Genomic DNA, 54,697 nt, shown 5'->3' on the forward strand with positions numbered 1-54,697 from the left:
AATCGGAATCGCTTTTTGCGTGAAGATGCCCCCTGCGTCCATCTTTTTAATCATTTCCATAATGGTAACGCCGGTTTTTTCATCGCCATTCATCACAGCATAATGAATTGGTGCCCCACCGCGGTATTTAGGCAACAAAGAAGCGTGGACGTTTAAGGCGCGGATTCTGGCAGCTTGCAATAATTTGCTAGGTAAAAATTGGCCAAACGCTGCTGTAATTAATAAATCCGGAGCTAAGGCGATGATTTCCGCCATTTCCGGTGAGCCAGATAATTTTTCTGGTTGTAATATTTTTAAATTGTGGGCCAGCGCCGCTTTTTTTACCGGTGTCGGGGTTAAAACTTTTTTCCGACCCACGGGACGATCCGGTTGGGTCACCACCGCCAATACTTCGTAATGGGGATCTGCCAACAAGCCTTCTAAAATCGGCACACTAAATTCTGGGGTCCCCATAAAAACAATACTAGTCATTGAAGTGTTCCTCCATCCATTCCTCAATTTTTTCTGGCGGAATAGCCTCCACCATTTTTTCCGTAAATAAAATACCTTGCAAATGATCTACTTCATGTTGCACACAACGGGCCAAGTAGCCACTGGCCGTCATTTCCATGAGTTCGCCTTCACGGTCGTAATACTCTACGGTAATTTCGGCAAAACGTTTCACCGTGCCATAAGTCTCTGGCAACGAAAGGCATCCTTCAATGTCTAAAGTCTCCCCGGTACCATAAAGAATCCGCGGATTAATGAGTTCCAACACTTCATCCTCTTCTTCCACTTGAATCACACAGATTTGGGCCAGGACACCCACTTGGCAAGCCGCAATGCCGATGCCATCGTGAGCCTGCATCGTTTCATGAAGATCATCTAAGAGTTGCCAGGTTTCCTCATTGATTTCTTCCACCTCGTAACACCGCTTTTTTAAACGGCGATCTGGCATAATTAAAACAGGTAAGATCATTTTTTTCTCCTTAAATAAATTGCAAAGGTTCCACATCAATGGCAATCTTGACGGCGCGGTACTGCGGGGTCACCGTCTGCTCTTGGATAAAGTGTAAGAGTTGAGCCAATTGTTCTTCATGCTTATATTTAATCAACACTTGGTAATAATACTGGTTGTTAATGCGTAAAATGGCTTTGGGGCTAGGGCCGATAAAAATCGCTTGGGGACTTAATTTTTCTTTTAGTAAACGATAAAATTGAAAAATTGTTTGGCAGGCGACTTTTTCCTCCTGATGGCTAGCGGTTAGTTGGACGGTAAAATAATAAGGTGGGTAACCACTTAAACGGCGGATGCCCATTTCTTTTTGGTAAAAAGCCTCGTAATTTTGTTGCTGCGCTAATTGAATGGCGTAATGGTCCGGATTGAAGGTTTGAATAATGACTTCCCCTTTTTCACTGCCGCGCCCGGCTCGTCCCGCCACTTGGGTTAACAACTGGAAGGTATGCTCGCTGGAGCGAAAGTCTGGCAAGTTCAACGCAGTATCGGCGTTTAAGACGCCTACCAAGGTGACGTTAGGATAGTCCAAGCCTTTAGCAATCATTTGCGTGCCTAATAAGATGTCGGCTTCTTGCGCTTCAAAAGCGGCTAGAATTTTTTCGTGGGCGCCTTTTTTCCGCGTCGTATCCACGTCCATTCTTAAAATACGCGCACTAGGGAAAAGTTGTTGTAGCTCTTCTTCGACTTTTTGCGTCCCGGTACCGTAATAACGCATCTGCTTACTATGGCAATGAGGACACTCCCGTGGAATTCCTTCTTCATGCCCACAATAGTGGCACTTCATCTTTTTAATATCTAAATGCATCGTTAAAGAAATATCGCAGTTGGGACATTGCAAAACTTCCCCGCATTCGCGACACAAGACAAAGGCCGAATAGCCACGCCGATTTAAGAGTAAGACGGTTTGTTGTCTTTTTTCCAAGCGTTCCGTAATTTTTCTTTGTAAGACGCTAGAAAAAGTCGACGTGTTCCCTTGTTGAAATTCTTCTCGTAAGTCCACCACTTCAACTTGCGGTAAACTTTGGGCCGTAGGGCGTTTTGTTAGCCGCAACAAGTGATAAACGCCTTTTTGCGCCCGGGCCCGAGATTCTAAAGAAGGTGTCGCACTCCCTAAAACTAGCGGGCAGCCGTGGTAACGACTGCGCCACAAAGCTAGGTCACGGGCATGATACCGCGGGTTTTCCCCTTGCTTATAAGTGGTCTCATGCTCTTCGTCAATAATAATGACCCCCAGATTTTCTAAAGGGGCAAAAATTGCCGAACGGGCTCCCACCACGACTGTGGCTTCTTTCCGTTGAATTTTCCGCCATTCATCATAACGCTCGCCACTGGATAAGGCGCTATGTAAGACCGCTACCCCCGTGCCAAAGCGCTCTTTAAAGCGTTTCACCATTTGCGGGGTTAAAGCAATTTCCGGCACTAACATTAAGGCCGTTTGTTGTTTTTCTAACGCCGTCTGAATCACTTGCAAATACACTTCCGTCTTGCCGCTACCGGTCACTCCTTCCAGTAAGAAGGTGGCCGCTTGCTTTTGCTCGCGGCTCTCATTGATTGCCGTATACGCCGCTTGTTGTTCGGCTGTTAAGGCTAACGGTTGGCTTTGGGCAAACTGGTGGGCTTTAAAAGGATCGCGATACACTTCCCGCTCTTCAAAGCTGATCCAGCCTAATTGCTCCACTTGCCGTAAAAAAGTCGCGTCAAATCCTAACGCGTAAGCTGCACTGACGGGTAAGCTTTCCGTCAACGTCTGTAAATAATTTAAAAATTGTTGCCGTTTTAAGGCGTTTTTCCGTTGCGCCTGAAATGTTTTTTGCAGTGCATCCGGCGTTAAGTTATTGCTAAAGTAGCGTTGGGTTTTCACTTGGTCGCGACTTAAGACCCGGTAACCAATCGTTACTTTGCCAGCTTTTTTCAAGAGCGCCAGTTGACTTAATAAACCTTTGGCTTCAGCCTCAGCAAAAGGTAATTCTTGAGCGTCGGCAAAAAGAGTCGCTTCACTAGCCGTTAGTGTGTCCCCGGCCACAAAAAATTTTTCGTAGTCGGCTTTTAAGACGTTAGGGAGCATCGTCTGTAGACAAGTAATCCAAAAAGCATAGGTGGTCTTTTGCATTTCTCGACTCAAAGCTAACATTTCTTCATTTAAAACGGGTTCAGCGTCCATTAAACTAGCTAGGTCTTTTAGCGCTGGCAAATCGGCAGTCAGTAGCGTACTGTCTGCTCCTAGGCCCACCACAAAACCTTGCACTAAGCGCCCACCTTTGCCAAAAGGTACCGTCACTCGTAAGCCAACTTGCATTAAATTTTCGTACATTTCCGGGACGTGATAGCTAAAAGCTTGGTCGGTATTTTGGCTAGGAACATCCACAATCACTTGCGCTAACATTTCTTCATCCCTTTCTAGAATATAAGAGGCTGAGACATCGCCAATAGGAGTGTTGTCTCAGCCTCAAACTTGTTTACATTTTTTCGTCTAAAATTTTTTGTTCTAATTGTTTTTGCTCTTGGTTAGCTTGCGCGGCTTTTGCTTCCGCTTCTAAGCGCATCCGTTCCCGTTTTACTTCAGGATGAGGATCGATGATGACGTTGCCGGCATCAATTTCTTCTAAGGCTCGGCCCACACCTTTCACGGATTCAAATTTATCAAGGGTAGGTGTTGCTTTGGCATCTAATTCATGAGCTCGTTTACTGGATAAAATTACCAAAGAGTATTTGGAATTCACTTTCGTCAGTAAGGAGTCAATGGAAGGTCGTAACATCATAGTCTTACATCTCCTTAATCATTTTAATATATTTACCAATGACGCGATCGACACGGCAATGTTCACCGCGAATGATTTCGCGAATTTTTTGTACGGCGTTATCCACGTGGTCATTGACTACTGCGTAATCATAACTAGCCATCATTTCAATTTCTTCCCGCGCGACAGCCATCCGCTTTTCAATCACTTCTGGGCTATCGGTACCGCGATGAATAATCCGCGACTTTAATTCTCCCAAGTCAGGTGGCGTTAGAAAAATAAAGACACCATCCGGCACTTTTTCCCGCACTTGCATGGCCCCTTTGACTTCAATCTCTAAAAAGACATCCTGTCCTTGGTTGAGGGTTTCTTCCACATACGTTAAAGGTGTGCCATAGTAATTACCCACGTATTGGGCATACTCTAACATTTGACCTTTTTCAATCATTTCTTCAAATTCTTCTTTGGTGCGGAAATAATAATCCACGCCATCCACTTCTCCTGCCCGCATTTTCCGCGTCGTCATGGAGATGGAATATTTAAATTCATTATGGGTGCTGGCAAACAACGCTTTACGCACCGTTCCTTTGCCAACTCCAGAAGGACCAGACAAAACGATTAATAAACCTCTTTCAGACATGAAAGCTAAACTCCCTATTTATATTTTCTCTTTATTGTGCACTTTTTTGTGAGATTTTTCAACCCTTCTGCCAAAATTCCGCGGAATTCCTACTGGATATTTTGAATTTGCTCACGAATTTGTTCCAATAAAGTTTTTAACTGCAAGACGCGACTTTTAATTACTAACGCTTGGCTTTTAGCCCCGAGGGTATTCACCTCGCGATTCATTTCTTGCACTAAAAAGTCTAATTGCCGACCAACAGGACCTTGCGCTTGTAATAAATCAGTGAACGCTGCTAAATGCGCCATCAAGCGATCCAGCTCTTCATGAATGTCTCCCCGTTCAATGATTAAAGCCGCTTCCGTTAACAAACGATTTTCATCTACATCAGCACCTAAAAGCTCGGTTACTTTATTTTTTAGCCGCTCGTAGTGGCTACTTTCAATTTCTTCATTAAATTGGCTAATGGCCAAAACAATTTCTTGAAAGGTATTTTGATTACTGCGTAAAATTTCTTTTAACCGTTCCCCTTCTTCACGCCGCGTTTTGACTAGTTCAGCCAAAGCTTTCTCTAAGGCCGTCGTTGCTAAAGCCGGCAAAAGCAGGGCCACCTTGCTAGCTTCTTGAATCGTTAGAAAGTCTGGTTGTGCTAACAGTCCCGCCAAACTGGAGGCTAATTCTTGTTCCCTTAAACCAGGGATTGTTTTAAGTTGGGCTAAAGCCGAAGCCAGCAGTTCTTTTTGGACCACAACCTCTTGTGCGCTCCCACCACTTGCGGTGACTTGGCAAAAAATTTCCACCCGGCCGCGTTTTAAAGCGTCTTGTAAAATTTTTCGCAAAGCCAACTCTTGACCGTTTAACTCTTTAGGCATTTTAAATTGCAAATCCAAAAAGCGCTGGTTGACACTTTTTAATTCCACCGTAACTTTTAAATTTTCGTCACTAGCGCTCCCCTTGCCAAAACCCGTCATGCTTTCCATTAAAAGGACATCCCTTCTAAAAGCTCTTTTAACGCCCCTAACTCCTCGTTGCTTAAGGTGACGCCTTTGCCCATTTTTTGATGATCACTGGACCAGTCTCGTAAATCAAACTTGGCCGGTCGACCATTCCAACTCACGAGGTTCAACTCCTTTTGCCAGCCTTTATTATTGGTGGCTAAAATGCCCACTTGTTCCATAATTTCAAATTCAATTGCCATCTTTCCTCTTCCTTTCTACTGTTGCGTGATAAAGGTTAAAAATGCTTGCAGCAAGCTTAAAGCACCTTTAGCAAAAAAAGGTTGCCCTTCATTACTTAAAAGGCGACCAAAAGCCCGCTGTCCTAAAACGGCTAACAAATCGGTCCGACTTAACTGCCCTTGAGTTAACTTTTCCTTAGAAGCGGCCACTACTGTGGCTTGAAGCTCTGACCAAGCATACAATTCGGTGGGTTGAATGTTAAAGTACGCCGCCAAAAGTTCCATTAAAGCTAAACTAAAATTCAATTGCGACACAGGCTGCTGATAAAAACGTCCCAGCTCGCTAAAGACTGTCCCGTGTTTAAAGGCCAAACGCCATTGGGGTTGTTGCCGCAAAAATGTTTGTCCCAACTGATACTGCGTCCATAAAGCCCCACTATCCAGCGTATACCAATAACCACAGGCTGCTTGAAAAATTTTCAGTCCATCCAGATAGCCTAAAACTAAATTTTGCTGACTGCGATTTTTTTCAAAAAGGAGGACTTCCCCTAAGGACCAAGGACTCTTACAAAAAATTTCTGCAGTGGTGGCTGGCAGGCGCGTATTTTTAATAAAACCCGGACCCTTCACGTCGATGGTCAGCAACAAGTCTGCGCCCCACGCTAGCCCCAAATCTTGTGGTAGATTATTACGATAGCCACCATCCATATAATAATGATCGTCAATTTTAGCTAAGGCCATCGCCGGGAAAAAAGAAGCCGACGCCACCAGCCACGGCATAAACTCAGCTAAGGAAACTTCATGCATTTTGATTACTGTTTCTTTCAAGGCAGGGACCTCGGTGGTGACAACTTGAAATTCTTGGGTAGCTTGTTGAATTTTATGACTATCCATGTATTGAGTAATGAGCTGTTGCAGCGGCGCCGTAGACAAGCCGGCACTCAGTAACGCTTCGCGCACAAAGCGCCCCCGCGTTAAATTATCTGGTGTCACATCTTCAGCAAAAGCCAAAATTTGTTGCGTGTCAATCTCCTGCCATAAGGCAAGTGCTTTTTCCAACTCCCCTTGTAAAATCAAACCGCCGTTTAAAGCCCCCACGGAAGTCCCCGCGACAAATTGGAAAGGCACGTGGTGTTCCCGCAGCGCTTGATAGATACCAATTTGATAAGCACCCCGCGCCCCGCCGCCGCCTAAAATTAAAGCGGTCTTGGTCACCACATCCCACTGATAAAAATTATCTTGCAACTTACCCGTCGCAAAAAAAGGAGTCCAGGTGGGGACTAAACAATTTTGTGGCCAACGCAAAGTTGTTTTCAGTACTTGCCGCAGGGATTTAAAAAGTTGGGCTTGTAAAGCCCCACTAGGAAAAGCTTCCTGACGATGAAATAAAATATTTTCTACCGTTAACGAGTCCCCTTGTAACTTTCCCACCAAAGCGGCCACTAATCTTTTTTTATTGAAGTAGCCAAAAACCACCGCTTGTGGCGTAAATAATGCGCTAAAAACACAACGGTAACTCTCCTTTAAACTACTAAAAAAAGGAGCCGGCAAATACGCCTGCGCCAAAAATTCTTGCAGCAGCGGATAATCTCCTAACGACAACTGACGACTTTCCATTTCAGCGCCTCCTTCCACCATCCTTATTAGCCATATTGTACTACATTCCGGAAAAGACGAAAACCAAGATGAGGGATAGGCAAAGCTCTTTTTCGTTACAAAAATTTTAGATTGGTTTAGAATAGAAGTGTAGACGAAATGACTCGTTTAAATAAAAGGAGGAATTAACCATGGCATTTACAATGAAAGAAGAAGAATTTTTCGCAAAGTATTTGGCACACGTTGTGATTGAAGGTAAAGAAACAGACGCCCGCGCTGCAGTGACTCGCTTGTTTGCTGCCATTAACACGCAAGATGGTAACCTCGACACTGTTAAAGAAGAATTATTACCTCAATTATTAAGCTATGTCGATCCTAAAGTGAAAGACGACACAGAAAAACTCTTGCTGAACTGGCTAGCTGAAAAAGCTTAAAAAAGACGATTGCAAGTTGGCGTTTTTTTGAGTAAAATAGCTTAGAAGATAGGAGGACGCAAATGGAAAATCGCAAATTATTTCATATGAAAAAATTTACTGAATTTATTGCTCGTTCCTCCAAAGAATGGTTCGTTCAGCTGTTGGCCGATGATCCACACTTTGAGCGGGAACAAAAAATCCTGTTGGAAAAACTAACTCTTGCTCGGCAAAACCAAGCGCTAGTTGTTTTACAAGTGGCGCAAAAAGCTCCGCAAACTGGCTTTGATACTTTGGCTGGCTTCATCGCCTCTAAAGACCTCACCAAAGAAACAATTTTAGTGCGACCTTTAGCCGCAAACCAAGCCTTACAAATGGTGGCTTTAAAAGACATCAAAAAAGTTGCTGTCCAAAAAGCAGCCGTTTAAACAATCCTTAGTCAAACTACCCAGCGCGTGTTGGGTAGTTTTTTTATTGCCCCCGACTAACTACCACCGCTACTGAAAAAAAGTGCTATACTGAGAACACTTGAAAGGAGCACGAATCATTGTTTGAAGAATTACTAAAAGAAAATTGTTTTGCCGAAGATCCGGTGAAAAGAGCTGCCGCCGCTGCGAAATTAGAGGAACTCTATGGTTGCGAAATCAGTGCCCTAGAAATGGCGCCTGATGTTTTATTCGCTCATCATGCGCGTGGTTGTACCATCATCGCCGCCAAAATCTGTCAAGGAGCGGTCATTTACCAAAATGTGACAATTGGCTCTAACTTAAAATACAATCAAGAGACTCACTCTTGGGAAAATGTCGGCAACCCGGTTATTGGGCAAAAAGTCATTATAGCAGACGGCGCCAAAATTCTCGGCCCCGTAATTGTTGGGGATAACTCCGTAGTGGCCGCTGGCGCCATCGTTACAAAAAATATTCCGGCGAATAGTCTCGTTTATGGTGTGAATCAAATTAAACCTAAAGATCCAAAATACGACTACGTCTATCGTCCGGAAATGATTGCTACGACTGAAATTATTCAGGCCTGTCACCAATTGATTGCTCAGTACAACCGTGAAAATTAATATAAAAGCTAAAGAAAGTCGCGGATTAGCGGTGAAAAAATCATCCGCTGATAAAAAATATCGTTTGCGCCAAAAAATTAAACTCTTCCAGTAACTGTCTTCCAGTAACTGAGAACAATCTAGCGAAAAGGAGCTGCCTTGCCTTGCTTAAACTTAAAGTCATCAACATTGAAGAATTATCCATCTATCATCAATTACAAATTAATGCTTTTGCGCAATTATATGCTAAATATCAAGATACCGAGTCTAATCCTGGTGCGCAATCTTTAGCGTTCTTGCAGGAACGTTTTAACTTGCCTGGACGAATTCATATTCTTTTTTATCATCAAGATGTACCCATAGGCGGCGCGAAATTGATAATAGTTAATAATGAAGCTAAAATCGGTCCTTTATTTATCGCACAGGAATTTCAAAATCAGCAATTAGGTTGCGCCGCACTGCGCCTGCTTGAAAAAGAATTTCCCACCATTCATCGTTGGTACCTTGGAACATTAAAACAAGAAGCACATTTAATGCATTTTTATCAAACCGCTGGCTATACAGTTTACGGTGAAGAACCTATTACGAAAGATTTAGATGAAGTTAAATTTGAAAAAATCATTTAGAACACCTCAAACAATAAAAACGAAAGGCAAGTTGACTAACTTAGTCGCAGCTTCCTTTCGCTTTTTAATTATTTCGGTTAAAAAATTCTGTCTTACACAAAAAAAGTTTTTTCAGAAAATTATTTACAAATATACAAGAAAAAGCAAAAAAGCATTGTTTAACAAAGAACTGCCCTTCTCCACTGGTTAAAAGGGATATCATGTGATATTTTATCACATATACCAAAGGAAAGGTGTTGGTCTGATGAACCGCACAGAAAAAGACTCTCTAGGAGTAAAAGAAATCCCTGCCACAGCTTTATATGGCATCCAAACCTTGCGAGGTGCTGAAAATTTTCAAATGAGCCAGCAAAACGTGGATCGCCGTTTTATTTATCAAATCGTTAAAATCAAAAGAGCTGCTGCCTATGCCAATTATCAAACTGGTGTATTAACCACGATAAAATACCAAGCGATTGAACACGCCTGCAATGAAATTTTAACAGGAAAATATGATGACGCGTTTATCACCGATCGTCTTCAAGGCGGGGCGGGTACGACGACGAATATGAACGTTAATGAAGTAATTACTAATGTAGCTTTACAGTATTTAGGAAAAAAAACTGGTGAATATCAATATTTACATCCTTTAGATGACGTTAATCGCAGCCAATCTACCAATGATGTTTATCCTAGCGGTGGCAAATTAACAACTTTAATTTACTTAGAAGAAGTAATTACAGCCGTTAAAGACTTAAAAGACCTATTGAACGATAAAGGACGACAATGGAGTCACATTAAAAAGATGGGGCGCACCCAACTACAAGAAGCCGTTCCTACAACTTTAGGCGCTTCTTTCCAAGCTTACGCTAGCGCTTTAACACGTTGTTTAACGCGACTGACTGGCGTCAAAAAAGAACTCTGTCTTTTAAATCTAGGAGGAACTGCTATTGGTAACTGTCTTAACGCTAGTCCCGCTTATCAAAAGGCCCTTTATGAGTATTTGCAACAAGACTATGAAGATAAGCTTGCTCCGGCAGAAGATTTGATTGACGCTACTCAACATATTGACAGTCTAGCAGCTGTTTCCAGTGCTTTGAAGACTTTAGCTATTACTTTAGGAAAATTGGCAAACGACCTCCGTTTACTTTCCAGTGGTCCGCGTAGTGGCTTTTGCGAATTAATGCTTCCTGCCGTCCAAGCTGGTTCGTCGATTATGCCAGGAAAAGTTAATCCGGTAATTCCTGAGGTAGTCAACCAAATTGTCTTTCAAGTGATGGGAAATGATCTTACGATTTCGTTAGCGTGCGAAGCAGGACAATTGGAATTAAATGCGTTTGAACCTATTATTTTTGCAAATTTATTTGAAAGTTGCCAGCTACTAACAGCAGGTTGTCAGACACTGGGACAAAAATGTATCCAAGGAATCATGCCTAATCAGGAAAAATGTACACAAGATGTCTATCAAAGTACTGGAACGATTACTCAGCTAACACCTTTAATTGGGTATGAAACGGCTAGTCGCATCGTCAAAGAAGCATTAGCTAAAAAAGTTTCCGTATTCGATTTACTCCAAGAAGAAAATCTCTTATCAGGCACAAAAATTGAAGCCTTGCGCAAAAAAATTAGCTAAAGGTCTTCCCTGTGGGTTACCCCTGCACTGTGCCAACCGAAAATTCTTTTCTCAATTGAGACCAAAAAATAAAAGCTAAAGAAAGTCGCGCCTAACTCGGGCGTTGCTTCCTTTAGCTTTTTAAATGCTCAAATCAAAATCCATTTCTTCTTCAAAATGCCACGTCCGTTTGCCAGTATGATAGACTAAAGCGGCGACGGCGGTTTCTTTTTTAAAGCGATTCTCTTCGGTCTTAAAGATGCGATCTTCCACGATATAAAGTGGGATGCGGTACTCTTTATTCACAACTTCTGTTTGTGAACAGCAAAAGACCACGCCCTCCAGTAAATAGGTTTTCAATTGCCGTAATAATTCGTTAGGAATTTTAGCGACAGGTAGATTGCGCTTAAAGAAGCTCTTACGGTCGTTAATCCGCACTAAGGTAACCTGCACTAGCTTATCCCCTAAAATGCGGTAGAACTCATCTAGATAGCGATAAAAGACGCGATTATACTCGTCTTCCCCCAATTCAAAGTAAGCAAAATTATTTTGTAATTTGTAAAAGAATGGCGAGCGCAAATGGACTTTCATATGTCCAAAATACAACAACTCAGCAATTTCTTGGGGCGTTAATTCTTTTAACATGTTACTGTCGGAAAAATCTACCCATTCTACTGTTGATTTATCTTTGCGGCGCTGCAAATTTTTTAAATAATCCTCCACGTTCACTGCGCCTTCAATTACCTTTAGGCCGGTATGGGGATCAAAGTTTCCTGCTTCGGCGGCCGGATTTAAGAGCAAAAGATTTTCTGGCCGATGGGTGAGACTCTGATAAAAGTCGGTGTGGGAAATGCCTTTGGTCACCAGACTATTACTCGTCGTATCTAAATGAACATACACAGATGCTGGCACCGCTTTTCCCCCTTTCCCCTTCTTCTTTATTTTACTGTAAAACTGACTGAAAATGTTTTAAGATTCCATTACAACTAGCGCAAAAATTGGCGATTAAAAAAGCTCATGACTTCTTCGTAATCCATTTGTAAGAAACGTTAAGGATTTTCCTTGGATGATGCAACGTAAAAAGGAATTTTTTTCTTTTTTGGCGTCAGTATTTTATTGACAACCTATCGCCATAATTATAATAAAAGCTATACCATGGGTCAATGAAAGTCCTTAGTAAAAAAAATCATTTCTTCCTAAACGTTTTAAATAAATTGCGAAAAAGCAACGAGAGAGAAATTGTTCCAGACAATTCTCCATCGTTGCTTTTTTAAAATTTGCGGAAACGTTGATAACGGTTCGCTAACAATTCGGCCGTTGATTGGCTTTGTAGTTGCGTAAGCTTGGCGCTTAAGTCATTTTGCAAGCGTTGCGCGATAAGCTTTTCGGATAAAGCGGCACCTTTAGCATCCGTCTCGGGAATAATCCGCTCACAAACACCTAATTGTAAAAGTTCTTGTGGCGAAATTTTCATGACTTCGGCGGCTTTTTTAGCTAGGCTAGCATCCTTCCATAAGATAGACGCAAAACCTTCCGGCGATAAAATCGCATAAAAAGTATGCTCCAGCATCCAGACTTCATCGGCTAAAGCTAAAGCCAAAGCACCACCAGAACCACCCTCGCCAATGATAATCGCGATTACCGGCACGCGACAATCGCTAAGAAACATTAAATTTTCAGCAATCGCACTGCCTTGTCCCCGTTCTTCAGCGCCAATCCCACAATAAGCGCCCGCCGTATTAATGAAGGTAATAATCGGACGCTGAAACTTTTCTGCCTGACGCATTAAACGTAAGGCTTTACGGTAACCTTCTGGGTGAGCTTGACCAAAGTTGGTTTGCAAATTTTCTTTGAGGTTGCGGCCTTTTTGTAAACCAATCACGGTCACTGCTTGTTCCCCTAAAAAAGCTAAGCCGCCGGTTACAGCTTGATCATCAGCAAAAAGGCGATCACCGTGAAGCTCTTGGAAATCACGAAAAATACTCGCGAAGTAGGCGCGACTTGTCGTCTTGGTGGCCGCCCGTGCTTTTTTTAAAAGTTCACCACTATCTACTTTAACCATGGGCCACCTCCGTTACACCGTGCAGCCGTAACAATAAAGCTAAACGTTCCTTTTGCTGACTACGGGGAATAATTTGGTCGATAAAACCATGTTCCATTAAAAATTCAGCTTTTTGAAAACCTGGCGGCAATTCTTGTTGAATCGTTTGTTGAATCACCCGGGGACCAGCAAAACCAATTAAAGCGCCGGGCTCAGCCAAAATTAAATCCCCTTCCATGGCAAAACTAGCGGTAACGCCACCGGTGGTAGGATCCGTCAAAAAAGCAATGTAAAGGAGACCGGCGTTACTATGGCGTTTCACCGCCGCCGAAATTTTGGCCATTTGCATTAAAGATAAGATTCCTTCTTGCATGCGGGCCCCACCAGAAGCACAGTATAGAACGACTGGCAATTTTTGCGCCAAAGCTTTTTCAAAGAGGCGGGTAATTTTTTCCCCCACGGCTTGGCCCATGCTCCCCATCATAAAACGGGTGTCCATTACGCCGAGGGCCACGGTTAAACCCTCCAGGCGCCCCACCCCGGTTACAATCGCATCTTTTAATTTCGTTTTAGCTTGGAGCTGTTGAATTTTTTCCGGATACTGGGGAAAGTCTAAAGGATTTTGGGTCACAACTTCCTGGTCCCATTCCGTAAAACTTTTCTCGTCTACTAGTAGCCGTAAGCGTTCAAAACTAGAAAGGCGATAGCCGTAATGACAATAAGGACACTCTTTTAAAGCCGTCAAATGGTCCTTGTGAAAAATTTGTTCACAGGCTGGACACTTTTGAAATAAATCATCAGGAATCGCTGGTACCACATCTTTTTCCGGCAGATGTAAATCTTGGGGAGGAGTAATGCGGATATACGGTCGCTTTTTTTTGAAAAACACCATGCACAACGCCTCCTTTCTTAATTATTCAACCAATTGGGTAAAAAGTTTTCTTCCAAAAAGGCTGTGTCATATTGATTTTCCACAAAGCTAGGGTCGGTAATTAAATCTTGATGTAACTCTTGATTTGTGTGGACCCCTTCCACTACCAACTCATTTAACGCCCGCTGCATCTTCATAATCGCTTCTTCCCGCGTTGGGGCATAGGCAATAATTTTAGCAATCATAGAATCGTAGAAACTTGGCAAGGTATAGCCTTGATAAATACCGCTATCGACCCGCAAGCCTAACGTGCCTTGGGGTAAAAATAATTCCGTAATGGTGCCGGCGTTAGGCATAAAATTCTGGCGCGGATTTTCCGCATTAATCCGACATTCAATGGCGTGACCGCTAAAAGTAATTGCGGCTTGCGTTAAGTTTAAAGGTTGCCCTTGCGCTAAACGTAATTGTTGCTTCACTAAATCCACGCCAGTAATCATTTCCGTAATGGGATGTTCCACTTGAATCCGCGTGTTCATTTCCATAAAATAAATATTTTCATGATTGTCCACTAAAAATTCGATGGTTCCACAGCTTAAGTAGTTTACGCCACTGGCTGCTTGGACGGCCAGCTGTCGAATTTTTTCCCGCGTACTTTGCTTTAAGGAACTAGCTGGGGCTTCTTCTAACACTTTTTGGTGGCGACGTTGTAAGGAACAATCCCGTTCCCCAAAGTGCAAAACCTGCCCTGTGCCATCCCCTAAAACTTGTACTTCAATGTGTTTTGCCGGATAAATAATTTTTTCTAAGTATAAACTCCCATTACCAAAGGCCGCCTGGGCTTCTTTTTCGGCAGCTTGAAAATGGGCTTTTAAATCTTCGGGACAAGTAACTTTTCGCATTCCTTTGCCACCACCGCCAGCCGCGGCTTTCAACATTACCGGATAGCCGACTTTTTTAGCGACGGTTTCCGCCTCATGGTAATCTTGCAGCATCCCGGCACTTCCAGGAATCACTGGCACCTTTAAACTATTCATTTTCGTCCGGGCGGCAATTTTATCCCCCATCGTTTGAATTGTTTCTGGTGTCGGGCCAATAAAAGTCAGGCCACATTCCCCACACGCTTTAGCAAAATGCGTATTTTCCGAAAGAAAACCAAACCCAGGATGAATCGCCGTAGCGTGGGTGACCATCGCCGCCGATAAAATAGCTGTAATATTTAAATAAGATTCGCTGCTAGGACCATTACCGATGCAGACTGCTTCATCCGCTAGTTGGGTGTGTAAGCTTTCCCGGTCACAAGTGGAGTAAACCGCCACAGTGGGAATAGCCAGCTCTTGGCAAGCGCGAATAATCCGCACCGCAATTTCGCCACGATTGGCAATTAATACTTTCATCTTTTTTCCTCCTAGCTGCAAGCAAAGGTCATTTCACACTGGGCGACAACCCGCCCTTGCACCTTGGCAACGCCTACCGCTTGCCCCACGTTTTTCACGAGTTTTTTCAAGGTAACTTCTAGGACTAATTGATCACCAGGGACTACTTTTTGTTTAAAGCGCACTTTATCTAAGCCGCCAAAATAAGCAGTCTGGCCTTTGAATTCGGGCTTACTTAATAAGACCACTGCGCCTGCTTGGGCCAAAGCCTCGACGATTAACACGCCAGGCATCACCGGCTCACCTGGAAAATGGCCCACAAAAAAAGGTTCATTCATGGTGACGTTTTTTAAGGCTACAACTTTTTCAGCAGTGATTTCCGTTACCCGATCTAACAATAAAAAAGGCGGGCGATGCGGTAAAATTTGCATAATTGCTTGAATATCCATCATGGACTAGTCCTCCTGAATTTCCACTAGCGCTTGGTCAAACTCTACCATGCCAGTAGGTGTCGCTAGAATTTTTTTCACAACCCCACTGACGGGCGCCGGAATTTCGTTCATGACTTTCATGGCTTCAATGATACAGAGGGTTTGTCCTTGAGTGATTCTTTGCCCCACGGTAATAAAGTCCTCTTCATCAGGTCCGGGTTTTAAATAAAAGGTCCCCACTAAAGGTGATTTTACTAAGGTGCCACTGACAATTGGTGTTTCCGGTAGCGTCACCGTTTCTTCCACCACAACTGCTGGTGCTGGCGTTACCTTATTCTCACTAGCTACCACTATCGGCGCTCCTGCGTTTCCTAGCGCTTGATTATTTTTACTAAAGGCCACTTTGACGCTACCTGTTTCAAACTGTAATTCTTTTAAACTAGACGCATCAAATTGCGCTAGTAAATCTTTTAATTCATTGATTTCCAAAAGTTAGTCCTCCCAACGTTTAAAAGCGACAACCCCATTATGCCCACCAAAACCGAAAGAATTAGAGATGGCATACTTTAAGTTAGCCGGCTGACTTTTTCCTACGACCAAATGGAAAGGAACAGCCATGGGTTCATGGGTGTTAATAGTGGCGGGTATTACTTGCTGCCGCAAACTTTCAATGGTAATAATTGCTTCCACCCCACCAGCGGCTCCTAATAAGTGGCCAGTCATGGATTTAGTAGAAGAAACGTAAGGCGTGCTACCAAAAACTTCAGCAATCGCCAAACTTTCGGCGGCATCATTGGCTTTTGTGGATGTGCCATGAGCGTTAATGTATTGCACCGCACCTGGAGCAATCCCGGCTTCTTCAATGGCCTGGCGCATCGCCTTTTTTGCACCCGTCCCTTGGGCATCAGGAGCAGTCATATGATAGGCATCACAAGTGGAACCAAAGCCCACTACTTCGGCGAGAATTTTAGCGCCGCGTTTTTGAGCGTGGGATAAACTTTCCACCACCACAATTCCGGCACCTTCCCCCATCACAAAACCATTGCGTTTTTCATCAAAGGGAATGGAGGCACTATTGGCATCCGTATTACGGGAAAGGGCGGTTAAATTATTAAAACCCGCCACACCAATTTGATTAATACTCGCCTCAGCACCGCCGGCAAAAATCACATCTTGGTAACCATGTTTAATGCTGCGAAAAGCCTCGCCAATACTATGAGTCCCGCTGGCACACGCCGTGACGATGGCTTCACAGGTTCCTTTAGCCCCGATACTCAAGGCGATATTGCCGGCGGCCATATTAACAATCGTCATGGGTACAAATAAAGGAGCCACCCGATTCGGTCCTTTTTCATGCATTTTAATGACTTGGTCTTGAATGGTTTGTAAACCACCCACGCCAGAGCCAACAATGACCCCGACCCGGTCAGGATTCACTTCTTCCATCTTAAGACCGCTATCTTTTAAAGCTTCATTGGCGGCATAGACGCCAAACAAAGAGAAGCGATCCATCCGTTTGGCATCTTTCTTTTGAAAATAACGCTCAAAAGGAAAATCTTTTACTTCAGCGGCTAAGGTTACGCCGGTCTCACTGGCATCAAAAGCGGTAATCGGCCCAATACCGTTTTTACCCGCGACAATATTATTAAAAAAATCGGCGACTTCACAGCCCACCGGGGAAACCACCCCGTAGCCGGTAATCACTACTCGTTCCATCTGACCCCTCCTATCCTTGCATCACCATGCCACCATCAATATGTAAAACTTGTCCTGTTACGTAAGGACTTTGGGCTAAAAATAAAACCCCTTTGGCAATATCTGCTGGTTGACCAAATTTTTTTAAAGGAATTTGTTGTTTAGCTTGTTCTTTAATGTCGGCACTTAAGACCTCGGTCATCTCCGTCGCAATAAACCCAGGGGCAATCGCGTTACACGTAATATTACGCGGAGCTAATTCCCGCGCTAAAGATTTCGTCAACCCAATAATGCCGGCTTTAGAGGCTGCATAATTCGTTTGTCCCACGTTACCAATCACGCCGGAAACACTGGCCATATTAATAATGGCTCCGCCACGTTTTTTCATAAAATCTTTTAAAAAGACTTTCGTCATATTAAAAGTCCCTACCAGATTTGTATCTAAGCAACTGCGAAAATCAGCTTCGGTCATGCGCAGCATTAAATTATCATTAGTCATCCCCGCATTGTTGACGAGAATATCAATTTTACCAAACTTGGCACAGACTTCTTCTTTCATTCGTTGACAGTCGGCCATCTGGGCGATGTCGCCAATAGTAGCTAGGGCCTCCACTTGATACGTGCTAGTTAAATACTGTAAAAAAGCTGCATCTACCGGACGGCGGCCATGAAGGACCACATGATAACCGGCTTTGGCAAACTCTTCGGCGATACCTTTCCCGATACCGCGACTGGAACCCGTCACAAAGACGACTTGGTCTTTAAGCATAGTATTCCTCCAATTTCTCTTGGGCTAAAGTTAAACTTTTAGGATCATCGACAGCTAAAGTCTGGATGGCTTTTTGGTTTTTTTTCACCAGACCAGAGACCACCTGACCACAGCCAACTTCTAAAGTATGGGTAACGCCTAAATCAGCGAGAGTTTGACACATTGTCACCATTTGTACTGGGGCGGCAATCTGTTTAGCTAGTTGTTGGGCCATTGTCGATGGGGTGGTCACTTGACCACTAGCGTTACTCAAGATTGGAAAACGACCTGCGTTAAAAGACAAGGTTTGTAATTTTTCCGCCATGGTGTCGGCCACTGTTTGGAATAACGGGCTATGGAAAGCACCGCTAACTGTTAAGGGTATTAACTTTTTAATTCCCTGCGCTTTTAATTCCGCCACGGCTAGCTCCACCGCTGCTTTTTCCCCACCAATGACTACTTGACTGGTGGTATTAAAGTTACACGGTTGGACAATTCCTTTGGTTTCCGCCTGTACTTTTTCACACGCCGCAGCAATCGTTGCCAGGTCTGCTCCTAAAACCGCCACCATCGTGCCGGGAACTTTTTCAGCTTGCGCTTGCATTAATTGTCCCCGCATTTGTACGACGGGTAAAAATTCGGCAAAAGAAAGTGCTTGGCTAGCGGCAACTGCCGTGTATTCCCCAAGACTTAAGCCGCAACCCACAGCAACTTCAGGTAAGGATAAAAGTTTTAAGGTAGCGAGGCTCGCCGTAAACAAAGCAACTTGTGTGTACTGGGTCTCGTTAATTTTTTCTGTCTGGCACACGTCATATAAGTCGTAACCTAATAGGTCGCTAGCTTCTTCAAAGGTTTGACGATAGCGAGCTTCATGATAAAAATCTTTACCCAGACCAACTTTTTGTGCCCCTTGACCGGGAAATAATAAAGCTAAACTCATGCGCTAAAGCCTCCTTGCAATAAGGCTACTCCTTGGTCGACAATACTGGCGATTATTTCTTGGCAGCTGGCTTTTTCTTTCACGAGACCGGCAATTTGCCCAGACATAAACGCCCCCGTTGCTAAATCACCATCTTGAACTGCGCGCCGTAAAGCACCTACGCCGAGATTTTCTAAAGCGTCGGCATCAGGACTTTCTTTTCTTAATTCGTCTTTTTCTTGTTGAATGTATTCTGTTGTCAATTTATTTTTTAGACCCCGCACCGGATGGCCAAAAAATTGACAAGTAATCACCGTATCAATGTCCCGCGCTTTTAACACTTTAGCCTTATAGTTTTCGTGTACTTGGCACTCTTCAGCAACTAAAAAGGCGGTACCTACTTGCACGGCACTAGCTCCCAGCATTAAAGCAGCGGCAAAACCACGGCCATCGGCAATCCCACCAGCGGCAATGACAGGAATCGTCACAGCATCTGCAATTTGCGGCACCATCGCCATCGTTGTCAGTTTACCAATATGACCGCCAGCTTCCATCCCTTCTGCAATTACGGCGTCAGCGCCAATTTTTTCCATCCGTTTCGCTAGGGCAACTGAAGGAACAACAGGAATGACTTTAATTCCGGCGGCTTTTAAGCGTTCCATGTAAGGAGCTGGATTCCCAGCACCGGTAGTGACGACGGGAACTTTTTCTTCAATCACTAAATCAATAATATCTGGGGCAAAGGGGCTTAAAAGCATCACATTGACCCCAAAAGGTTTGCTAGTTAACTTCCGCACGCGGGAAATATTTTGCGCCACCACGTCACGGGGGGCGTTACCGGCACCGATAATTCCCAATCCTCCGGCGTTAGAAACTGCACTGGCGAGGGTAGCTTCTGCCACCCACGCCATGCCGCCTTGGAAGAGGGGTTTTTCGATGCCTAATAAGCGGGTAACTTTTGTCTCCATCGAAAACTCCTGTCTGCCTTTTTTATTTTTCAGCTAATTGTTGGTCGACGAAGTTTACTAAGTCGGCGACCGTTTGAATATTTTCTTCAGATTCGATTTTTACGTCAAACGCATCTTCGATTTCGTTGATGATTTGGAATAAATCTAAAGAATCAGCATCTAATTCTTCTTGAATGTTGGTAGTTAATTGTACTTCTTCAGCGTCTTTTCCTAATTCTTCAACGATAATGCCTTGGATTTTTTCAAATGTCATGATGTTTTGCTCCTTTAATTTTCCATTTTTATTTTTTATAAAGTGACTAAGACGGAGCCATAAGTTAGCCCAGCGCCAAAGCCAGTGAAAATAACTTTTTGTTTTGAACCTAACTGTAAAGTACCGCAGGCAACGGCTTGATCTAACAAAATAGGAATGCTAGCGGCCGAAGTGTTACCGGTTTGTGCCAAGTTGGAAAGAAATTTTCCCGGTGGCAGTTGTAACTTTTTAGCTAATTGATCTAAGAGCCGTTGGTTGGCTTGATGCAATAAAAAGTAGTCAACTTTTTCTAAGGGACAAGCGGTCTTTGCCGCTAATTCTTTTAAATTATTCTTGACCTCGTGCATTACAAAATCAAAGATTGCCCGGCCATCCATCGTCAGCTTTTGCTCCGTACCCCAAAAGCCCGCGGTTAATTTTGCCCCCCGCATGCCGTCAGCACCTAACACTTCACCGTGAAATTGTTGCGTAGCACTCTTTTCAAGAAGTACACCGCCGGCCCCATCGCCAAATAAAATGGCCGTAGTCCGATCTTGCCAATCGACAATTTTTGAAATGACTTCCGCACCAATCACTAGCCCCTTGTGATACTGCCCTTGTAATAAAGCATTCGCCACGCTTAAAGCGTAGACAAAGCCGGAACAAGCAGCATTTAAATCAAAGGCTAGGGCTTTAGTCGCTCCCAAGGCCCCTTGGACTTTACAGGCCACACTAGGCGTACCTTCTTCCGGGGTAAAGGTGGCGACAATAATGAAGTCCAACTCTTTGGCCAGCTCTGGCGTCACTAATTGTTCAGCTACTTTTAAGGCTAGTTGACTGGTGGTACTTTCAGCAATGCGGCGCTCTTTAATCCCCGTACGACTGACGATCCATTCATCACTGGTGGTTAAGGTTTGCGCCAAATCGAAATTGGTTACCACTTTTTTCGGCAAGTAGCTGGCTGTTTTGACAATCCGTGTCATAAAGGCCCCCTCACTTGAATTCTTGCAAGAAGCTATGAAGTTTTCCTAAAGCGGAAATCAAAGCATCTTCTTGCTGGCCGTTCATATCTTGCAAAATGCTTTGCACCATTTTTTTATGAAAATGTTGATGAACGCGGAAAACGAGTTTACCTTTTTTTGTTAGGCCAAGTTTTACAACCCGACGGTCATCTTCTGAACGCAAGCGCTCCACATATCCTTTACGGACTAAATGATTTACCGCCACGGTTAAGGTCCCGGTCGTCACCGCCAGTTCCTTGGCAACTTCTGAAGTCGTTTTTTTGTGATACATGCCAATGGCTTCAATGGTGTGCATTTCCTTAATGGAAAGGTCATTGAAGGTGGATTTTTTTAATTCCGACTCTTCGATGGTCAAAATATCATTAAAGACCGTTACCAAGTACTGATTGATGACGTCCACTCGCTCGTCCACAGGCCTCACCTCCGAATTTATTTTGATTATCAAACTATTTGATGTTCAAAATATACGGCTTTCCTGCTTAAAAAGCAAGTCATTTTTTATTAAATTTTTTTCATGAATTTGTAAAATTAATAACAAAGCTTGCCACAACAAGGTTTATCGCCGGCGAAAAAACCGGCAAAAAAAGTTTTGATTGACAAGGACTGAAAAGTTATTTACAGTGAAGAAAAAAGTTTGATAATCAAACTAATCTCAAAGGAGTGACCCTTGTGGCCTTACCAAGCATCAAGATTGCCGACTTAAATTTAACGGTACCCATCATTCAAGGAGGCATGGGTATTGGCATCAGCCTAGCAAATTTAGCAGGTGCTGTCGCTAAAAGTGGGGGCTTGGGCATCATCTCCAGTGCCCAAATTGGTTTTAAATTACCTGAATTTGAACGAAATCCTTTAAAGGCAAATTTAAAAGCGATTGGTTTAGAACTAAAAAAAGCACGGGCCATTGCTCAAGATGGTTTAGTTGGCTTCAACGTCATGGCTTCGACTTTTCATTACGAGCGCTACATTAAAGAAATCGTCGCCCAAAAAGCCGACGTGATTATTTCTGGTGGCGGTTTACCCACCCAACTACCGGAATTTACTAAAGGAAGTACGACGAAAATCGCGCCGATTGTTTCTAGTCAAAAAGCTTGTAAAGTTGTGTTAAATTATTGGCATAAAAAATATCAAACGACGGCTGATTTTATCGTAGTAGAAGGACCAAAAGCTGGGGGGCACTTAGGCTTTAAAGTTCCGCAACTCACTGATGAAAATTTTGATATGGATCAAGAACTCGTTAAAATTATTGCCGAAACACAAAAATTCGCCGAACTTTACGGGCACGAAATTCCCGTCTTCTTCGGCGGTGGCGTTTATACTCATGAAGATATTGAACATTATCTCGCTTTAGGTTGTCGTGGCGTCCAAGTGGCGACGCGTTTTGTGGTAACCGCGGAATGCGACGCACCGCAAGCTTTTAAAGACGCCTACTTAATGGCCGAGGAAAAAGATTTACAAATTATTAAAAGTCCAGTGGGGATGCCGGCCCGGGCGATTGATAATTATTTCACGCAAAAAAGTGCCGCTGGGCGCATTCCCATTGAAAAATGTCGCAACTGTCTGTCCCACAGTCATTGCGATCGCAAAACAATTCCTTATTGTATCTCGGAGCACCTCTTAAAAAGTGCAGGTAAAAATCCTTTACAAGGCTTAATTTTTGCTGGGGCCACTGTCCATCGCCTCAAAGAAATGACCACCGTGCCCCAACTGATGCAAGAACTTGTTGGTAAGTAAAAATCATTAAAGCACTGACTAAAAAGTAATGAACGCTACTGGCGCAAAATTTGCGCGACGTTCCCTTTTCAGCCAGTGCTTTTTTATTGCAACCAAGCAGGTAGTGCTTTTTTAATCAAACGATAGGTTTCCGCAAAGTTCCCCGTGTAATAAGGATCCGGAATTTCTTCCTCAGGGAGCAACAAAGAAATTTGAGCGATGGTCTTGGCCGGCGCCAGTTTCCGTAAGTCTGCTACGTTTTGACGATCCATTCCTAAAATAACATCTGCCGTCAAAAAATCAGCACTGGTAATTTGCGTTGCTTGGTGGGGCACTAAAGGAATGTGGTGTTGCCGTAAAATGTTTTGTGTGCCATGATGCGGAGGCTTACCAATTTCATAAGACGAAGTAGCTCGAGAGCTTAATTGATAGTCTTTTGTCAACCCCTTTTCCATCAAATAAAACTGCCCCAACGATTCGGCCATCGGGGAGCGACAAATATTTCCCAAACAGACAAAGATAATTTTTTTCATAACATTATCCTCCTAATTTCCTTTCATGAAATTCAAATTAAAAAACACAAGATACCTTTGCTCTGGCTTTTTTTTCAGGTTATCATAAAAGTAACCCATGTTAAGCAAAGGAGGTACCTTGATGGAAGTTACTGCAAATGCTCACTATTTAGGCACCGGCTTTCAAATTCAAAGTGAGTTAGGACGTTACACCTTAATTTCCGATCGCCGCAAAGAAGAAGGCGGCACTGCTCTTGGCCCTGATGCGCTGCAACAACTTTTAGGCGCCTTAGCCACCGGTCTTTGCGCTTCCGCCATTGACTTGTCTCGTCAGAAAAAAATTGCTTTAAGTAATCTATCTGTTAGCGTGCGGGGCTTGGCTTATCCCCAGTATACCGGAAAGCCCGTGTCCGCTTTTAACCGCGTTCATTACCAGATTGATTTTGATAGTGGCTTGAATCCCACTGAAAAAAAAGTTTTTATTCAAGAAACGGAAAAAAACTGTGGCGTTTATCAAGTGCTCAGTGTGCCCACCGCTTTAGTGCGGGAAGCGTAACGATTTTAAAAAGTCTATCTCCTCGTCTTTTTTTAAGATAGAGCAGATAGACTTTTTTTAATTTTGATAACCATCATACAAACGAAAAGCAAAAAACTCCACGTCTTTAGCTAAACGAAAAAGTTTAGCAGCCACTTCAATAGGACTTTCCGGATAATTTTCAGTAATCCACTTGCGTAAGACGCCGCTGCAACCGTAAGCAAAAAAGCCGGCGTAAAAGGCTTTATCTTCGGCGAGTAAGCCACGCTCTTGATCCAGCAAGGTAAATAAATTTAAAAATTGTCTTTCTAACAAGCTAGTAAACTGGGTCATTAAAACATCGTGACTAGTGAAAAATGTTTGGCGATAAAAACCCTGGCGCTGATAGATGGCTTTTAACATTTTTAAGGCCTGCTCTTCCCAGTTATCCAGCGTTAAATCCTGATCCATATAAAAGAGACAGTCGCGATAATAGACATCTTGCAACAGCTCTTGTTTATCGTGGTAATGGTAATAAAAGGTTTGACGATTCACTTTGGCAAATTCCGTCAAATCTTTCACGGTAATTTTTTCAAAAGGTTGCGCCTGACATAACGCGATGAGGGCTGAGCCTAACAATTCCTTAGTGGGTTCTATTTTCATTCCTCTGCCTCCGTAAAAGGTAAGCCTAAATGCGCATAAGCTTTAGCCGTGGCCATCCGTCCTCGCGCTGTGCGTTTTAAAAAGCCTAGTTGAATCAAATAAGGTTCGTACATATCTTCCACTGTTTCGGTTTCTTCGCTGATGTTCACAGCAATGGTGGACAAGCCCACCGGTCCGCCGTGATATAACTCGATAATCGCGTGGAGTAACTTTTGGTCCACTTGGTCAAGACCTACCGAGTCCACCCCTAAAAGCGCCAAGGCGGTCATGGCCACTTCTTGATCCACAATCCCGTTACCTTTGACCTCGGCGTAGTCCCGCACGCGTTTTAATAAACGGTTGGCAATCCTGGGGGTCCCCCGCGAGCGTCGCGCCAGTTCATGGGCGCCTGCAGTCATTAACTGGGTATTAAAGATGGTGGCTGAACGCATCAGGATCGTTGTTAAATCACTTTCCGTATAATAACTTAAATGGGAAACAATCCCGAAACGATCCCGCAATGGTTTCGCCAACATGCCAGCTCGCGTGGTGGCCCCGACTAAAGTGAAAGGCGGTAAGGGAAAACGCACCGGATGGGCTGTTGGCCCTTGCCCCACCATAATATCCACGTAAAAATCTTCCATCGCCGAGTACAAGACTTCTTCGGCAACCCGCGGCAAGCGGTGAATTTCGTCAATAAAAAGAACATCCCCCGGCTCTAACTCATTTAAAACCGCTACTAAATCGCCTGGTTTTTCAATGGCTGGCCCACTGGTGGTTTTAAAACCTACCGCCATTTCGTTAGCGATTACTTTAGCTAACGTCGTCTTCCCCAGACCTGGTGGCCCGTACAATAAGACGTGGTCCAAAGCTTCTTGCCGCGTTTTAGCCGCGGTGATATAAATGGCCAACTCTTCTTTGACTTTACTTTGGCCGATGTATTGTTTTAACGTTTGCGGGCGCAAGGATAATTCCAACAGCTCGTCGTCTTTTTGTAAGCTGTTATCCACGATTCGTTCTTCTTCCACCACATTCACCTACTTTTTCATTAACCATTTTAAACCTTGGGAAATATATTCTTCCGTACTTAACGTTTGCGTGCTTAAATTTTTCTTGACGCTTTGGACTTCTTTTTCGCCATAACCTAATGCTTTTAAGGCCGCCAGTGCTTCCCCTAGAGCATCTAAGCCCGCATCTTCTACTTGCAATAAATCCATTTGCCCTTTGACGGCCGTGAATTTGCCTTTCAAGTCAAGAATCATTTGTTGAGCCGTCTTTTTCCCGACGCCTGGGAACTTAGTTAAAAATTTAACGTCTTCTCTTTCAATCGCTTCTTGTAACCCTTGATGGTCGTTACCGGCTAAAATGGCTAAGCCACTTTTCGGACCAATGCCAGAAACCGAAATCAAGCGTAAAAATAATTCTTTTTCAGCTAAATCGTAAAAGCCAAAGAGCTGTTGGGCATCTTCCCGCACGACTTGGTGGACAAAAATCTTTTGCGTCGTCCCTTCTTGGTAGCGATAAGGGTTAGCCACTAGTAATTGATAGCCGAGACCATTTAATTCTAAAACAATATAAGCCGGCGACACATAAGTCACGACTCCTTTTAAATATTCAAACAAAAGTTTCGCCTCCATGACAACGTATGTTCCCTACATTTTACCACAAGTGTCTAGGAGGGTGCAAACTAGCTTTCCTCTTCATCGCTGGCTAAAACCCAAGCCAACAGCGGTTTTTTCGCTGCTTTCCGTTTGCGCAAGAGCAATAAAGCTTGGACTAAAGTAATCACGCCATTGGCATTACGGCGATAAGCTAGGTAACGATTTTCTTGGGTGGTGACGAAATTTTCTTTGGCGGCCCGCTGCGCTTGGAGCGTGCTTTGATTCAAGCCGTAATAATAGACCCACTGCACGATGCGCTCCGTTACAAAGGAAAAGGAAGAGCGACCGACGTTAGCTAAAGGCAATAAACCTAAATCTACGCGATAGCCTTTTTGTAAAGCGCTAGTTAAATATTTACTTAAAATCTTCGCTTCTACCTCCGGACTTTGCCCCCAGTAGTCTAGTAAAAAGACCAACTGCTGTTCTTCACAATAATAAAAGCAAGCCACCCCTTGTAACTCGTCCCCTGCTTCCAATACCGCCAGTGGCGCCTGTAAGGCAAAAGGGACTCCTTTTAAGTAAGCTTTTTTGCCGATTGCCCCTAAGGCTTCCGGACTCAATTGATAGTAGGCCCGATAACTGGCATTCGACGCCAAAGCTGGCGTACTTCTCGTTAAGGTGCGGTCCGCATAACCTTCTTCGCCAATTTTTAAATAGCTAAAGCCGTAATCGTGCAAGAGTTCCACAAAAGCTGGACTCACCCGATAAAAGGCCAATTGATAGCCTAATAAATCCGCTGTCGTCATGAAACTGGTCAAGCCGGCCCCCCAATGGGCAGGATCACCTAAAGGGTCGCCGTAAACAAAAAGTTTATTGGCTTTCTTTTCAAAATTAAAATACAAACAGTCGCGATTATCTACTTGATAAAAGTAACTGCGTCTTCTAGCGTGGTCAAAGTAGGGCGTCTCACTCGTTGCGCCATATTGCGCGACAAAAGCTTGCACGCGCTCTTCTTGATAGCTACTCCCCACCTGTGGCCCTTGCATCAAATAAGTTAACAAAGTCACCAAAACCACTAAGGCTAGCCCTAAACCTAAGAGCCCTTTAAACCACACTTCGGCTGACGGGAATAAAATAAACCAACCAGAAATCAGTTCCCCTCGCTGTTGATTGGTGGCATAATAGCCCGCCACCGCATAAAGAATGCCTAAGCATAACAATAAACTGCCATCAAAAAGCAGCTGTTCAAAAGAATAGACGAGTTTTTCCCGATAAAATTCCCCCCGCGAAAAATAAACCGCGCCTAAAATAATTAAGTAGACGACAATCAAGCGCCAATTGGCTGTGCGGGTGATGGTATTTGCAATACTAAATAGTAAAACTAAAAGTGTCGGTAAATAGGCCTTGCGCACTTTATTAGCTAAACCGCGCGCTAACCCTAACAAGAGGATCCCCACAATCATATTTAAAGTTTGATCAAAAAAATCAAAAGAAAAAGGCGTAATAAACGAAAAGAAAGCCCCCAAGTTAGAAAGATTAGTCACTGTCGATAAAAGTAGAATCGTAATACCGGCAAAATAAACGGCGCCCGTTAAAATAAGATGGGCTAACTTTTGTCCTAAAAGGCGGGGAAGTCCATCGAAAAATTGATTTACTTGGACGCCGGTGCGTTGTAAGAAAAAACTACCTCCCAATAAAAAAGGTACTAAGTAATAACTTAAACGATAGTACAAGAGCCACAACAAGGCGCCTTCGTGACTAATTCCCATAGCGCTTAAGCCATAAATCGTTAAGACATCAAACGTCCCAGCACCGCCTGGCACCATCGTCAACATCCCGATTAAACTAGTGGCAATAAATAAAACAAACAGACTCCAAAATTCCAGCTGAAAACCTAATAAACTACCGATGCTCCAAAAAACACCAAAAGCGCTGCTCCACTGCAATAAAGAAGCCAACAACAAGGAGACAATACCTTGGGGAAAAAATTCCGCAAATAAATTTTTCCGCTTTAAGTAGCTAAAAAAAACAAGGACGGGCCAATATAAGCTTCCACCTAGAAGCCATGGCCAATACTGCCGGTAATATTCAGCCACTGGCCCCAAAAAGAGCGCACCTAAAGCGACACCGCACAAGATGGAAATCCCGGTAAAAACAAAAAAGGCCATTTTCGAAACGGTGCCTAAAACTTTTTCTTTCGGTAAATCCGCTCCGTAAAATTTTCCCCGTAACGTAGCCCCCACCACGCCACCGAAGCCAACTAAATTATTGATACTATTAATCATAAAAGCTAAAGGCAACCACGTTTTTACTGGTTGCGGCTTTTGTCCCATTTTTTGCAAAGCGTTCTGCGCGGTATAGTCATAGCCCGCCATTAAAAATGAACCCAATAAGCCACAACAAAATAATAAAAATAAGCGTGGCAAAGGTAAGGCGCGCATTTTAGCCCCTAGCTCTGCTAAACTCATACCGTTTAAAATGGCGGTAAATTGATTCGCCACAAAGACTAAGATGGAACCAAAGAAAATTAATTTTAAGAAAAAAGAATATTGACGAATGAAGGCGATTATTTTTTTCATCTTCCTCGGATCTCCTCCTTTGCTACTTGGTTCTTTTAGTGTAGCATAATTTCCTTAAAACTCTTTTAGGAATTTACTTTTCTGATTTTTTTTACTATGCTTAAGATAACTTAAAGGAGGTTTTCAGATGAAAATTGGTTTCATTGGTACTGGCAACATGGCTCAACACATGATTGCCGGTTTCCTGCAAAAAAATGTCGCCCCTAGCGACATTTTAGTCAGCGCCCACAACTTAGAAAAATTACAAGCTTACGCTGCGCCACTGGGTTTAACGGTTTGCACCACAAATGAAGCCGTCGCGCAAGGGGCAGATTATCTTTTCTTGGGAGTAAAGCCGGCGTTAATTCCCACGATTACCAAAGAAATCGCGCCGTTTTTGCGGCCGGAAGAACAACTTATTTTATCTTTTGCCACCGGTATTTCTTTAGACAACTTAACGCAACTTTTAGGTCCTGTGCCTTTAGTACGCTTAATGCCTAATTTAAACGTCGCCGTCAATCTTGGCTCCATCGCCATCGCTTTTGGCAGCGAAGTAGACCACGAAGATCAACAAGAAATCACTAGCTTTTTGCAACATTTAGGTTCTGTTTATCCTTTCCCGGAAGATCAATTTTCAACTTTCGTGGCACTAGCGGGTAGTTCACCAGCTTTTATTTACGCTTTCATTGATGCCCTCAGTCGCACTGCCGTAAAATATGGTTTACCAAAAAAATTAGCCACCACCATCGCCGCTGAAGTTGTGGCGGGTTCTGGCACGTTAGCCAAAAAAAGTGGGGCCAATCCTTGGGACTTAGTGGATCAAGTTTCTTCACCGGGAGGCAGCACGGTTGAAGGTGTCTTAGCTTTACAAGAATTTGGTTTTGCTAACGCCATCACTAAAGCGATGATCGCTACTTTAGAAAAAGATCAACAAAGTAGTAAATAATTTTAAAAAAACAAACGCTAGGGTGCAACCTTCACAGCCGCACCCTAGCGTTTTATTATTCGTATTCTACTTTTACCAAATAAAGACCTTCCGGATGAGCGGTAGGACCAGCAAGATTGCGATCCCGCCCCGCTAAAATTTCAGGAATCAACTGATAATCCAGTCGCTCATTCCCCATTTTTAAAACGGTCCCCACAATAATTCGCACCATCTTATACAAAAAACCATCGCCAGTAAAAGTAAATAATAATTCTTCTTCCTGCGGTAAATACTCTACCGTTGCTTGATGAATCGTTCGCACCTTGTCTTCCACCGTCGAGCCACTGGCACAAAACGAAGTAAAGTCGTGGGTACCACACAAAGCTTCAAGCGCCACCCGCATCTTCGTCAGATCGACGGGATAAGGAAAATAGCTAGCGTAATGACGTTTAAAAGGATTGCGTGCTTTAGCAGTATCCACCCGAAACTCGTATGTTTTTTGCACCACGTGATAACGGGCATGAAAATCCTCCGCTACTTCTTCGACTTTTAAACAAGCGATGTCATCGGGGGTCTGGGTATCTAGCGCAAAACGAATTTTTTCTAAAGGCCGCACTTGCGGTAAATCAAAATGAATCACTTGACCACGAGCGTGGACCTTGGCATCGGTGCGGCCTGAACCAAAAACGGCTACCGGTTGGCCACTATTAATCTTCGTTAAAGTCTTAGTTAATTCTTCTTCCACCGTGCGACCAACTGGTTGGGTTTGAAAGCCGTGGAAGTTCGTTCCATCATAAGCAATAATTGCGCGATAACGCACCCTCATTCCTCCTTTTTTATTCAACAAGAAGAAGCGCCAAAAAAGAGGATTCCTTACTAGGAGTCGTCTTTTTCGCCGCCTCTTAAACTTTTAACTACGTAAAAAATATAAGCCAACGGTTACGAGGGCCAACACCACTAAACTTAAGGTATCGGCTAGTTGCCAATGTAAGACGCGATACTTCGTCCGTCCTTCGCCCCCTTGATAGCCCCGCGCTTCCATGGCGGTGGCTAAATCTTCCGCCCGGTTAAAGCTAGAGACAAATAAAGGAATCAACAGCGGCACGATGGCCCGCATCCGTTGCACCAAACCACCTTCACTGAAGTCGACACCCCGAGCTCGTTGCGCATTCATAATCTTTTCCGTTTCATCCATTAAAGTCGGCACAAAACGTAAAGCAATAGACAACATTAAGGACACTTCATGCACTGGAAAGCGAATCACTTTTAAGGGGCGCAATAAATATTCAATCGCATCCGACAAAGAAAGAGGTGCTGTCGTTAAGGTTAATAACGTCGAGATGAAAATAATTAACACGAAGCGACAGAAAATCAACGCACCGTTAATTAAACCATATTCAGAAATAGCAAAGATGCCCCAACTAAAGTAAGTCTTTCCACCACGAGCAAAGAGCACTTGCAGTGCTACCGTAAACAAAATCAGCCAAATTAACGGCCGGACACCTCGTAAAAAGAAACCAAAATCTATTTTTGATAAGACGATGGCCCCTAAGGTAAAGCCCGCCATTAACAAGTAGCTTTGCCAGTTATTAGCAAAAAAGATAATAATAATGTAGTAAAAGCTCCCGATTAACTTCGCCCGCGGATCCAAGCGGTGAATCAAGGAATCCCCAGGTAAGAAGCGTCCCAGTAATAATTTATTCATCATGGGCCGCACCTGCTTTCAAATCTGTCGCTAGAACGTCTGCGAGCTCTTCGGCAGTTAGGGGAAAGCTAGCCGTTTGCCAGCCTTTAGCCGCTAACTGCAAAGCAAAATCTGTCGCTTGCGGCAAACCTAATTGCTTCTCTTTTAAAAAGTTGACTTCTTGGAAAATTTCTTGCGGCGTACCGTCTTTCACCAAGTGTCCTTTTTCCAACACTAAAACGTGATCAGCGTAATTGGCGACATCATCCATTAAATGGGTCACTAAGACAATCGTTAAGTTTTTCTCCCGGTGTAAACGCCAAAACATTTCCATCATTTCCTTGCGACCGGCCGGATCAAGGCCGGCGGTTGGTTCATCTAAGACGATGACTTCTGGTTCCATCGCCAAGACACCCGCAATCGCCACCCGGCGCATTTGGCCCCCGGAAAGTTCAAAAGGTGAGCGATCCATGTAGCTTTCATCTAAACCGACTAGTTCTAACATTTTGGCGGCTAGCGCCCGACCTTCTTCAGGGGTTGCACCAAAGTTTTTTGGCCCAAAAGCAATATCTAGCGCCACCGTTTCATCAAAAAGTTGCGCTTCGGGAAATTGAAAAACAATCCCCACCTTTTTGCGGACCGGCTTTAAGTTTTTATTATCCGTCGTGGGGGTAATCACTCGCTCCCCAATGGTTACTGTACCAGCTGTTGGTTTTACTAAAGCATTTAAATGTTGTAACAAGGTGGATTTGCCACTACCTGTATGACCAATCAAAGCCGTATAAGAACCATCTTTAATTTGTAAGTTTAAATCATACAACGCCCGCTCTTGAAAAGGTGTGCCGGCTTGGTAGGTATAGTCTACTTTTTGGAAAGTGATGTCCATAGCCACTCCGCCATCCTTTCTGTTGTTAAATATTCTTGCGGCACGCTGATCCCCCGTTTTTTTAGGGCCGCTTTTAACTTTTCGGGAAAAGGTAAGTCTAAGCCTAACTCAATTAACTCTTCACCATAAGAAAAAATTTTTTCCGGCTTGCCTTCTAAAGCTACTGCGCCGTCTTTAATCACTAAGACGCGGTTAGCGTGGGCCGCTTCGTCAATGTCATGGGTGATGGAAATCACGGTTAATTGCGCTTCTTCTTTGATTTGGCGAATCGTTTCAATAACTTCTTTCCGGCCTTTAGGATCCAACATACTGGTGGCTTCATCTAAAATAATAATTTTAGGCCGTAACGCTACCACCCCAGCAATGGCGACCCGTTGTTTTTGCCCACCGGAAAGCCGTGCGGGTTCTCGCTTGGCAAAGTCCGTCATCCGCACTTTAGCTAAAGCGTCCGTAACGCGCGCCACCATTTCAGCCCGCGGAATTCCTTGGTTTTCTAAACCAAAGGCCACATCATCTTCCACTGTGGCCCCCACAAATTGATTATCGGGATTTTGAAAAACCATCCCCACTTGCCGGCGTAACTCCCAAAGATTTTCTTCGGTTAAAAGGGTATCAAATATTTTAACTTCACCCCTCAAAGGGGCAATCAAACCATTGATGGCTTTAGCGGAAGTTGATTTACCACTACCGTTGGGTCCTACGATGGCGACCCATTCTCCTTCTTCAATCTGAAATGATAAATCGTTTAAGGCCCGCTCTTGATCTTCACCAGCATATTGGTAAACTAAGTGGGCTAACTCGACTGCTGTCGTCACGGATCCACCTTCTTTCTTATTCCTACTAACACTATCAAAAAACGCTTAAATTTTCAATCATTCCAAATGCTTTCGCGAAAATTTACACGTTGATTTCATAAGCTACTTTTGTTGTCTTTCCAAGCTTGTCTTGACACCTTTTGAAAAGATAAAAAAAACACCTTATGATGAGTGCTGACTCCCTAAGGCAACCTTAGGGAGTAGCAACGAGCTAGACTAGGATTTCTCCATCATCATAACACTCAGAAGAATCATCATAAAAGTGATGCAAAAAACTATTTGACAAATTCTAAGATAACCATTGGTGCAGCATCGCCGCGACGTGGTTCGGTCTTTAAGATACGAGTGTATCCACCTTGACGTTCAGTGTAACGAGGAGCAAGATCAGCAAACAACTTTTGTAAAGCTGTTTCAATCACAACTACTTCATTTTCTTCCCGAACATCAGCAATTTCATTGCGGACAAACGCTGCCGCTTGACGACGAGCGTGTAAATCGCCACGTTTACCTAATGTAATCATCTTGTCTGCTAACGAACGAACTTCTTTAGCGCGAGCTTCAGTCGTTACGATACGTTCGTTAATGATAAGGTCGGTTGTTAAGTCACGCAACATTGCCTTACGTTGGCTAGATGTGCGTCCTAATTTACGGTAACCCACTTGTACGTACCTCCTTTGGTTAAATTAATCGTCTTTACGTAAGCCTAAACCTAATTCATGCAATTTAGCCTTCACTTCTTCCAGAGATTTCCGTCCGAGGTTACGAACTTTAATCATTTCTGGTTCAGACTTGTTGGTTAATTCTTGCACGGTATTAATGCCGGCCCGTTTCAAACAATTATAAGAGCGAACGGAAAGATCCAACTCTTCGATGGTCATTTCCAACATTTTCTCTTTTTGTGTTTCTTCTTTTTCTACCATGATTTCAGCATTCTTAGCTTCATCCGTTAAATTAACGAAGATGTCTAAGTGTTCCGTCATGATTTTCGCAGCTAAGCTTAAGGCTTCTTGCGGAATAATGGAACCATCTGTCCAAATTTCCATCGTCAACTTATCGAAATCATCCCGATGACCTACCCGTGTAGTTTCTACTTGGTAGTTCACGCGACGAATCGGCGTATAGATAGAATCCACTGGAAGGACACCAATTGGCATATCTTCTTTTTTGTTTTCGTCAGCTTGAACGTAACCACGTCCAGGATTAACGGTTAAACGTGCGTGGAAATTCGCACCGTCAGCTACGCTACAAATGTAAAGATCTTTATTCAAGATCTCAACGTCACTGTCTACGATAATATCGCCAGCTGTTACGTTAGCTGGACCATTAATATCGATTTCAAGGGTTTTTTCTTCTTGTGCATAAAGTTTTAACGCTAATCCTTTAATATTTAAAATGATTTGCGTTACGTCTTCACGAACACCAGCGACAGTGGAGAACTCGTGTAATACACCATCGATTTGTAAGTTCGTAATCGCAGCTCCTGGCAAAGAAGAAAGTAAAATACGACGTAGAGAGTTTCCTAATGTAGTCCCATAACCTCTCTCAAGCGGTTCAACCACGAACTTGCCATAATCTTTTTCTTCATCAATTTTCGCGATTCTTGGTTTTTCAAATTCAATCATTCTTATCCTATACCCCTTTCAAAACGAACAGTGTCTTGTTCAATGACGTTTCAAGTTTTCTCAAAAGGGAGCGCACATTAAACACGACGGCGTTTTGGAGGGCGGCATCCGTTATGAGGAACTGGGGTGACGTCACGAATTGCGGTCACTTCTAAACCAGTTGCTTGTAAAGAACGAATGGCAGCTTCACGACCAGCACCTGGTCCCTTAACTGTTACTTCAACAGATTTCAAGCCATGCTCCATTGCAGCTTTTGAAGCTGTTTCTGCAGCCATTTGGGCAGCGAATGGTGTAGATTTCTTGCTACCTTTAAAACCTAACGCACCAGCTGATGACCATGCCAAGGCGTTTCCATGAACGTCCGTAATCATGATAATTGTATTGTTGAAAGTGGAATGGATATGAGCCACACCAGCTTCAATATTTTTTTTCACACGGCGTTTACGACTAACTTTCTTTTGTGCCATGAATGACTAACCTCCTTCACTGATTATTTTTTCTTACCTGCGATTGCGCGTGCTGGACCCTTACGAGTGCGCGCGTTGTTTTTCGTGTTTTGTCCACGAACAGGCAAGCCACGACGATGACGAATGCCACGGTATGAACCAATTTCCATCAAACGTTTGATGTTTAAGTTCACTTCACGACGAAGGTCACCTTCGACTTTAAGTTTATCCACTTCAGCACGGATAGCGTCTGTTTGTTCGTTCGTTAAATCGCGAACGCGAATATCTTCAGACACTCCAGCATTTTTTAAGATAGCTTTAGCGGTTGTATCGCCGATTCCGAAAATATAAGTTAGGGAAACGACTACACGTTTTTCACGAGGAATATCTACTCCTGCAATACGAGCCATTAAGACTACACCTCCTATTAACCTTGACGTTGTTTATGTTTTGGATTTGCTGGGCAAATTACCATAACCCGTCCTTTACGACGAATTACTTTACAATGTTCGCACATTGGTTTAACTGATGGTCTTACTTTCATTGATGTTTACCTCCTAAAGATTTACGGAGTACAATTATTTAAAGCGATAGGTGATGCGACCGCGAGACAAGTCATATGGCGACAATTCCACAGTAACCTTATCACCAGGTAAAATCCGAATGTAGTGCATCCGAATCTTGCCGGAAACATGCGCTAAAACCACGTGGCCATTTTCCAATTCCACTTTAAACATTGCATTCGGCAAAGTTTCCACGACTGTTCCTTCGATTTCGATCATATCATCTTTTGCCACGCATAGTACCTCCTTGAAGTTGTTTCGTATTTCCACACGATAAAACGGCGAAAGCCTCTGCTCTCACCTGAAAACATTTTTCAAAACCTACTCTTAAGAAAACTCTTAAAGTCGGACTGATATAGTCTACCACAACTGCGGTGTTTTGGCAAGAGCGGACCAACTTACTAAGCTTTGGCAATACTAAGCTTCAATGATTTTTTCAACATCCACGAAAACATCTTGAATGTCGCGGTCGCCATCTACTTCGTGCAAAAGATCTTTCGCTTTGTAATAAGCTAAGATGGGTTGAGAATTTTTAACGTTAATCGCTAAACGATTCTTAACCGTTTCTGGCTTGTCATCTTCTCTTTGGAAAAATTCATGGCCGCCACAACGATCACAAGTGCCTTCCACTTTTGGTGGATTAAACAATTTATGATAAGTCGCGCCACACGTCTTACAAATGAACCGTCCAGCTAGACGATCTACTAAGACATCTTCTTTCACATTGATATCAATGACTGCGTCAATCTTTTTGCCAAGTTCAGCTAAGATACCATCTAAAGCTTCAGCTTGCTCGATTGTTCTTGGGAAACCATCTAACAAGAACCCAACTTCGGTATCCTTCTCTGCTAAACGCTCTTTGACGATTCCATTGGTAATTTCATCTGGAACCAAAGCGCCTTGATCAATAAAAGACTTAGCTTTTAGGCCCATTGCTGTGCCTTTAGCCATTGCTGCCCGAAACATATCACCGGTGGAAATATGGGGAAAACCATATTTGTCGATAATTTTTTCGGCTTGTGTTCCCTTACCTGCACCAGGCAGCCCCATTAAAATGAGGTTCATAAGTAACCCTCCTAGAAACGTGAGAATGGTGTTGGAGAAAATCTCCAACACACTTTCTTACTGATTGATGAAGCCCACGTATTGGCGCTTCAATAGTAGTCCTTCTAGTTGTTTAGCGGTTTCCAATGCCACCCCAATGACGATTAACAAACTTGTCCCACCTAAACCGATGGAAGAAGGCAAGTTAAACAACATTTGAGCGATAATTGGGATAATCGCAATCGCTCCTAAAAATACTGAACCGACTGTAGAAAGCCGCATCAATAAATGAGAAACGTAATCTTCGGTTCCTTTACCTGGCCGCACACTTGGAATATAGCTTCCTTGCTTCGTTAAGTTTTCCGCTAATTTCTCAGGGTTTACTTGGACGAAAGCATAGAAGAAAGTGAAGGCCACGATTAAAACGGTATATAACACCGCTCCAGGAATCGTTGAATAATCAAAAATAGTATTGAGGGTGTTGTACCACCCAGCACCACTATATTTTGTTTGGAAAAATTGCAAAATAGCATTTGGCGTGGAGATGAACGAACTAGCGAAGATTACTGGAATAACGCCGGCAGCATTTACTTTTAATGGTAAATAACTGTTGGCAGCCGCACCAGCAGAGCGCTTCGTATATTGGATAGGAATTTTCCGTTCCGCTTGTTGGACGAAAGTTGTTACAGTAACAATCAAGACAACAGCGACCACTAAGATTACTGCATAAACAATATTCAAAGGAATCTCTGAACTAGAAACGTTAATGAACATATTTTCAAACAAATCAGCAATAGAATGGGGTAAACGAGAGATAATCCCAGCAAAAATGAGCAAGGAAACACCGTTACCGACACCTTTATCCGTAATTTGTTCGCCAATCCAAGTCACAAATAAAGTCCCAGCCGTTAAGATTAAACCAATGACGACATAACTCCCCACTGATTCATCTTTCACTAACTGATAACTAGACCCTAACGCATTAAATCCAGCGGTTAACCCAATGGATTGAATGAACCCTAACACGAGTGTTAAGTAACGCGTTGCTTGGTTAAGTTTTTTACGACCAACTTCCCCTTGTTTTTCCCACTCAACAAACTTCGGTACGATATCCATCTGTAACAGTTGGATAACGATACTAGCCGTAATGTAAGGAGAAACCCCCATGGAGAAAATTGAAAATTGCTGCAGGGCGCTTCCTGATACCAAGTTCAACATATTGAAAAATGGTAAGGAAGCTAATTCGTTCACAGCAGCCGCATTAATCCCTGGAACGGTAATTTGGCTACCAATCCGAAAGACAAACAAGCACCCAACAGTAAACAAAATTCTTAATCGAATGTCTTTGACTTTAAAAGCATCTTTTAAAAGTTTAAACATTAGATCACCTCGATTGATCCACCGTGAGCTTCAATCGCTTCTTTGGCAGCTGCAGAGAATTTAGCTGCTTTCACAGTTAATTTTCTTTCGAGTTGTCCATTAGCTAAAATTTTAATTCCAGCTTTTGCGTCTTTGATGTAACCAGCTTCGATTAAAGCAGTAGCATCGACTTCTGCTCCGTCTTCAAAGCGATTTAACACGTCAAAGTTAACGATTGCATATTCTTTACGATTGATGTTTGTAAAGCCACGTTTTGGTAAAGTACGGAACAATGGTGTTTGTCCACCTTCGAATCCTAAACGTACTCCGCCGCCAGAACGAGCTTTTTGCCCCTTTTGACCACGACCACTAGTTTTACCGTTACCAGAAGAAGTTCCGCGACCAACACGATTACGTACTTGACGAGAGCCTTCTGCAGGTTTCAATTCATGAAGTTTCATTGATTTGGCACCTCCTTAACTTAAATCGTTTCTAATTATTTAACTTCTTCAACGTCCACTAAGTGAGAAATAGTATTAACCATACCTTTGATGGCTACGTTGTCAGGTTTAACTACGCTACTATTAATTTTCGTTAAGCCTAAAGCTTTAACGGTATCACGTTGGTTTTGAGGACGTCCAATAATACTGCGTTTTAAAGTAATTTTTAATTCAGCCATGATTGTAGTCCTCCTTATCCGATTAATTCGTCAACAGATTTGCCACGTAAAGCCGCAACATCTTCTGCCCGTTTTAATTGTTTCAAACCATCAACAGTTGCACGAACAACGTTGATTGGTGTATTAGAGCCTAGTGATTTACTTGTCACATCAGCAACACCTGCAAGTTCCATGATTGCCCGCACTGGTCCACCAGCAGCAACTCCAGAACCGGCTACCGCAGGTTTGATTAAGATGCGTCCGCCACCGAAGATACCGATTGCTTCGTGAGGGATTGTAGAACCAACCATTGGCACTTCTACGAGATTTTTCTTCGCATCTTCGATTGCTTTTCTAATAGCTTCTGGCACTTCTTGTGCTTTACCAGTACCAAAACCTACGTGGCCGTTACGGTCACCCACGACAACTAAAGCAGCGAAACGTAAACGACGTCCACCTTTAACAACTTTAGTAACGCGGTTGATGGCTACGACGCGATCTTCTAATTCCAAATGCTTTGAATCAATATAAGCCATGAATGGTGTTCCTCCTTCTCCTAAAATTCTAGTCCGTTTTGGCGAGCAGCTTCAGCTAAAGCAGCTACACGGCCATGATATAAATATCCGCCACGGTCAAAGACAACAGCTTTAACGCCTTTTTCAGTACCACGTTCAGCGATTAATTTACCAACGGCTGCTGCTTGTTCTGATTTATTTCCTTCAGAAATTGTCTTATCTAAGGAAGAGGCACTTGCTAGCGTCACACCCGCTACGTCATCAATTAATTGAGCGTAGATGTTTGTATTAGAACGGAAAACATTTAAGCGTGGGCACTCTGCAGTACCAGAGATTTTGTTACGAACACGTACATGTCTTTTTTGACGTGTTTTATTTTTATCTGGTTTAGTAATCACAATTTTCACCTCTTTAAATTAGTTATGCTGCTCTATTTACCAGTTTTACCTTCTTTACGACGTACGTATTCACCGACATAGCGAATACCTTTGCCTTTATAAGGTTCAGGAGCACGAACGCTGCGGATATTAGCAGCTAATTCGCCAACAGCTTCTTTAGAAATACCTTTAACCACCACTTGAGTGTTAGCAGGTACTTCAATGGTAATACCAGCTGGTGGAACGATTTCAACTGGATGAGAGTAACCAACGCTAAGAACTAATTTAGTTCCTTGCAATTGGGCACGATACCCAACCCCTTGAAGTTCCAAAGCTTTTTGGAAACCTTCGGAAACCCCAACAACCATGTTGTTGAAGACAGCCCGAGTAGTTCCGTGGATTGTTTTCATTTCTTTTTCGTCGTTAGGACGAGTAAATGTTACGACGTTACCGTCAATATTGATTCCAATTTCAGACGCAAAAGTACGTGTTAATTCTCCTTTTGGACCTTTAACAGTAACTTCATGACCATTTTGTGCAACAGTCACGCCTGCAGGAAGTTCAATGATTTTATTCCCGATACGGCTCACTAATGACACCTCCTTAAAATGTAAGAATTACCAAACGTAGGCGAGAACTTCGCCACCAGTATTTTTTTCACGAGCTTCTTTATCAGTGATCACACCTTCAGAAGTTGAGATGATTGCGATTCCTAGACCATTTAATACTTTAGGGACTTCGTTAGCTTTAACGTAAACCCGTAAGCCTGGTTTAGAAATACGTTTAAGATTAGTGATGACACGTTCATCGTTACGACCATATTTCAAAAAGACGCGGATGATACCTTGTTTGTCATCTTCGATATATTCAACATCTTTAATAAAACCTTCACGTTTTAAGATTTCAGCGATGTCACGTTTAATTTTGGAAGCAGGTACTTCTAAAGATTCGTGTTTCACCATGTTGGCATTACGAATGCGTGTTAGAAAATCTGCAATTGGATCTGTCATGACCATTTGACGTTTTACCTCCTTTGTGCGTTTTAGTTGATTACCAGCTAGCTTTCTTCACGCCGGGAATTTGTCCTTTATAGGCAAGTTCGCGGAAGCAAATACGGCAAAGTCTAAATTTCCGATAAACTGAATGTGGACGTCCGCAACGTTCGCAACGAGTGTACTCTTGTGTTGAGAATTTAGCAGGACGTTGGTTCTTAGCAATCATTGATTTTTTAGCCAAGTAGTTCGCCTCCCTTTTTTATTTCACAAATGGCATGCCTAATTGTACGAGTAATTCCCGAGCTTCTTCGTCGGTATTAGCTGTCGTTACAATGACAATGTCCATCCCTCTAACTTTATCGACTAAATCATAGTCAACTTCTGGGAAGATTAATTGTTCTTTAATCCCTAAAGTGTAGTTACCACGACCGTCAAATGCTTTTTTAGATACACCGTGGAAGTCTCTTACCCGAGGTAGAGAAACATTCACTAATTTATCTAAAAATTCATACATTCTTTCGCCACGTAAAGTAACTTTCGCACCGATTGGCATTCCTTCTCTTAGACGGAAACCAGCGATGGATTTTTTAGCTTTAGTAATTAAAGGTTTTTGACCAGAGATCAAAGCCAATTCTTCCACAGCTTTATCAAGATTTTTAGCGTTGGAAACTGCGTCACCAACACCCATATTAATCACGATTTTTTCTACTTTTGGCACTTGCATAACGGAAGTATAGTTGAACTTTTCTTCCAAAGCAGGTGTGATTTCTTTATTATATTTTTCTTTTAGGCGGTTCACCATTGCAGCAGGTCCTCCTTTCATTTACGAATTATTTATCTAACACTTCGCCGGTTTTTTTAGAAACACGAACTTTTTTGCCCTCAACGACTTTGTATCCAACACGAGTAGCTTGTCCATTAGATGGATCAATCACTTGCACGTTTGATACGTGGATAGGAGCTTCTTTTTCAAGAATCCCCCCTTGAGGAGCAGCGTTGTTAGGTTTTTGGTGTTTTTTAACAATGTTAACACCTTCAACAATCACACGGTCTTTTTTCGGGAAGGCTTCTAAGACGACGCCTTCTTTGTTTTTATCTTTACCAGTGATAACTTTAACTTTATCGCCTTTTTTAACAAACATGGTTTAAGCGCACCTCCTTTTAAGGTCGTTTAGGATTATAAAACTTCTGGTGCTAGGGAAACGATTTTCATGAAGTTGTTTTCACGTAATTCACGTGCAACTGGTCCGAAAATACGCGTTCCACGAGGGCTTTTATCGTCACGAATAATAACAGCTGCATTTTCATCAAATTTGATGTAAGAGCCATCAGCGCGACGAGCACCGGATTTAGTACGAACGATTACAGCTTTGACAACGTCGCCTTTTTTGACAACCCCACCTGGCGTTGCTTGTTTAACGGAAGCAACGATCACATCCCCGATGTTTGCAGTCTTACGACCAGAACCACCAAGAACTTTGATAGTTAGGATTTCACGAGCGCCTGAGTTATCAGCCACTTTCAAACGGCTTTCACTTTGGATCACGAAGGTATCCTCCTTTCAGACATACAAGTTTATTCAGTATCTACTAGATAATTACGGCTTCTTCCACAACCTCTAACAAGCGGAAACGTTTGGTAGCTGACAATGGACGAGTTTCCATAATAGTTACGATGTCGCCAGTTTTTGCAGTGTTGTTTTCATCATGAGCCACGAATTTTTTAGAGTATTTCACTCGTTTACCGTAAGTTTTGTGTGTTTTACGTGTTTCCACGACAACAACGATGGTTTTATCCATTTTGTCAGAAACGACACGACCTTGGTAAACTTTACGTTGGTTTCTTTCAGACATACGTTAAATGGCCTCCTTTTCCGATTAGTTAGCTTGTTGTTCTTTCAGAACAGTTTTGATCCGCGCGATAGATTGGCGAACTTCTTTAATGCGAGCGGTATTTTCCAGCTGGCCAGTCGCCAATTGGAATCTAAGGTTGAAAAGTTCTTCTTTGAACTCTTTTTCTTTGGCAAGCATTTCGGTAGTGGATAATTCTCTGATTTCATTAACCTTCATTAGATTCACCACCCATTTCTTCACGTTTTACAATCTTGGTGCGGATTGGTAATTTGTGGGAAGCAAGACGAAGTGCTTCTTTGGCTACTTCTTCTGGCACACCAGCAATTTCAAACATGATCTTGCCGCGTTTAACTGGAGCAACCCAACCTTCTGGAGCCCCTTTCCCAGAACCCATCCGGACCCCGATAGCTTTTGCAGTATATGATTTATGAGGGAAGATTTTAATCCATACTTTCCCGCCACGTTTCATATAACGAGTCATTGCGATACGGGCAGCTTCGATTTGACGGTTAGTGATCCAATGAGATTCAACAGCTTGCAAACCGTATTCACCAAAAGCTACTTCTTTACCGCCTTTAGCTTCCCCGCGCATTTTACCACGGAATTCACGACGGTGTTTCACACGTTTAGGTACTAACATTGATTATTTCCCTCCTTTCTCAGCGTTTTTCTTTACAGGGAGAATTTCTCCACGGTAAATCCACACTTTAACTCCTAATTTACCATAAGTTGTTGCTGCTTCTTCCCAAGCGTAGTCGATGTCGGCACGTAAGGTATGCAAAGGAACAGTTCCTTCAGAATAACCTTCAGAACGCGCGATATCAGCGCCGTTTAAACGACCAGAAACTAAAGTACGAATACCTTTTGCTCCAGCACGCATTGTCCGTTGGATAGCTTGTTTTTGCGCCCGACGGAAAGCAACCCGGCTTTCTAATTGACGTGCGATACCTTCGCCAACTAATTTAGCATCTAAATCAGGTTTTTTGATTTCCACGATGTTAATGTGGACTTTTTTACCTGTTAAATTGTTTAATTCTTTGCGTAAGTTTTCAACTTCAGATCCACCCTTACCGATGACCATCCCAGGTTTTGCTGTGTGAATAGAAACGTTAACACGGTTAGCCGCACGTTCGATTTCAACAGTAGACACAGCAGCATCAGCTAGTTTAGTCGCGATAAATTTACGGATTTTAAGATCTTCATGTAGGAAATCGGCAAAGTCTTTTTCTGCGTACCATTTAGCATCCCAATCGCGGATGACACCAATACGCATACCAATTGGATGTACTTTTTGACCCACTAATTATCCCTCCTTATTTTTCTGATACCACTACAGTGATATGACTTGTACGTTTGTTAATTGGTGAAGCGGAACCTTTTGCCCGAGGACGGAAACGTTTCATTGTTGGTCCTTCGTTAACAAAAGCTTCAGATACAACCAAGTTTTCAACGTCTAAGTCGAAGTTGTTTTCTGCGTTAGCAATTGCTGACATTAAAACTTTTTCGATAATGCCGGCATTTTTGTTAGGCGTAAATTTCAAAATTGAAATAGCTTCGGCAACACTTTTGCCCCGAATCAAGTCGATAGTGATTCGAGCTTTACGAGGTGAAGTGCGAACTGTTTTTGCAGTTGCTTTAGCTGAAGTAATTTGTTCTGCCATTATAAATCCTCCCCTCGAAATTAGCGTTTAGCGGTTTTCTTATCGTCAGAAGCATGTCCGCGATAAGTTCTGGTAGGTGCGAATTCACCTAATTTATGTCCAACCATGTCTTCTTGAATGTAAACTGGCACGTGTTTACGACCATCGTAAACAGCGATTGTGTAGCCTACAAAGCTAGGAAAGACGGTGGAACGACGTGACCAAGTTTTGATAACTTTTTTCTTTTGTTCATCCTTTTGAGCGTCAACTTTTTTCAATAAGTGCTCATCGGCAAAAGGTCCTTTTTTCAAACTACGACCCATGGTGAACCTCCTCTCAATATATGCGTTCTATTTTTATTTGTCGTTACGACGACGGACAATAAGTTTGCTAGATTTAGCTTTAGTATCACGAGTCTTAAGACCGATGGAAACTTTACCCCATGGCGTCATTGGTGCTTTACGCCCAACTGGAGCTTTACCTTCACCACCACCGTGCGGGTGATCGTTAGGGTTCATTACGCTACCACGAACGGTAGGACGTTTGCCTAACCAACGATTACGACCGGCTTTACCAATGTTGATTAATTCGTGTTGTTCGTTACCTACAGCCCCAACAGTTGCACGGCAAGTAGCTAAGACCATCCGAACTTCACCAGAGTTTAAGCGAATTAAGACATATTTGCCTTCTTTCCCTAAAACTTGTGCGCTAGTACCAGCGGAACGAATTAATTGTCCACCTTTACCAGGTTTTAATTCAATGTTGTGAATCACAGTACCTACTGGAATGTTTGCTAATGGTAAAGCGTTACCCACTTTAATATCAGCATGTTCGCCAGAGACCACTTGGGTTCCTACTTCTAAGCCTTTAGGAGCTAAGATGTAAGATTTAACGCCGTCTGCATACACGATTAACGCGATATTTGCGGAACGGTTTGGATCGTATTCAATAGTTTTAACAGTAGCTACAACTTCGTCTTTCGTCCGTTTGAAGTCAATCAAACGATATTGACGTTTGTGGCCGCCGCCTTGGTGACGTACAGTAATGCGTCCGTTGTTGTTACGGCCGGCTTTATTCTTCAAAGGTTGTAACAAAGATTTTTCTGGAGTTGTTGAAGTAATTTCAGCAAAATCAGAACCAGTCATGTTACGACGACCATTTGAGGTAGGTTTGTACTTTTTAATCGCCACGTCTTTTTCCCTCCTATGTTAAAGATTAGCTAGCTTATTCAGCAGCTTCAAAGATTTGGATTTCTTTAGAATCTTCAGTTAAAGTTACAATCGCTTTGCGACGTTTCTTTGTGTATCCTGCATATTTACCCATGCGTTTGAATTTAGGTTTAACGTTTAAGATGTTTACTTTTTCAACTTTCACGTCAAAAGCTTTTTCAACAGCTTGTTTCACTAAAGTCTTGTTAGCGCGTGTGTCTACTTCGAAAGTGTATTTCTTTTCGTCCATGGCTAACATGGATTGTTCAGTGATCACTGGGCGTTTGATTACGTCTAGTAATTCCATTATGCAAGCACCTCCTCTACTTGAGTAAGAGCAGCTTGAGTAATCAATAATTTATCAGCTGAAACTACATCTAAAACGCTGACGTTGTTTGCTTCAACAACAGAAACGTTTGGCAAGTTACGAGCAGATAAAGCAGCGAAATCATTTCCGCCTTCTAAGACTACTAAAACTTTAGAATCGATGGACAAGTTAGCTAAAACTTGTTTGAATTCTTTGGTTTTTGGTGCATCGAAGGATAAACCTTCAAGGGCAACGAATTTATTGTCTAACACTTTTTGTGAAAGAACAGATTTGATAGCTAAGCGACGAACTTTTTTAGGAAGTTTGTAGCTGTAAGAACGAGGGGTTGGTCCAAAGACAATCCCACCACCACGCCATTGTGGGGAGCGAATTGACCCTTGACGAGCACGACCTGTTCCTTTTTGACGCCATGGCTTGCGGCCACCACCGGAAACGGCGCTACGATTTTTAACCGCATGCGTTCCTTGACGTAAAGATGCACGTTGCATGATTACTGCGTCGAAAACAACACTTTCATTAGGTTCGATACCGAAAATAGCGTCGTTTAAAGTTACTTCACCATTTTGAGTACCATCTTGTTTGAATAATGCTACATTAGGCATTCCTTAGTTCCTCCTTCCTGATAATTATTTAGCTTTAACAGCAGATTTAATAGTAACTAAAGATTTTTTAGCTCCTGGCACATTGCCTTTGATTAAGATAACGTTCTTTTCAACGTCAACTTTAACGATTTCAAGATTTTGAATCGTTACACGGTTGCCGCCCATCCGGCCAGCAAGGTGTTTATTTTTAAAGACACGGTTAGGTGCAACTGGACCCATTGACCCAGGACGACGATGGTAACGAGAACCGTGAGCCATAGGACCACGTGATTGTCCGTGACGTTTGATTACGCCTTGGAATCCTTTACCTTTCGTTGTACCTGTAACATCAACGATGTCGCCAGTAGAAAATACATCCACCTTAACTTCTTTTCCGACTTCGTATTCTCCTAGCTCAACATCTTTGAATTCTTTAATGAAGCGCTTAGGAGTCGTATTTGCTTTTGCAGCATGACCTTTAGCAGGTTTGTTAGACAAAACTTCACGTAGATCTTGGTAACCTAATTGGATTGCTTCGTAGCCATCATTTTCCATTGTTTTCACTTGTAAAACAACGTTTGGTGTAGCTTCGACAACAGTCACTGGAATTAATTCACCAGCTTCAGTAAAGATTTGTGTCATTCCTACTTTTTTCCCTAAGATTCCTTTGGTCATGAGTACACCTCCATTTTTCTAATTTTTTAAAATTATAATTTGATCTCGATGTTCACACCGGATGGTAAGTCAAGCTTCATTAAAGCATCAACTGTTTTTGGTGTAGGATTCACAATGTCGATCAAACGTTTGTGAGTCCGCATTTCGAATTGTTCGCGTGAGTCTTTGTATTTGTGCGTTGCACGGATTACTGTGTACAAAGTACGTTCAGTTGGTAATGGGATTGGACCTGAAACAGTTGCTCCAGTTCTAACCGCAGTTTCCACAATCTTTTCAGCAGATTGATCCAAAATACGATGTTCATAAGCCTTCAAACGAATACGAATTTTTTGTTTTGCCATCTAATTTCCCTCCTTCGCCTATTTTAAAAGTAGACATAGCTCCACGAAAATTTCCGTCACGTCCATCCGTGGCAAAGCGTCCGGGCGTGTCGCAACCTCTCGTTTCATAGCCGTCTCTAGTTCCCTGAACTAGGGGTGTTGCCTAAACAGCACCTTTGTAATTGTACTAAAAAAAAATCATGAAGGCAAGGATTTTTTGCTTAAAGACGGGCTTTTCTCAAAAACTTTTTTTGAAAAGGCTTTACTTTAATTTATTTTTTGCACCAAGGCGTTAATTTTCTTCTATATAAAAGAGCGCCCCTGCTTTTCGAATGAGAAAAACAGAAGCGCTTGATCTTTTAAGCTATTTTAGGAGCCACCGTAATACTTTGAATGTTGAAGCCTTGATCCTTTAATAAAGAAGAAACTTTTTCTGCCGCTTGTGTTTGTAAGCGTACCTCCACGATGGTCGTCTTTTGGCGTAAGACCATAATTGTGGAAATAGAAATTTTTGCCGCAGCAAAAAGTGCCGTTAATTTCGCCAACACACCTGGCTGGTCTTCGTTTACGATCAGACTAACGGTTAAGCCACCTTGAAAGTAGCCACTGATATTTAAGAAAGCATCAAAAATATCATTATTCGTAATAATTCCCACCAGTTGCTTTTCTGCTACTACCGGTAAGACGCCAATGTCCTGTTGCCGCATCAGATAGATACCATCTTCTAATTGCGCATTGGGAGCTACCGTGGTCACTTCCGTCAACATAATTTCGGCGACGGTGGTTTTATTTAAAAGATAGTTGGCTTCAAAAACACTTAAACTAGTGGCACTAGAAGGCAGTGCTGCTTGAATGACGCCTTCAGTAATTAAGCCCACTAATTGTTGGGCACCGGTTTCATGATTGGCCACCACCGGTAAACGGTGCAGTTGGTGTTCTTTCATTAAGTCGATACAATCAAAAATTTTGGTAGCCGGAGTAACGGTAATTAAGTCCTGACTCATAAAATTCGCAATACTCATCTTTACCCTCCTAAATATGCTTTCTTAACGACTGGTGAAGCTAGTAGTTCAGCACCTGTCCCACTTAAAATGACTTTACCTGTTTCTAAGACGTAGGCTCGGTCGGCGATTTCTAAAGCCTTCTTGGCGTTTTGTTCTACTAGTAAAACGGTGGTACCACTGGCGTGAATGTCTTGAATAATCGCAAAAATTTCTTTAATAAAAAGTGGTGCTAACCCCATAGATGGTTCATCCAACAATAAAAGTTGTGGCTGACTCATGAGGGCACGACCCATGGCTAACATTTGTTGTTCCCCACCTGACAAAGTCGCACTGTCTTGATTCAAACGTTCCTTTAAAATGGGGAAGCGCTGAAAAATGTTATCAAGACGACTACTCTGCTCGCCTTTTTGTAAAAAGGCACCTAAAGACAAATTTTCTTTCACTGTCATGCCACTAAAAACGTGCCGGCCTTCAGGCACTTGAATCAAGCCATCGGCCACAATTTTTTGTGGCGAGAGTTTAGCGACGTTTTTACCGTGATATAAAATTTCTCCATGACTAGGTTTTAGTAAACCAGATAAACTTTTTAAAATCGAAGTCTTGCCGGCACCATTTGCGCCAATCAAGGTGACAATTTCCCCTTGATTGACTTGGAAGCTAACTTTTTTCACCGCTTCAATCACGCCGTAATGAAGGCTTAACTCTTTCACTGCTAACATTAAGCATCTCCTCCTAAATACGCCGCAATAACTTGCGGATCATTTTGCACTTCTTGTGGGGTGCCGATTTTTAAAACGCGCCCGTATTCCAAGACGCAAATCCGTTGGCACACTTCCATCACTAAGCTCATGTCGTGCTCGATTAAAACAATCGCCACGCCAAACTCTTGATGAATCTTGCGAATCAGTTGCGTTAACTCATTGGTCTCGTTGGGATTCATGCCAGCTGCTGGTTCGTCTAAAAATAAAATTTTCGGTTTCATAGCTAAAGCGCGGGCAATTTCTAGGACCCGTTGTTGCCCGTAAGGTAAGTTGCTAGCTTTAATTGCGGCCTTATCTGCTAAATCAAAAAACTCCAGCATTTTTAAAGCAGCGGCTTCTTGTTGGGCAATGCGTTGATAATAGCCAGGCAACCGCAAGATACTAGTCAATAAATTACTATTGGTGGGATGGAGGGCCACCATGACATTTTCTAAGACGGTTAAATCTTTAAAAAGGCGAATGTTTTGAAAAGTTCGCCCCACCCCTAACATCGCCACTTGATAAGGCGCTAACTTGGCGACATCATTGCCGGCAAACGTAATCTTGCCTTCAGTGGGGGGATAAACCCCTGTCAATAAATTAAAAAGGGTCGTCTTCCCTGCACCATTTGGGCCAATCAAGCCGACAATTTCGTCAGCTTCGACGGACAAGGTAACGTTAGCCACCGCTGAAAGCCCACCAAAGTTTTTAGTTAAATGTTCTACTTCTAACAAGCTCATAGTTTAACCTCCTTTTTCTTTTGAAAAAGTCGGGTTAAAGAAATTTCGTATTTGCCTAATAAGCCATTAGGTTTAAAAATCATAATGGCAATTAACGCTAAGGCATAAATAATCATCCGCAATTGACCAAAATCTTGTAATACCATGTTCAAGATTCCTAAAACGATGGCGGCGACAAAAGAACCCGTAATAGACCCTAAGCCTCCGAAAACAACGATAATTAAAATATCGATGGACTTATTGAAAGTAAAATCTTTTGGCGCAATGCTTTGAATATAACTGGCGTAAAGTCCACCCGCCACACTAGCTGTCATGGCACCAATGACAAAGGCAATGATTTTATATTTGGTCGCGTGTAAGCCCACCGACTCACTGGCGATTTCATCTTCCCGTACCGCTAAGGTTGCTAAACCTGGACCTGAATGCAAAAAGTTTACGACCACTAGCGTTGTCAAGATAACAAAAATATAAACAATGGGCCAAGTCACTACTGGTGCAATTCCAAAAAGACCAGCTGCACCGTTAGTCACATCTTTCATATTAATTAAAATGATTCGGATAATTTCTGAGATTCCTAGCGTGGCAATCGCCAAGTAGTCGCCTTTTAAACGTAGCGTTGGCCCACCGATAATCAAGGCTGCCACGCCGGCAACAATCATCCCCACCAGTAAACTAAGCAACAAACCACCTAGCGTGCCGATTTTTAATAAGATTAAGGCCGAGGCATACGCCCCAATGGCCATAAAGCCCGCATGTCCTAAAGAAAATTGGCCCGAAAAACCAATCACTAAGTTTAAACCAGTGGCTAAAATAATATTAATCCCCACAGTGACTAAAACATTTTCATAAAGGGGCGTCATAATCCCAAAAAATTGGAGAAAATATAAAAGTAGATAGCCGGCAATAAAAAGTCCCAGCCAAAGTGCATTTACTTTGAGTCGTGTTTTCATTTAGACCTTCTCCTTTACATTTTTTCCTAATAAGCCACTAGGTTTCAGCAATAAGATGACAATTAAAATCAAGTACACTACTGCATCTTTAAAGGCCGAATAATCGGTAGCCACCACCGCCGTCTCCAAAAGGCCAATGGTAAAGCCCCCTAAAGCAGCACCAGGAATAATACCGATGCCGCCGAGAACTGCTGCTACGAAAGCTTTGATTCCTGGCAGCGAACCCATCATGGGATCAATAGAGTTATAGTAAAGACCAATTAAGACGCCGGCAACACCGGCTAAAGCTGAACCTAAAGCAAAAGTGAAAGAAATCGTCCGGTTGACGTTAATTCCCATCAGTTGAGCGGCATCTTTATCCACACTAACCGCACGCATGGCTTTCCCCATCTTGGTGTACTTGACAATTAGTTGCAGCAAAATCATTAACAAAATCGCCGTGCCTAAGATAATCATTTGAATATTACTAATGCGCAGCCCGGCTAAATTATATTCCTGCTTAGCAATCACTTCTTGTGGAAATGGCCGCGTACCAGAACCAACTGTCGCAATCATAATATTTTGTAATAAGTAGCTCACCCCAATCGCCGTAATCAACACCGTAATCCGCGAAGAGTTGCGTAAGGGACGATAAGCAAGAAATTCAATCACCACGCCGAGGATGGCACAAAAGACCATCACCACGACGAGGGTAAAAAATAAATTGAGGTGGAAGTTGGAAATCAAATAGTAGCCCATAAACGCTCCCAGCATGTACACCTCACCATGGGCGAAGTTGATTAACTTGATGATCCCATAAACCATGGTGTAGCCCAGCGCCAATAGCGCATAAATACTTCCGAGAAAAATACCATTCAGGGCTTGTTGTAAAATCATTTCCATGAGCTTCCTCCTATTCTGGTGAAACTGTTTCTGCGGAACTTTCTTCGCCGTTGGTCAAACCAATCACAACGATATCTTTTTCAGGGTTATGATTTTCATCCATACTCATGACCCCAGTTACCCCTTCAAAATCTTTTAATTTAGCTAGGGCTTCTTTAATCTTCACAGAATTTGCTTCCCCAGCATCTTCAATCGCTTGTTTAATCATGTAGACTGCATCGTAAGACAAAGCGTTAAAAGCAGATGGCTCTGCATTATAAGTTGCTTTAAAATTCGTTAAGAAGTCAGCTGCTTTATCTGTAGCTGGTGCTTTAGTTGAAAAGTGATTCGTGTAATAAACGTTTGTTACATTTTCAGCGCCGGCTAATTCAATCAAAGCCGGATCAGAAAAACCATCCGCTCCTAAAATAGTTTGTTCAATACCCATTTCTCGTGCTTGTTTAATAATTTGACCAGCTTGCGCATAATAGCCGGGCACATACAAAGCATCGAAGTCTTCGGCTTTAATCTTCGTCAAAACAGCTTGGAAGTCTTTATCATCAGAAGTAAAGTTTTGTTCATCCACGATAGTTCCTTCATAGGCTTCTTTAAAAGCTTTCGCCAACCCAGTAGCGTAATCGTTGGAGTTATCCCCCAAGATAATAACTTTTTCCTTTTTCAAATTGCTGCCAGCAAATTGAGCCATAATCGTTCCTTGCGAACTATCTTGGAAGCAAGAACGGAAAATATAATCTTGCACTTTACCATCTTGGACCGTAATAGCATCATCCGTCGCTGATGGGGTGATGGCAGGCACTTGCGCTTTCGTGATACTTGGTAAGGCCGCTTTTGTTGCTCCAGAAGTTGCCGGTCCCACGATGGCTACTACTCCACTGCTAGTTAAGTTGGCAGAAACAGAAGCCGCTTCAGCTGAGTCGGATTTATTATCCTTTTCCACTAATTCTAACTGTTTGCCTAAGACTCCACCGGCATCATTGATTTCTTTAATGGCCAGTTCAGCGCCATCTTTTTCTTGATTTCCGTAAGCCGACACCGCTCCTGATAATTCCATATTCAAACCAATCTTGATGGTGTCACCACTAGCTGTGTTGCCTTTTCCTTTGCTACTATTCCCTGCAGCTGTACAACCCGTTAGGAACAACAAGGCTGCTACTGTTACCAATGCTTTTTTCTTCATATCTATTCTCTCCTTTAGTTGATTCACATGAACATGTTAATAATATAGCGGAGAGTGCCACAAAAGTCAATGAATTTTCTGAAAATTCTGATTCGCCTGAAAGATTACAAAAAAACTTTTTTTAGCACACGGCTAAGTCTGAAAAATTAGCAAAGAGAACGCTCTCATCCGCAGATTAAATAATGAAATTTCCTCATAAAGGACCTTTTCCAAGCAAATTTTTGGAAAATTTTTTTAATTTCTCTATAATAAGGACTAACTTCAGGAAAGGATTTGAGAGTAATGTACGTAATCAAAGTGATGCATGGTTATATTGACAAGTCGGGCGCCCGGACACGTAAGAAGGATCCTAAAATTTTGATGGTCTTTACTTCTCAAGTAGAGTCTGCCGCTTTCGCTCATAAAATCGGGGGCCACGTCAAACCACTGGCTCAGATAAAAAGCGGACATGAATAAAACTGAAAAGGCGGCTAGCCGCCTGTAAAATACAAAAAAGCTGCGCCACTTCTCTCACCGAGAAGTAACGCAGCTTTATTTTTTGCTTATTTATTTTCTGGTTGATCTAACAAAACTTTGCGGGATAAGTTAACGCGACCTTGTTTGTCGATTTCCGTTACCTTCACTAAGATTTCGTCCCCTAATTTCAAGACGTCTTCCACTTTGTTCACCCGTTCGTTAGAGATTTGAGAAATATGGAGCAAGCCATCTTTCCCTTTAATCAAGTTGACGAAAGCGCCAAATTTTTCAATGCGGACCACTTTACCCATGTAAGTTTGACCGACTTCGATTTCTTTGGTTAAGTCTTTAATGATCTTGATGGCTTTTTGAATCATAGCCGCATCGGCAGATGCGATGGAAACTTTACCATCTTGATCGATATCGATTTTAACACCAGTTTCATCAATGATGCCGTTGATGGTTTCCCCACCTTTACCAATCACATCTTTAATTTTTTCTGGTTTAATCATAATCATTTCAATCTTCGGTGCATAAGGACTCAATTCTTCCCGTGGTGCAGCTAAAGTAGACGTTAATTCAGCTAAGATTTCCATCCGCGCTTTTTTCGCTTGAGCTAAAGCTTCCCGTAAGATTTGTTCCGTAATCCCGTCGATTTTAATATCCATTTGTAAAGCGGTAATCCCGTCTTTCGTGCCGGCAACTTTAAAGTCCATATCCCCTAAGTGATCTTCTAGACCTTGGATATCCGTTAAAATCGTATAATTTTCGCCATCGGAAACTAGTCCCATAGCAATCCCGGCAACCGGTGCTTTAATTGGCACACCAGCATCCATTAAAGCTAAAGTGCCGGCACAGATAGAAGCTTGGGAAGAAGAACCGTTAGATTCTAAAACTTCAGCAACTAAACGAATGGTATAAGGAAATTCTTCTTCACTAGGAATAACTTGGAATAAAGCGCGTTCCCCTAAAGCACCGTGACCGATTTCCCGCCGACCAGGTGAACCAGCGCGCCCTGTTGAACCGACAGAAAATTGTGGGAAGTTGTAGTGGTGGATAAAGCGTTTAGATTCTTCAGCGCCTAAGCCATCAATAATTTGGTGTTCCCCTAAAGGTGCTAAGGTACAAGCAGATAATGCTTGCGTTTGGCCGCGGGTAAATAAACCTGAACCGTGGACGCGTGGCAATAAACCAACTTCAGAAGAAAGGGGACGAATTTCGTCTAGCTTCCGACCATCAGGACGAATTTTGTCGATGGTAATTAATTCCCGAACCACATCTTTTTCTAAGTCTTCAGCTAATTGTGCCACTTCTTTTAAGGTATGACTAGCGGCTTCCGTGTCTTCAGCGTCCGCTAATTTTTCAGCGTAAGCTGCTTTTAAATCAGCTTTCACTTGGGCGATATTATCTTCCCGCGCTAATTTTTCTTCCGTTAAGACAGCAGTCTTCATGACTGGATACCAAGTAGCGTAAACTTCTTCTTTCAAAGCAGGATCTACTTGTAATAAACTGATTTCCATTTTTTCTTTGCCGCAAGCGCTAGTGACTTCTTCTTGGAAAGCAACAAGTTCTTTAATGGCTGCATGACCAAATAATAAAGCATCCAGCA

Annotated in this window: 74 protein-coding genes (2 of these 74 only partly in view); 8 read left to right on the forward strand and 66 right to left on the reverse strand. The window is 42.8% G+C overall.

What is annotated here, in order from left to right; all coding sequences use genetic code 11:
- The 8 genes from fmt to FFM57_RS01420 all read right to left on the reverse strand — a co-directional run.
- A protein-coding gene (gene fmt, locus FFM57_RS01385; protein WP_137598736.1) for a methionyl-tRNA formyltransferase crosses the window boundary here: on the reverse strand, positions 1-471 show its 5' portion. Its footprint begins 468 nt before the window's first position; only the first 471 of its 939 coding nucleotides appear in the window; its start codon is at positions 469-471; its stop codon lies beyond the left edge, outside the window.
- On the reverse strand, positions 464-958 hold the full coding sequence (gene def, locus FFM57_RS01390) for a peptide deformylase (protein ID WP_137598737.1): 495 nt from the start codon (positions 956-958) through the stop codon (positions 464-466). Before def ends, fmt begins: the two co-directional genes overlap by 8 nt.
- Before the next feature lie 10 nt (positions 959-968).
- On the reverse strand, positions 969-3,380 hold the full coding sequence (gene priA / locus FFM57_RS01395) for a primosomal protein N' (protein ID WP_137598738.1): 2,412 nt from the start codon (positions 3,378-3,380) through the stop codon (positions 969-971).
- 73 nt (positions 3,381-3,453) lie between these two features.
- Complete coding sequence (gene rpoZ, locus FFM57_RS01400) at positions 3,454-3,756, reverse strand: DNA-directed RNA polymerase subunit omega (RefSeq protein WP_137598739.1); 303 nt, start codon at positions 3,754-3,756, stop codon at positions 3,454-3,456.
- 4 nt (positions 3,757-3,760) lie between these two features.
- On the reverse strand, positions 3,761-4,375 hold the full coding sequence (gene gmk, locus FFM57_RS01405; RefSeq protein WP_137598740.1) for a guanylate kinase: 615 nt from the start codon (positions 4,373-4,375) through the stop codon (positions 3,761-3,763).
- Positions 4,376-4,464: 89 nt separating this feature from the next.
- Entirely contained in the window at positions 4,465-5,337 is an 873-nt protein-coding gene (locus tag FFM57_RS01410) for a YicC/YloC family endoribonuclease (RefSeq protein ID WP_137598741.1), read from the reverse strand.
- A complete protein-coding gene (locus FFM57_RS01415; RefSeq protein ID WP_137598742.1) occupies positions 5,337-5,555 on the reverse strand; it encodes a YdbC family protein in 219 nt (72 codons plus the stop codon). The genes FFM57_RS01410 and FFM57_RS01415 overlap by 1 nt, the downstream gene beginning before the upstream one ends.
- Before the next feature lie 15 nt (positions 5,556-5,570).
- Entirely contained in the window at positions 5,571-7,151 is a 1,581-nt protein-coding gene (locus tag FFM57_RS01420; RefSeq protein ID WP_170999842.1) for a patatin-like phospholipase family protein, read from the reverse strand.
- A 170-nt stretch (positions 7,152-7,321) separates the two neighbouring features.
- Between FFM57_RS01420 and FFM57_RS01425 the strand changes: the two genes are divergently transcribed.
- The 5 genes from FFM57_RS01425 (at position 7,322) to FFM57_RS01445 (ending at position 10,829) form a co-directional block, all read left to right on the forward strand.
- Positions 7,322-7,564 carry a hypothetical protein gene (locus FFM57_RS01425; protein ID WP_137598744.1) on the forward strand — a complete coding sequence of 81 codons (243 nt, stop codon included), beginning with the start codon at positions 7,322-7,324 and terminating at the stop codon, positions 7,562-7,564.
- Between the two features lie 62 nt (positions 7,565-7,626).
- Positions 7,627-7,971 carry a hypothetical protein gene (locus tag FFM57_RS01430; protein WP_137598745.1) on the forward strand — a complete coding sequence of 115 codons (345 nt, stop codon included), beginning with the start codon at positions 7,627-7,629 and terminating at the stop codon, positions 7,969-7,971.
- Between the two features lie 119 nt (positions 7,972-8,090).
- On the forward strand, positions 8,091-8,612 hold the full coding sequence (locus FFM57_RS01435; RefSeq protein WP_137598746.1) for an LbetaH domain-containing protein: 522 nt from the start codon (positions 8,091-8,093) through the stop codon (positions 8,610-8,612).
- 143 nt (positions 8,613-8,755) lie between these two features.
- Positions 8,756-9,217 (forward strand): GNAT family N-acetyltransferase, encoded by a 462-nt coding sequence (locus FFM57_RS01440; protein ID WP_170999844.1) that lies wholly within the window; start codon positions 8,756-8,758, stop codon positions 9,215-9,217.
- Between the two features lie 244 nt (positions 9,218-9,461).
- Positions 9,462-10,829, forward strand: a complete 1,368-nt coding sequence (locus FFM57_RS01445; RefSeq protein ID WP_170999845.1) for an aspartate ammonia-lyase — start codon at positions 9,462-9,464, stop codon at positions 10,827-10,829.
- Between the two features lie 120 nt (positions 10,830-10,949).
- Here the strand turns inward: FFM57_RS01445 and FFM57_RS01450 are convergent, their stop codons facing one another.
- The 13 genes from FFM57_RS01450 to fabT all read right to left on the reverse strand — a co-directional run bounded on the left by FFM57_RS01450 (position 10,950) and on the right by fabT (position 21,520).
- Complete coding sequence (locus tag FFM57_RS01450) at positions 10,950-11,720, reverse strand: hypothetical protein (protein WP_137598748.1); 771 nt, start codon at positions 11,718-11,720, stop codon at positions 10,950-10,952.
- 358 nt (positions 11,721-12,078) lie between these two features.
- Positions 12,079-12,870, reverse strand: a complete 792-nt coding sequence (gene accA, locus FFM57_RS01455; protein WP_137598749.1) for an acetyl-CoA carboxylase carboxyl transferase subunit alpha — start codon at positions 12,868-12,870, stop codon at positions 12,079-12,081.
- Entirely contained in the window at positions 12,863-13,741 is an 879-nt protein-coding gene (gene accD / locus FFM57_RS01460) for an acetyl-CoA carboxylase, carboxyltransferase subunit beta (protein ID WP_137598750.1), read from the reverse strand. Before accD ends, accA begins: the two co-directional genes overlap by 8 nt.
- 17 nt (positions 13,742-13,758) lie before the next feature.
- Complete coding sequence (gene accC, locus FFM57_RS01465; RefSeq protein ID WP_137598751.1) at positions 13,759-15,114, reverse strand: acetyl-CoA carboxylase biotin carboxylase subunit; 1,356 nt, start codon at positions 15,112-15,114, stop codon at positions 13,759-13,761.
- An 11-nt stretch (positions 15,115-15,125) separates the two neighbouring features.
- The gene (fabZ, locus tag FFM57_RS01470) at positions 15,126-15,542 is read right to left on the reverse strand and encodes a 3-hydroxyacyl-ACP dehydratase FabZ (protein ID WP_137598825.1); all 417 of its coding nucleotides are present in this window, start codon (positions 15,540-15,542) and stop codon (positions 15,126-15,128) included.
- A gap of 6 nt (positions 15,543-15,548) precedes the next feature.
- A complete protein-coding gene (gene accB, locus FFM57_RS01475) occupies positions 15,549-16,013 on the reverse strand; it encodes an acetyl-CoA carboxylase biotin carboxyl carrier protein (protein ID WP_137598752.1) in 465 nt (154 codons plus the stop codon).
- Between the two features lie 3 nt (positions 16,014-16,016).
- Positions 16,017-17,240, reverse strand: a complete 1,224-nt coding sequence (fabF, locus tag FFM57_RS01480; RefSeq protein WP_137598753.1) for a beta-ketoacyl-ACP synthase II — start codon at positions 17,238-17,240, stop codon at positions 16,017-16,019.
- Positions 17,241-17,250: 10 nt separating this feature from the next.
- Complete coding sequence (fabG, locus tag FFM57_RS01485; RefSeq protein WP_137598754.1) at positions 17,251-17,988, reverse strand: 3-oxoacyl-[acyl-carrier-protein] reductase; 738 nt, start codon at positions 17,986-17,988, stop codon at positions 17,251-17,253.
- Positions 17,981-18,907: an ACP S-malonyltransferase gene (locus tag FFM57_RS01490; RefSeq protein ID WP_137598755.1), complete on the reverse strand. Its 927-nt coding sequence runs from the start codon at positions 18,905-18,907 to the stop codon at positions 17,981-17,983. Before FFM57_RS01490 ends, fabG begins: the two co-directional genes overlap by 8 nt.
- A complete protein-coding gene (gene fabK / locus FFM57_RS01495) occupies positions 18,904-19,854 on the reverse strand; it encodes an enoyl-[acyl-carrier-protein] reductase FabK (RefSeq protein ID WP_137598756.1) in 951 nt (316 codons plus the stop codon). The genes FFM57_RS01490 and fabK overlap by 4 nt, the downstream gene beginning before the upstream one ends.
- Positions 19,855-19,876: 22 nt before the next feature.
- Entirely contained in the window at positions 19,877-20,107 is a 231-nt protein-coding gene (locus FFM57_RS01500) for an acyl carrier protein (protein ID WP_137598757.1), read from the reverse strand.
- A gap of 35 nt (positions 20,108-20,142) precedes the next feature.
- Positions 20,143-21,069, reverse strand: coding sequence for a beta-ketoacyl-ACP synthase III (locus FFM57_RS01505; RefSeq protein ID WP_137598758.1), 927 nt, complete (start codon positions 21,067-21,069; stop codon positions 20,143-20,145).
- Positions 21,070-21,079: 10 nt separating this feature from the next.
- The gene (gene fabT / locus FFM57_RS01510) at positions 21,080-21,520 is read right to left on the reverse strand and encodes a fatty acid biosynthesis transcriptional regulator FabT (protein ID WP_137598759.1); all 441 of its coding nucleotides are present in this window, start codon (positions 21,518-21,520) and stop codon (positions 21,080-21,082) included.
- A gap of 257 nt (positions 21,521-21,777) precedes the next feature.
- On the opposite strand from fabT, the gene FFM57_RS01515 reads away from it, so the two are divergent.
- A complete protein-coding gene (locus tag FFM57_RS01515; RefSeq protein ID WP_137598760.1) occupies positions 21,778-22,839 on the forward strand; it encodes an NAD(P)H-dependent flavin oxidoreductase in 1,062 nt (353 codons plus the stop codon).
- Between the two features lie 83 nt (positions 22,840-22,922).
- Here FFM57_RS01515 and FFM57_RS01520 read toward each other — a convergent pair whose 3' ends face one another.
- On the reverse strand, positions 22,923-23,351 hold the full coding sequence (locus tag FFM57_RS01520; RefSeq protein WP_137598761.1) for a low molecular weight protein-tyrosine-phosphatase: 429 nt from the start codon (positions 23,349-23,351) through the stop codon (positions 22,923-22,925).
- 121 nt (positions 23,352-23,472) lie between these two features.
- Between FFM57_RS01520 and FFM57_RS01525 the strand changes: the two genes are divergently transcribed.
- Positions 23,473-23,886: an OsmC family protein gene (locus FFM57_RS01525; protein WP_170999846.1), complete on the forward strand. Its 414-nt coding sequence runs from the start codon at positions 23,473-23,475 to the stop codon at positions 23,884-23,886.
- A gap of 57 nt (positions 23,887-23,943) precedes the next feature.
- On the opposite strand, the gene FFM57_RS01530 is transcribed toward FFM57_RS01525, so the two are convergent.
- From FFM57_RS01530 to FFM57_RS01545, 4 genes are all read right to left on the reverse strand, one after another.
- A complete protein-coding gene (locus FFM57_RS01530; protein ID WP_137598763.1) occupies positions 23,944-24,507 on the reverse strand; it encodes a TetR/AcrR family transcriptional regulator in 564 nt (187 codons plus the stop codon).
- A complete protein-coding gene (gene ruvB, locus FFM57_RS01535; RefSeq protein WP_137598764.1) occupies positions 24,504-25,514 on the reverse strand; it encodes a Holliday junction branch migration DNA helicase RuvB in 1,011 nt (336 codons plus the stop codon). Before ruvB ends, FFM57_RS01530 begins: the two co-directional genes overlap by 4 nt.
- Before the next feature lie 9 nt (positions 25,515-25,523).
- Complete coding sequence (gene ruvA, locus FFM57_RS01540; RefSeq protein ID WP_137598765.1) at positions 25,524-26,108, reverse strand: Holliday junction branch migration protein RuvA; 585 nt, start codon at positions 26,106-26,108, stop codon at positions 25,524-25,526.
- Between the two features lie 65 nt (positions 26,109-26,173).
- The gene (locus FFM57_RS01545; protein ID WP_137598766.1) at positions 26,174-28,666 is read right to left on the reverse strand and encodes a phosphatidylglycerol lysyltransferase domain-containing protein; all 2,493 of its coding nucleotides are present in this window, start codon (positions 28,664-28,666) and stop codon (positions 26,174-26,176) included.
- Between the two features lie 127 nt (positions 28,667-28,793).
- Here FFM57_RS01545 and proC point away from each other — a divergent pair, with 127 nt between their 5' ends.
- Positions 28,794-29,591 (forward strand): pyrroline-5-carboxylate reductase, encoded by a 798-nt coding sequence (gene proC / locus FFM57_RS01550; protein ID WP_137598767.1) that lies wholly within the window; start codon positions 28,794-28,796, stop codon positions 29,589-29,591.
- A 55-nt stretch (positions 29,592-29,646) separates the two neighbouring features.
- Here proC and truA read toward each other — a convergent pair whose 3' ends face one another.
- From truA to pnp, 40 genes are all read right to left on the reverse strand, one after another.
- The gene (truA, locus tag FFM57_RS01555) at positions 29,647-30,390 is read right to left on the reverse strand and encodes a tRNA pseudouridine(38-40) synthase TruA (RefSeq protein ID WP_246023343.1); all 744 of its coding nucleotides are present in this window, start codon (positions 30,388-30,390) and stop codon (positions 29,647-29,649) included.
- A gap of 90 nt (positions 30,391-30,480) precedes the next feature.
- The gene (locus FFM57_RS01560) at positions 30,481-31,278 is read right to left on the reverse strand and encodes an energy-coupling factor transporter transmembrane component T family protein (protein ID WP_137598769.1); all 798 of its coding nucleotides are present in this window, start codon (positions 31,276-31,278) and stop codon (positions 30,481-30,483) included.
- A complete protein-coding gene (locus FFM57_RS01565; RefSeq protein ID WP_170999848.1) occupies positions 31,268-32,140 on the reverse strand; it encodes an energy-coupling factor ABC transporter ATP-binding protein in 873 nt (290 codons plus the stop codon). Before FFM57_RS01565 ends, FFM57_RS01560 begins: the two co-directional genes overlap by 11 nt.
- Positions 32,116-32,955 (reverse strand): energy-coupling factor ABC transporter ATP-binding protein, encoded by an 840-nt coding sequence (locus tag FFM57_RS01570; protein ID WP_137598771.1) that lies wholly within the window; start codon positions 32,953-32,955, stop codon positions 32,116-32,118. Before FFM57_RS01570 ends, FFM57_RS01565 begins: the two co-directional genes overlap by 25 nt.
- 275 nt (positions 32,956-33,230) lie before the next feature.
- Positions 33,231-33,614: a 50S ribosomal protein L17 gene (gene rplQ, locus FFM57_RS01575; RefSeq protein WP_137598772.1), complete on the reverse strand. Its 384-nt coding sequence runs from the start codon at positions 33,612-33,614 to the stop codon at positions 33,231-33,233.
- 24 nt (positions 33,615-33,638) lie between these two features.
- Positions 33,639-34,577: a DNA-directed RNA polymerase subunit alpha gene (locus tag FFM57_RS01580; protein WP_137598773.1), complete on the reverse strand. Its 939-nt coding sequence runs from the start codon at positions 34,575-34,577 to the stop codon at positions 33,639-33,641.
- Positions 34,578-34,654: 77 nt separating this feature from the next.
- Complete coding sequence (gene rpsK, locus FFM57_RS01585; RefSeq protein ID WP_137598774.1) at positions 34,655-35,044, reverse strand: 30S ribosomal protein S11; 390 nt, start codon at positions 35,042-35,044, stop codon at positions 34,655-34,657.
- Positions 35,045-35,067: 23 nt separating this feature from the next.
- The gene (gene rpsM, locus FFM57_RS01590) at positions 35,068-35,433 is read right to left on the reverse strand and encodes a 30S ribosomal protein S13 (RefSeq protein WP_137598775.1); all 366 of its coding nucleotides are present in this window, start codon (positions 35,431-35,433) and stop codon (positions 35,068-35,070) included.
- A gap of 17 nt (positions 35,434-35,450) precedes the next feature.
- Positions 35,451-35,567, reverse strand: coding sequence for a 50S ribosomal protein L36 (rpmJ, locus tag FFM57_RS01595; protein WP_002288710.1), 117 nt, complete (start codon positions 35,565-35,567; stop codon positions 35,451-35,453).
- 34 nt (positions 35,568-35,601) lie between these two features.
- Positions 35,602-35,820 carry a translation initiation factor IF-1 gene (infA, locus tag FFM57_RS01600; protein ID WP_137598776.1) on the reverse strand — a complete coding sequence of 73 codons (219 nt, stop codon included), beginning with the start codon at positions 35,818-35,820 and terminating at the stop codon, positions 35,602-35,604.
- A gap of 183 nt (positions 35,821-36,003) precedes the next feature.
- Positions 36,004-36,651 (reverse strand): adenylate kinase, encoded by a 648-nt coding sequence (locus tag FFM57_RS01605; RefSeq protein ID WP_137598777.1) that lies wholly within the window; start codon positions 36,649-36,651, stop codon positions 36,004-36,006.
- Between the two features lie 57 nt (positions 36,652-36,708).
- Positions 36,709-38,010 carry a preprotein translocase subunit SecY gene (secY, locus tag FFM57_RS01610; protein ID WP_137598778.1) on the reverse strand — a complete coding sequence of 434 codons (1,302 nt, stop codon included), beginning with the start codon at positions 38,008-38,010 and terminating at the stop codon, positions 36,709-36,711.
- Positions 38,010-38,450: a 50S ribosomal protein L15 gene (gene rplO / locus FFM57_RS01615; RefSeq protein WP_137598779.1), complete on the reverse strand. Its 441-nt coding sequence runs from the start codon at positions 38,448-38,450 to the stop codon at positions 38,010-38,012. The genes secY and rplO overlap by 1 nt, the downstream gene beginning before the upstream one ends.
- 35 nt (positions 38,451-38,485) lie before the next feature.
- Entirely contained in the window at positions 38,486-38,668 is a 183-nt protein-coding gene (gene rpmD / locus FFM57_RS01620) for a 50S ribosomal protein L30 (protein WP_137598780.1), read from the reverse strand.
- Positions 38,669-38,682: 14 nt separating this feature from the next.
- Positions 38,683-39,183, reverse strand: coding sequence for a 30S ribosomal protein S5 (gene rpsE / locus FFM57_RS01625; protein WP_137598781.1), 501 nt, complete (start codon positions 39,181-39,183; stop codon positions 38,683-38,685).
- A 20-nt stretch (positions 39,184-39,203) separates the two neighbouring features.
- On the reverse strand, positions 39,204-39,560 hold the full coding sequence (rplR, locus tag FFM57_RS01630; RefSeq protein WP_137598782.1) for a 50S ribosomal protein L18: 357 nt from the start codon (positions 39,558-39,560) through the stop codon (positions 39,204-39,206).
- Positions 39,561-39,592: 32 nt separating this feature from the next.
- Complete coding sequence (gene rplF, locus FFM57_RS01635; RefSeq protein WP_137598783.1) at positions 39,593-40,129, reverse strand: 50S ribosomal protein L6; 537 nt, start codon at positions 40,127-40,129, stop codon at positions 39,593-39,595.
- A 27-nt stretch (positions 40,130-40,156) separates the two neighbouring features.
- Positions 40,157-40,555 carry a 30S ribosomal protein S8 gene (gene rpsH, locus FFM57_RS01640; RefSeq protein ID WP_137598784.1) on the reverse strand — a complete coding sequence of 133 codons (399 nt, stop codon included), beginning with the start codon at positions 40,553-40,555 and terminating at the stop codon, positions 40,157-40,159.
- A gap of 34 nt (positions 40,556-40,589) precedes the next feature.
- A complete protein-coding gene (locus tag FFM57_RS01645) occupies positions 40,590-40,775 on the reverse strand; it encodes a type Z 30S ribosomal protein S14 (RefSeq protein ID WP_137598785.1) in 186 nt (61 codons plus the stop codon).
- Positions 40,776-40,793: 18 nt separating this feature from the next.
- A complete protein-coding gene (gene rplE / locus FFM57_RS01650) occupies positions 40,794-41,336 on the reverse strand; it encodes a 50S ribosomal protein L5 (RefSeq protein WP_137598786.1) in 543 nt (180 codons plus the stop codon).
- 28 nt (positions 41,337-41,364) lie between these two features.
- Complete coding sequence (rplX, locus tag FFM57_RS01655) at positions 41,365-41,676, reverse strand: 50S ribosomal protein L24 (protein ID WP_137598787.1); 312 nt, start codon at positions 41,674-41,676, stop codon at positions 41,365-41,367.
- Between the two features lie 35 nt (positions 41,677-41,711).
- The gene (gene rplN, locus FFM57_RS01660; RefSeq protein WP_071864220.1) at positions 41,712-42,080 is read right to left on the reverse strand and encodes a 50S ribosomal protein L14; all 369 of its coding nucleotides are present in this window, start codon (positions 42,078-42,080) and stop codon (positions 41,712-41,714) included.
- Positions 42,081-42,123: 43 nt separating this feature from the next.
- Entirely contained in the window at positions 42,124-42,387 is a 264-nt protein-coding gene (rpsQ, locus tag FFM57_RS01665; RefSeq protein WP_137598788.1) for a 30S ribosomal protein S17, read from the reverse strand.
- A 24-nt stretch (positions 42,388-42,411) separates the two neighbouring features.
- Positions 42,412-42,603, reverse strand: a complete 192-nt coding sequence (gene rpmC, locus FFM57_RS01670; RefSeq protein WP_137598789.1) for a 50S ribosomal protein L29 — start codon at positions 42,601-42,603, stop codon at positions 42,412-42,414.
- A complete protein-coding gene (gene rplP, locus FFM57_RS01675; RefSeq protein WP_137598790.1) occupies positions 42,593-43,027 on the reverse strand; it encodes a 50S ribosomal protein L16 in 435 nt (144 codons plus the stop codon). Before rplP ends, rpmC begins: the two co-directional genes overlap by 11 nt.
- A gap of 3 nt (positions 43,028-43,030) precedes the next feature.
- Positions 43,031-43,687 (reverse strand): 30S ribosomal protein S3, encoded by a 657-nt coding sequence (gene rpsC, locus FFM57_RS01680; protein ID WP_137598791.1) that lies wholly within the window; start codon positions 43,685-43,687, stop codon positions 43,031-43,033.
- A 13-nt stretch (positions 43,688-43,700) separates the two neighbouring features.
- Entirely contained in the window at positions 43,701-44,048 is a 348-nt protein-coding gene (gene rplV, locus FFM57_RS01685) for a 50S ribosomal protein L22 (protein ID WP_137598792.1), read from the reverse strand.
- A 20-nt stretch (positions 44,049-44,068) separates the two neighbouring features.
- Positions 44,069-44,350: a 30S ribosomal protein S19 gene (rpsS, locus tag FFM57_RS01690; protein WP_137598793.1), complete on the reverse strand. Its 282-nt coding sequence runs from the start codon at positions 44,348-44,350 to the stop codon at positions 44,069-44,071.
- A gap of 33 nt (positions 44,351-44,383) precedes the next feature.
- Positions 44,384-45,217, reverse strand: a complete 834-nt coding sequence (rplB, locus tag FFM57_RS01695; protein ID WP_137598794.1) for a 50S ribosomal protein L2 — start codon at positions 45,215-45,217, stop codon at positions 44,384-44,386.
- A gap of 34 nt (positions 45,218-45,251) precedes the next feature.
- Positions 45,252-45,542: a 50S ribosomal protein L23 gene (gene rplW / locus FFM57_RS01700; RefSeq protein ID WP_137598795.1), complete on the reverse strand. Its 291-nt coding sequence runs from the start codon at positions 45,540-45,542 to the stop codon at positions 45,252-45,254.
- Positions 45,542-46,165, reverse strand: a complete 624-nt coding sequence (gene rplD / locus FFM57_RS01705) for a 50S ribosomal protein L4 (protein WP_137598796.1) — start codon at positions 46,163-46,165, stop codon at positions 45,542-45,544. The genes rplW and rplD overlap by 1 nt, the downstream gene beginning before the upstream one ends.
- 24 nt (positions 46,166-46,189) lie before the next feature.
- A complete protein-coding gene (rplC, locus tag FFM57_RS01710) occupies positions 46,190-46,819 on the reverse strand; it encodes a 50S ribosomal protein L3 (protein WP_137598797.1) in 630 nt (209 codons plus the stop codon).
- A gap of 32 nt (positions 46,820-46,851) precedes the next feature.
- Complete coding sequence (gene rpsJ, locus FFM57_RS01715; RefSeq protein ID WP_137598798.1) at positions 46,852-47,160, reverse strand: 30S ribosomal protein S10; 309 nt, start codon at positions 47,158-47,160, stop codon at positions 46,852-46,854.
- A gap of 338 nt (positions 47,161-47,498) precedes the next feature.
- Positions 47,499-48,161: a CBS domain-containing protein gene (locus FFM57_RS01720; RefSeq protein ID WP_137598799.1), complete on the reverse strand. Its 663-nt coding sequence runs from the start codon at positions 48,159-48,161 to the stop codon at positions 47,499-47,501.
- Positions 48,162-48,163: 2 nt separating this feature from the next.
- On the reverse strand, positions 48,164-48,862 hold the full coding sequence (locus FFM57_RS01725) for an ABC transporter ATP-binding protein (protein ID WP_137598800.1): 699 nt from the start codon (positions 48,860-48,862) through the stop codon (positions 48,164-48,166).
- Complete coding sequence (locus FFM57_RS01730) at positions 48,862-49,623, reverse strand: ABC transporter ATP-binding protein (RefSeq protein ID WP_137598801.1); 762 nt, start codon at positions 49,621-49,623, stop codon at positions 48,862-48,864. Before FFM57_RS01730 ends, FFM57_RS01725 begins: the two co-directional genes overlap by 1 nt.
- Entirely contained in the window at positions 49,620-50,573 is a 954-nt protein-coding gene (locus FFM57_RS01735; protein WP_137598802.1) for a branched-chain amino acid ABC transporter permease, read from the reverse strand. The genes FFM57_RS01730 and FFM57_RS01735 overlap by 4 nt, the downstream gene beginning before the upstream one ends.
- Positions 50,574-51,446, reverse strand: coding sequence for a branched-chain amino acid ABC transporter permease (locus tag FFM57_RS01740; RefSeq protein WP_137598826.1), 873 nt, complete (start codon positions 51,444-51,446; stop codon positions 50,574-50,576).
- Between the two features lie 19 nt (positions 51,447-51,465).
- On the reverse strand, positions 51,466-52,632 hold the full coding sequence (locus FFM57_RS01745) for an ABC transporter substrate-binding protein (RefSeq protein ID WP_137598803.1): 1,167 nt from the start codon (positions 52,630-52,632) through the stop codon (positions 51,466-51,468).
- A 542-nt stretch (positions 52,633-53,174) separates the two neighbouring features.
- Positions 53,175-54,697 carry the 3' portion of a polyribonucleotide nucleotidyltransferase gene (gene pnp / locus FFM57_RS01750; RefSeq protein ID WP_137598804.1) on the reverse strand. It continues 598 nt past the right edge of the window, so 1,523 of the gene's 2,121 nt are visible here — the last part of the coding sequence; the start codon falls outside the window, past its right edge — the gene reads right to left on this strand; it ends in the stop codon at positions 53,175-53,177.

This window comes from Enterococcus nangangensis, from assembly GCF_005405245.1.
GTDB classification, from domain to species: Bacteria; Bacillota; Bacilli; order Lactobacillales; family Enterococcaceae; genus Enterococcus_J; species Enterococcus_J nangangensis.

What these genes read in the sequence shown, in the direction of transcription:
- FFM57_RS01420 (WP_170999842.1), bottom strand. Translation starts at nt 7,151, where the DNA reads ATGGAAAGTCGTCAGTTGTCGTTAGGAGATTATCCGCTGCTGCAAGAA.
- rpsS (WP_137598793.1), bottom strand. Translation starts at nt 44,350, where the DNA reads ATGGGTCGTAGTTTGAAAAAAGGACCTTTTGCCGATGAGCACTTATTG.
- FFM57_RS01725 (WP_137598800.1), bottom strand. Translation starts at nt 48,862, where the DNA reads ATGTTAGCAGTGAAAGAGTTAAGCCTTCATTACGGCGTGATTGAAGCG.
- FFM57_RS01605 (WP_137598777.1), bottom strand. Translation starts at nt 36,651, where the DNA reads ATGAACCTCATTTTAATGGGGCTGCCTGGTGCAGGTAAGGGAACACAA.
- FFM57_RS01730 (WP_137598801.1), bottom strand. Translation starts at nt 49,623, where the DNA reads ATGAGCTTGTTAGAAGTAGAACATTTAACTAAAAACTTTGGTGGGCTT.
- rpmJ (WP_002288710.1), bottom strand. Translation starts at nt 35,567, where the DNA reads ATGAAAGTAAGACCATCAGTTAAACCAATGTGCGAACATTGTAAAGTA.
- FFM57_RS01445 (WP_170999845.1), top strand. Translation starts at nt 9,462, where the DNA reads ATGAACCGCACAGAAAAAGACTCTCTAGGAGTAAAAGAAATCCCTGCC.
- FFM57_RS01745 (WP_137598803.1), bottom strand. Translation starts at nt 52,632, where the DNA reads ATGAAGAAAAAAGCATTGGTAACAGTAGCAGCCTTGTTGTTCCTAACG.
- rpmD (WP_137598780.1), bottom strand. Translation starts at nt 38,668, where the DNA reads ATGGCTGAATTAAAAATTACTTTAAAACGCAGTATTATTGGACGTCCT.
- accC (WP_137598751.1), bottom strand. Translation starts at nt 15,114, where the DNA reads ATGAAAGTATTAATTGCCAATCGTGGCGAAATTGCGGTGCGGATTATT.
- fabG (WP_137598754.1), bottom strand. Translation starts at nt 17,988, where the DNA reads ATGCTTAAAGACCAAGTCGTCTTTGTGACGGGTTCCAGTCGCGGTATC.
- FFM57_RS01520 (WP_137598761.1), bottom strand. Translation starts at nt 23,351, where the DNA reads ATGAAAAAAATTATCTTTGTCTGTTTGGGAAATATTTGTCGCTCCCCG.
- rplE (WP_137598786.1), bottom strand. Translation starts at nt 41,336, where the DNA reads ATGGTGAACCGCCTAAAAGAAAAATATAATAAAGAAATCACACCTGCT.
- priA (WP_137598738.1), bottom strand. Translation starts at nt 3,380, where the DNA reads ATGTTAGCGCAAGTGATTGTGGATGTTCCTAGCCAAAATACCGACCAA.
- fabZ (WP_137598825.1), bottom strand. Translation starts at nt 15,542, where the DNA reads ATGGATATTCAAGCAATTATGCAAATTTTACCGCATCGCCCGCCTTTT.
- FFM57_RS01565 (WP_170999848.1), bottom strand. Translation starts at nt 32,140, where the DNA reads ATGGACATCACTTTCCAAAAAGTAGACTATACCTACCAAGCCGGCACA.
- rpsE (WP_137598781.1), bottom strand. Translation starts at nt 39,183, where the DNA reads ATGGCTTATATTGATTCAAAGCATTTGGAATTAGAAGATCGCGTCGTA.
- rplP (WP_137598790.1), bottom strand. Translation starts at nt 43,027, where the DNA reads ATGTTAGTACCTAAACGTGTGAAACACCGTCGTGAATTCCGTGGTAAA.
- secY (WP_137598778.1), bottom strand. Translation starts at nt 38,010, where the DNA reads ATGTTTAAACTTTTAAAAGATGCTTTTAAAGTCAAAGACATTCGATTA.
- rplD (WP_137598796.1), bottom strand. Translation starts at nt 46,165, where the DNA reads ATGCCTAATGTAGCATTATTCAAACAAGATGGTACTCAAAATGGTGAA.
- def (WP_137598737.1), bottom strand. Translation starts at nt 958, where the DNA reads ATGATCTTACCTGTTTTAATTATGCCAGATCGCCGTTTAAAAAAGCGG.
- gmk (WP_137598740.1), bottom strand. Translation starts at nt 4,375, where the DNA reads ATGTCTGAAAGAGGTTTATTAATCGTTTTGTCTGGTCCTTCTGGAGTT.
- FFM57_RS01505 (WP_137598758.1), bottom strand. Translation starts at nt 21,069, where the DNA reads ATGACACGGATTGTCAAAACAGCCAGCTACTTGCCGAAAAAAGTGGTA.
- rpsQ (WP_137598788.1), bottom strand. Translation starts at nt 42,387, where the DNA reads ATGTCTGAAAGAAACCAACGTAAAGTTTACCAAGGTCGTGTCGTTTCT.
- rplC (WP_137598797.1), bottom strand. Translation starts at nt 46,819, where the DNA reads ATGACCAAAGGAATCTTAGGGAAAAAAGTAGGAATGACACAAATCTTT.
- rplO (WP_137598779.1), bottom strand. Translation starts at nt 38,450, where the DNA reads ATGAAACTTCATGAATTGAAACCTGCAGAAGGCTCTCGTCAAGTACGT.
- rplW (WP_137598795.1), bottom strand. Translation starts at nt 45,542, where the DNA reads ATGGAATTACTAGACGTAATCAAACGCCCAGTGATCACTGAACAATCC.
- FFM57_RS01735 (WP_137598802.1), bottom strand. Translation starts at nt 50,573, where the DNA reads ATGAAAACACGACTCAAAGTAAATGCACTTTGGCTGGGACTTTTTATT.
- rpsJ (WP_137598798.1), bottom strand. Translation starts at nt 47,160, where the DNA reads ATGGCAAAACAAAAAATTCGTATTCGTTTGAAGGCTTATGAACATCGT.
- FFM57_RS01490 (WP_137598755.1), bottom strand. Translation starts at nt 18,907, where the DNA reads ATGAGTTTAGCTTTATTATTTCCCGGTCAAGGGGCACAAAAAGTTGGT.
- proC (WP_137598767.1), top strand. Translation starts at nt 28,794, where the DNA reads ATGAAAATTGGTTTCATTGGTACTGGCAACATGGCTCAACACATGATT.
- accA (WP_137598749.1), bottom strand. Translation starts at nt 12,870, where the DNA reads ATGGTTAAAGTAGATAGTGGTGAACTTTTAAAAAAAGCACGGGCGGCC.
- rpsH (WP_137598784.1), bottom strand. Translation starts at nt 40,555, where the DNA reads ATGGTCATGACAGATCCAATTGCAGATTTTCTAACACGCATTCGTAAT.
- FFM57_RS01425 (WP_137598744.1), top strand. Translation starts at nt 7,322, where the DNA reads ATGGCATTTACAATGAAAGAAGAAGAATTTTTCGCAAAGTATTTGGCA.
- rpmC (WP_137598789.1), bottom strand. Translation starts at nt 42,603, where the DNA reads ATGAAGGTTAATGAAATCAGAGAATTATCCACTACCGAAATGCTTGCC.
- FFM57_RS01580 (WP_137598773.1), bottom strand. Translation starts at nt 34,577, where the DNA reads ATGATTGAATTTGAAAAACCAAGAATCGCGAAAATTGATGAAGAAAAA.
- FFM57_RS01530 (WP_137598763.1), bottom strand. Translation starts at nt 24,507, where the DNA reads ATGAAAATAGAACCCACTAAGGAATTGTTAGGCTCAGCCCTCATCGCG.
- FFM57_RS01720 (WP_137598799.1), bottom strand. Translation starts at nt 48,161, where the DNA reads ATGAGTATTGCGAATTTTATGAGTCAGGACTTAATTACCGTTACTCCG.
- rplV (WP_137598792.1), bottom strand. Translation starts at nt 44,048, where the DNA reads ATGGCAGAACAAATTACTTCAGCTAAAGCAACTGCAAAAACAGTTCGC.
- FFM57_RS01415 (WP_137598742.1), bottom strand. Translation starts at nt 5,555, where the DNA reads ATGGCAATTGAATTTGAAATTATGGAACAAGTGGGCATTTTAGCCACC.
- fabF (WP_137598753.1), bottom strand. Translation starts at nt 17,240, where the DNA reads ATGGAACGAGTAGTGATTACCGGCTACGGGGTGGTTTCCCCGGTGGGC.
- accD (WP_137598750.1), bottom strand. Translation starts at nt 13,741, where the DNA reads ATGGTGTTTTTCAAAAAAAAGCGACCGTATATCCGCATTACTCCTCCC.
- rpoZ (WP_137598739.1), bottom strand. Translation starts at nt 3,756, where the DNA reads ATGATGTTACGACCTTCCATTGACTCCTTACTGACGAAAGTGAATTCC.
- fabK (WP_137598756.1), bottom strand. Translation starts at nt 19,854, where the DNA reads ATGGAGACAAAAGTTACCCGCTTATTAGGCATCGAAAAACCCCTCTTC.
- FFM57_RS01430 (WP_137598745.1), top strand. Translation starts at nt 7,627, where the DNA reads ATGGAAAATCGCAAATTATTTCATATGAAAAAATTTACTGAATTTATT.
- FFM57_RS01525 (WP_170999846.1), top strand. Translation starts at nt 23,473, where the DNA reads ATGGAAGTTACTGCAAATGCTCACTATTTAGGCACCGGCTTTCAAATT.
- rpsK (WP_137598774.1), bottom strand. Translation starts at nt 35,044, where the DNA reads ATGGCACAAAAGAAAGTTAGTCGTAAACGCCGTGTGAAAAAAAATATT.
- rplX (WP_137598787.1), bottom strand. Translation starts at nt 41,676, where the DNA reads ATGTTTGTTAAAAAAGGCGATAAAGTTAAAGTTATCACTGGTAAAGAT.
- FFM57_RS01545 (WP_137598766.1), bottom strand. Translation starts at nt 28,666, where the DNA reads ATGAAAAAAATAATCGCCTTCATTCGTCAATATTCTTTTTTCTTAAAA.
- rpsM (WP_137598775.1), bottom strand. Translation starts at nt 35,433, where the DNA reads ATGGCTCGTATTGCAGGAGTAGATATTCCTCGTGAAAAACGTGTAGTC.
- FFM57_RS01500 (WP_137598757.1), bottom strand. Translation starts at nt 20,107, where the DNA reads ATGACATTTGAAAAAATCCAAGGCATTATCGTTGAAGAATTAGGAAAA.
- FFM57_RS01560 (WP_137598769.1), bottom strand. Translation starts at nt 31,278, where the DNA reads ATGATGAATAAATTATTACTGGGACGCTTCTTACCTGGGGATTCCTTG.
- FFM57_RS01410 (WP_137598741.1), bottom strand. Translation starts at nt 5,337, where the DNA reads ATGGAAAGCATGACGGGTTTTGGCAAGGGGAGCGCTAGTGACGAAAAT.